Genomic DNA, 53,203 nt, shown 5'->3' with positions numbered 1-53,203 from the left:
GGAGGCTCACGTACCAGTCGCTCTCGAAGCTCGTCTCGAAGCCGAGCTCATCGCGGTAGAAGCGGGCCGCCGCGGCGACGTCGTCGCTCATCAGCACCGGGTAGCAACTCGTGACCGTCATGATCGCACTCCTTTACGTACACTGAGAATGTTTGATCCCCAGTTTTACATACACACTGCATGTAAAGGAAGCCCATGCCTCGCGCCTCCGCCGACGACGCCGCCCGCACCGCACGCTCGATCGTCGACACCGCCACCCGGCTCTTCGCCGAGACCGGCTACGCGGACGTCGCGCTCGAGGACGTCGCCGCGGCCGCGGGGGTCACCCGCGGCGCGGTCTACCACCACTACGGCAGCAAGCGCGGGCTCTTCACGGCGGTCGTCGCCCGGCTCCAGGAGGAGGTGGCCGCGGCGGTCGTCGCGGCGGCCGAGGAGGCCGGACCGGATGCCGCGGCCCAGCTGCGTGCGGGCTGCCTCGCGTTCCTCGACGCGGTGACGGATGCCGCAGCCATCCGCACCCTCCTCGTCGACGCCCCCGCGGTGATCGGCTGGGCGGAGTGGCGGCAGCTCGACGCCGAACACTCCGTCGTGCACCTGCGGGAGGCGCTCGCGGCGACCGGGCTCTCCGGGGCGCTGCTCGATCCGCTCACCGCGATGCTCTCCGGCGCCATGAACGACGCGGCACTGTGGCTGGCGGAGCATCCCGCCGATCCGGCCGCCCGCGAAGCCGCCCGGCTGAGCCTCGCCGTCCTCGTCGACGCGGCCGTCGCCCGGGGCGCCGCGGGGCGGCCGTGAACAGAGGTCAGTCGAGGAGCCCGGCGGCCCGGAACGCGCGTTCGTAGATCGCCAGGATGACCTCGGCCTTCCGGGCGTTGTACTGCATGATGGTCTCCCCCGCCTCGGTCGCCGCGAGCGCGGCGCTCGCCTTCACCTCGGCGTAGCGCGCACGATCCGCGGCATCCGTGCGCAGCCAGTCGCGGAAGATCCGATGCTTGAACAGCTCGGGGCTGCTCGGACCGAACACGTGCAGATTCGCCCGCGGCGACTCCAGGTACAGGCAGCGGTGGCCGTGCCACCACGGCTCGCGCACCGTCAGCTCGAAGCCCGCGGCCTCGAGCTGCGGCAGCCACGCCTCCTCGCGCTCGGGATCGGCGACGGTCAGGTCGAGGTCGATGACCGGTTTCGCCGGCAGCCCCGGCACCGAGGTGGAGCCGACGTGCTCGAGCTGGATGACCCGGGCGCCGAGCGCCCCGCGGACGCGCGCGTCGAGCTCGGCGGCCACGGCGGGCCAGCGCTCGTCGTAGGCGACGACCGCGACCGGCGCGACGCGCTGCGGGCGCACGAACGGCGACCGTCCCTCGGGCGCCGGCGGCTCGGTGAAGTCGACGATCTGCTGCGGCGTGGGCACTCCGGCTCCTTCGGTTCGGTCGTTCGGCGGATCCCCCACCCTACGCTGGAGCGGTGACCTCGTACGCGTTCTCGACCTCCACCGACCGCCTCGACCGTGCCCTGGTGCACCGCTGGCTCAGCACGCTCGCGTACTGGGCGGAGGGCCGGAGCCGCGCCACGCAGGACGCCGCGATCGACGCCTCACGCAACTACGGCGTCTACGACGAGGGGACCGGGGCGCAGCTCGGCTACGCCCGCGTCGTCACCGACGGGGCGACCTTCGCCTGGCTGTGCGACGTGTTCGTCGATCCGGACGCGCGCGGCGCCGGCATCGGCAAGCTCCTGATGGCCGGCGTCGTCGCCGACCTCGACGAGCTGGGCCTGCCCCGCACGATGCTCGCGACCTCGGACGCGCACGGCCTCTACCGCCAGTACGGCTTCACCGACCTCGAGGAGCCCGCGAAGTACCTGGTGCGCCGGCCGCGAGCCTGACGCCGCGACGGCAGCCGCTCGGGCCCCGCACGAGGACCGCCCCTCGTGGACGACGAAACGGCCCCCGCCGAAGCGGGGGCCGTTCTCTCGGTGGACCCAGGGGGATTCGAACCCCCGACCTTCTCATTGCGAACGAGACGCGCTACCAACTGCGCCATGGGCCCGAGCCGTGAAGAAGCCTATCACCTCCGCGAGGGTGATGCCGACCACCGACGGCGTCGCGCGGACCGCGCGTTCAGACGGCCCGACGCCGCCGGAGGACGCTGTCGAGATCGTTGAAGCCGGGCTCGGCGCTCGCGACGATGCCCATCGCCGCGTACGGGTTGGGCGTCGCAGCCTCCGCCGCCGCCGACGCGCGGGAGGCGGATGCCGCCGGGCGCGCCGGCTCCGCCGCCGGGCGACGCAGCACCGGCACGGGCGGCGCCAGCCGCTCGACCTTGGCGGCCATCGCCTCGTCGGCGACCGCTCGCTGCAGCTTGGCCGCGGCCTCGACCGACGCCATGGCGGTGGCCGCGATCGTCCCCCGCGAGAGGTGCAGCGGGCGCGGGAGCGGCTGCGGGGTCCACTCGGCCGAGCGGGCGGGCCGGTCCGCGAGTTCGATCGGCTCGAACGCCGCGGCGACGGGCGCGGCGACGACCGGCGCCGCGGCGTGCGCGACGGGTGCGCTCGTCGGACGCGCGAGCCGGACGAGCCCGCTCAGGGCGAGGAGACCGGCGGCTCCGGCGACGATCGGGGCCAGCACCGGCCAGGATGCGAGGAGCCCCACGACCACGACGATGGTCGACACGAGCAGCGCCAGCGAGCAGAGGGCGCGGCCCCGGCGACGTGCGCCGCGGGCCGCCCCGATCGGACCGGCGGGCGCCGCGTTCCCGGAGGCGGCCTCCACGACCGCGGGCATCGACTGGGTGAGCGCGAGACGGGTCGCCCGCTCGCGCGCGGCGGCGACCGCCTCCTCCGCGGCGCGACGTTCGGCGAGCGCGAGCTGAGCCTCGGCCTCGGCGGAGAGCCGTGCGGCCTCGGCCTGGTGCGCGGCGGCCTGCTCCTGGGCGGCGAGGATCCGCTGCTGGGCGACGACCTCGCGGGCCGTGGCCTCGAGCCGCACCGCCTCCGGCGTCTCCGCCGTCTCGGCGAGGACCCGGAGCGTCTGCTGCAGACGGATCGCGTGCCGCTCGCTCGCCTCGTACTGGCGACGGCGGAACCAATTGGGCAGCAGGTAGGCGATCCACAGCGCGGCGGCCACCGCCACCAGCACGCCCCCGCCCACCACGTCCATGCATCAACGGTAGGGCACGGACGCCCGAGGTCCCGCGCGATTCCCGGGTGTGTCAGCGAGGGGATGCCACGGCGGGCCCGCTCCGGGGCATCCGCCGCTCAGCGCCCGTCGAGCTGGAGCGGATGCAGCGCCGCGACGCGATCGGCCGGATGGATCTCCGCGGCGGCCGGCGGAACGCGCCCGTCGCGCCAGCGCTGCAGGACGCCGCGCGGCACTTCCTCGGCGACGAGGCCGAACGCGAAGTGGTCCCGCCAGTCCCCGTCGATGTGGATGTAGCGCCGGCGCAGCCCCTCGTAGCGGAAGCCGAGCTTCTCGACCACCCGCAGCGACGGGGCGTTCTCCGGCCGGATGCAGATCTCCATCCGGTGCAGGCGCAGCGTCCGGAAGCAGTAGTCGGTCGCGAGCGCCACCGCCGTCGGAGTGAGCCCCCGCCCCGCGGCGCTCTGCGCGACCCAGTACCCGATCGTCGCCGAGGAGAGCGAGCCGTAGGAGATCGAGGAGACGTTCAGCTGCCCGACGAGTTCGCCGTCGACCTCGAGCACGAACGGCAGGCCGTGCCCCGAGCGGGCGTGGGAGAGCAGATTCCGGATCGAGCTCTTCGCGTCGATCGCGAATCCTCCGCCCGGGTAGGTGGCTTCCCATCGCCGGAGCCACCCCCGGTTCTCGCCGAGGACGCGCTCGAGCGCGCGCGCGTCGCGGACCCGGATGCCTCGAAGCACGAGCTCGCCGTCGCGGAGCGTGGGAAGGGCGGCTGCAGCCATGCTCAGAGGGTAGCGGCCTCGGCGGCTCGTCGGCGGTCGCCGCTCGGCGGACTAGCCGTCGAGCTCGGCGACGTAGCCGCGCAGCCAGTCCTTCAGCTCCGGGCCGAGGTCGTCGCGGTCGCCGGCGAGCTGCACCACGGCCTTGATGTAGTCGAGCTTGTCGCCGGTGTCGTAGCGGCGCCCCCGGAAGACGACGCCGTAGACGCCGCCGGTGGCCTCCGCGTCGCCCGCCATCTCCATCAGCGCGTCGGTGAGCTGGATCTCGCCGCCCTTGCCGGGCTCGGTGCGCTCGAGCACCTCGAAGACCTCGGGCTTCAGCACGTAGCGGCCGATCACGGCGTAGTTCGAGGGCGCGACCTCCTTGGCCGGCTTCTCGACCAGGCCCGTGATGCGTACGACCTCGGGGTCGTCGGTGGGCTCCACCTCGGCGGCGCCGTAGAGGTGGATGCTGTCGGGGTCGACCTCGAGGAGGGCGACGATGGAGGCGTCGCGCTTGCCCTGCTCGGCGAGCATGCGGGTGAGCAGCTCGTCGCGCGCGTCGATGATGTCGTCGCCGAGCAGCACCGCGAAGGGCTCGTCGCCGACGTGCATGCTCGCCCGGAGCACCGCGTGGCCGAGCCCGAGCGGGTCGCCCTGGCGCACGTAGTGCATGTCGGCGAGATCGGTCGACTCGTTGACCTTCTCGAGCTTCGCGGTGTCGCCCTTCGCCTCGAGCGTCGCCTCGAGCTCGGCGACCCGGTCGAAGTGGTTCTCGAGCGCGTACTTGTTGCGACCCGTGACCATGAGCACGTCGGTGAGCCCGGCGTTCACGGCCTCCTCGACGACGTACTGGATCGCCGGCTTGTCGACGACGGGGAGCATCTCCTTCGGCATCGCCTTCGTCGCCGGCAGGAAGCGGGTCCCAAGACCGGCCGCCGGAATCACGGCCTTCGTAATGCGCTCGGTCATCCGACCACCCTATCCGACCGGCCACGCTGTCTAGGATGTGAGCATGCCCGACGATCCGGACGTCCAGAAGCGCATCCTCCGCGCCGAGCTGCGCGAGCGTCGGCAGAACCGCTCGAACCACGAGCGCGAGCAGGCGACCGAGGGCTTCACCGCCCGGCTGCAGGAGCTCGTCGCGCAGACGGGAGCCGCCTCGCTCTCCTGCTACCTGTCGATGCCGAGCGAGCCGAACACCCGCCCGTTCGTGAACTGGGCCGAGGCCCAGGGGCTGCGCGTGCTCTTCCCGGTCACCCGCGAGGACGGCCTGCTCGACTGGACGGTCGGCGAGGACGAGACCGAGCAGCTCGGCCTGCACGGCACGCCCGAGGCGGTCGGCGAGCTGCTCGGGCCGATGGCCATCAATGACGTCGACCTCATCGTCGTGCCGGCCGCCGCCGTCGACGCGAGCGGCATGCGGCTCGGCTGGGGGCGCGGCTATTTCGACAAGACCCTGGGCTCGATGGCAAAATGCCCTCCGGTGTACGCCGTCGTCTTCGACAGCGAGTTCGTCGAGCGGGTTCCGCACGAGCTCCACGACCAAGGCGTGAACGGCGTCGTCACCCCCACCCGCATCGTCGCCTTCTGAGCGTCGGCGCACCGTACCGTCCGGAGATCTCCATGCCCACCTATTCCTACCGCTGCACCGAGTGCGGGAACGCCTTCGACATCCACCAGGCGTTCAGCGACGATGCGCTCACCGTCTGCGAGGTCTGCGGCGGCAAGCTCCGCAAGCTCTTCAACACGATCGGCGTGACGTTCAACGGCTCCGGCTTCTACCGCACCGACTCCCGCGCGGGCTCCGGCGACGGCGGCGGCTCGGCGAAGCCCGCGTCGTCCTCGGGCACGAGCGGCTCCTCGTCGCCGAGCAGCACCCCGGCAAAGTCCGGTTCGACCAGCAATGGAACCGGCGGGAGCACCTCCGCGGCATCCGCCTGAGCCTGCGTTATCGTGGCGACGACCAGCCCACCCCGGAGGGAGCGAGCCATGATCAACGGCTTCAAAGAATTCATCATGCGCGGCAACGTCATCGACCTCGCCGTCGCAGTCGTCATCGGTGCAGCCTTCACGGCGGTCGTGAACTCGATCGTCGAGAACCTCATCAACCCGTTGCTGGGTCTGCTCTTCAAGGCCGACAGCCTCAACAACGCCCTCGTCTGGCAGGTCGGCGACGCGAAGTTCTCCTTCGGCGCGATCATCGGGGCGATCATCTCGTTCCTCGCCGTCGCGGCCGTCGTGTACTTCGTCTTCGTGATGCCGATGAACCACTTCAAGGCGCGCGCCGAGGCGAAGCGCAAGGCCGGCGAGCCCGATCCCGAGACGCCCGAGACGGAGCTCGACGTGCTCGCCGAGATCCGCGACCTGCTCGCCGCCCAGAACGGCGACGCGCCCGCGACGGGCGGATCCGGCCGGCACAGCGGCTGAGGCCCCGCCCCTCGAGGCTCCGACGCCCGTCGCACCCCGGTGCGGCGGGCGTCCTCGTCTCCGCCCGCCGCGACGGCTCACCAGTGCGGCGGGCGCTCCCGGGTGATCCGCTCGTCGTCCGGCGAGGCCGGCCGGCTCGCCTCCCGCTCGACGGGCGACTCCGGCGCGGGATCGCTCCCCGGCGCCGGCGTGAGCTTCGCGCGCCGCGCCCCCCGCGCGCGCACGACCCGCTGACGCGCCGGCCGTGCGGCATCGTCCGGCTGCTCGTCCGGCGCGCCCGCGGCGTCGCCGGGCACTCCCCCGGTCATCGCGGCGCGACCATCACCGATCGGCGGCGGCCCGGCGCGGGCTCGGCTTGCCGAGGAGCGTCGCGACGCGCTCGGCGACGGCGTCGGGGTTGCTGAACAGCTCGAAGCTGTGCACCCGGAGGTAGTGCCAGCCGAGTCGGCGCAGCACCTCGGGGCGGAGGCGGAGCGACTCGCGGAGGCTCATGCCGTCGAGCGAGGCATCCGTCTCCACGACGACGGCCTTGCCGGCGTTCGCCGCCGCGAGCGCGAGGCTGCCGCGGTGGCCGACGCTCACCCGGATGCCGCGGCGCTCGAGCCGCGCCCCGAGATCGGCGAGCATCGCGTCGCCCGTCTCGGACTCCGCGGGCGCCGCCTGGCGCGCCTCGGTCTGGGCGAGCACGTTCGCGAGCGCGAGCACGCCGTGCGCCTGACGGTCCTCGTCGATGTGCTCCGGCCGGAACGCCGAGACGATGTCCATCGACCGCCGCGCGCGCGTCATGCCGACCGCGAGCAGCCGGTCGCCGCCGGGCTCGCCGAGCGCACCGAAGTTCGACAGGAGCCGCCCGTGGGGCGTGCGGCCGTAGCCGATCGAGAAGATCACCCGGTCGCGGCTCTGCGCGACGGCCTGCTCGAGCGTCAGCACGGTGAACGGCTCGGCCCGGTCCTTCAGGATGAAGTCGGAGAGGTCGCTGCGCTTCGTGAACGCGGCGAGCACGGCCTGGTAGACCCGCGAGGCGTGCCGCTGGCTCGCGGTGATGACCATGAGCGACTCGCGCGGCCGCTTCACCGCGTGCTCCATGACGAGCTCGACGACCTTCGCGACCTCGGTGTCGATCGACTCGACGGTGCCGGTCACGGGGTCGGGCAGCCCGTTGCCCGGGACGTAGTGCAGCCCGAGGCTGCCGTGCCCGAGGAAGCTGCCGGCCCACGGCATCGACACGATCCGGCCCCCGTAGAACCAGGTGTTCACGAGCTCGGCGAGGTCCTCACCGCCCGCCCGGTAGCTGCGGGTCAGCGTCATCGTCGGCAGCAGTTCGCCGAGTCGGGCGAGCGCCGAGTCGGCGTGCGCGGCATCCACCGCGTGCTCGGCCGGGTTCTGCTGATCGCGGTCGAGGATGCCGGTCTCGAAGAGGGTCGGCGTCTGCGTCACGGGGTCGCCGAACGCGACGATCTGCTTCGCGCGGCGGATCGCCCCGAGGTTCTCCGCGATCGTCGTGGCCCCGGCGTCGACCAGGATGACGGTGTCGAAGCCGATGCCGTCGTCGATCGTCGGCACCTCGTACGGCGAGGCCAGCCAGACCGGCGCGAGGACGCGGAACAGCGTCGGCGCCTCGGCCTGCAGCAGCTGCGGGCGCACCCGATCGCTGCGCAGCAGCTTCTTCAGCCGCGCGGCCTCGTCGGGATGGTCGACGAGGGCGACCTTCCAGTTCTCGGCGAGGCGCCAGGCGGCGAGCGGGCCGGCGGCCGCGGCGTGCGCCTCGTCGACGAGGCGGAAGTCGGCCTCCAGCCGGTCGAGCACGGTCGTATTCGCCCCGAGCAGGGCCTTCTCGCGCGCGAGCATCGTCTCGAGGACCGACTGCCACCACGCGAGCTCGAGCTCGGACGCCACGCGGAGCTCCGGGATGTGCCGCTTCGAGAGGTCGAGGAGCAGCGGATCGAGGCCGAGGTCGCGCAGCCGCGAGAGCAGGGCCGTGCGCTCCTGGAGGTTCAGCAGGACCTCGGACTCCTCGGCGAGCCCGGCGAGGGTCGAGAGGAGGTCCCGGATCGGGCGGGCCGCGAGCTGGCGGGGGGTGCCTGCGACGCCCAGCGGCCCGTCGAGCGAGGCGAGGTCGGCCGCCACGGTGCGGTAGGCGACGTGGACGTCGTCGATGCCCGCGGGGACGCCGGGGATCGCGCCGGCCTCCGAGTAGCGCTGCCAGAGCGTGCGCTGCTGCTGGATGCCGCGGAGCGCCGCGTTCAGGTCGGAGACGTGGACGCCGGGACGGAGGAACTCGCTCGCGTGCCGCCGGAGCCGCCGCCGGTTCGCCGCGCTCATCCCCTCGGAGTCGCGGCGGGAGCCCGTCGCCGCGATGAGCTCGCCGAGCGGCCGATCGTAGACCGAGGGCTGGAACTTGTCGAGCGTCTCGCGCACGTCGAGGAGGAGTCGGAGGAAGACGCCGAGCTCCGCGACCGACTCGAACGGGCGCAGGCGCGTCTGGGCGATGAGGGCGCGCCCCCGCTCGATCAGGCGCGGCACCTCGGTGCGGCTCAGCCGCTTCGCGAGCTGGTGCGACTGGGCGGCGTCCTCGGAGTTCGAGAACGATGCGCCGTACCAGGGCGAGTCGCCGGGGCCGTAGCGGAACTCGCCGAGCGCCGCGGCGCGGGCGAGGTCCTGCGCGGCCCGGCTCCGGTCGCCCGAGAGCGCGACGAGCGCGGCATGGTCGAGGCGCGCGGTCGTGTCCGGCGGGGTGGGCAGCGCGGCGAGGTCGGCGAGCGCGGTGAGCGCCTCGAGCACCGAGACGCCGAACTCGACGTCGCGCCGGGTGAGGGCGCCGCGGTAGTCGAGCAGCACCTTCCGGAGCCGCACGAGGGCGTCGTCGACATCGGTGACGCGCGGCCGCTCGGCCTTCTCGTTGCGGGAGATCGACTGGATGAGCTCGCGGCGGAGTCCGGCCGTCGTGACCGCCATGCCGCCGAGCCCCACCTGCCCGAGGCGGTGCGCGATGCCGTCGAGGCTCGCCTTCCTGGCACCGGCGACGAGGACGCGCTTGTCGGCGGCGACGAGCGCGCCGATCGCGTTCACGATGGTCTGGGTGCCGCCCGTGCCCGGCAGGGTCTTCACGACGATCGAAGCCCCGGCGGCGACCGCGGCGACGACCTGCTCCTGCTCCTGGTCCGCGTCGAGCAGCAGCACGTCGGTCGACGGAGGCCGCTCGTCCTGCGGCACCGGGCGCGGCAGCTCCGGGAGCGCCGCGAGCGTGGCGCGCGCGGCCTTGTTGCCGGCGATCGCGTCGACGACGGGATGCCCCGTGCCGTCCACGTCCGCGGCGAGCGCGGGACCGACCTCGGCGAAGGAGGAGACGACGAGGCGCGGGGCGACGCTGAACCACGGCAGGTGCGAGGTCAGGCCGCGGAGCCGGTCGATGACCGGCTGGGGCTTGAACACCCCGTTCGTGATAGCGAGGGCGACGAAGGCGTCGGCGTCGAGGGTGATCTTGAACTGCTCGTGCAGCTCGCGCGCGAGCGCGGGGTTCAGGAACGGCTGGCCCTTGAGCTTCAGCTCGAAGTCGCGGCCGTAGCGGCGGATCGCAAGGGGGCGCAGCAGCACCGGTGCGGTGTACTCCTGGCCGTTGTGGCGCCAGGAGGCGAGCCCGATCGCGAGGTGCACCGACTCGATGCCGCGCACGGAGCGCAGCTCGATGCCCTTCTGGGTGATCTCGGCGGCGGCGAGGCGCGCGTTCCGGAGGGCGAGCTCGTCGCGGATGAGGCTCGACAGCAGCGTCGACTTGCCCGTGATGAACTGCGGCAGGCCGCCGGGGTGGGTCGTCGAGAGCTCGATGCGGGTGCGCGCCGTGTCCTCGAAGCGCACGAGCGGGGAGCGTCCGCCCGCCGCGCGCAGCTCCTCCTGCCATCGCCGCCAGGTGGGTTCGGCGACGTTGCCCGCCACGAGGGCGGGGTCACCGAGGCTGAGGCTCGTGGGCCGCCCGGCCTCGTGGGGTACGGGGTCGGGGGTGAGCTCGTCGGCCGCGGCATCCGTCTCGCGCGCGAGCAGTCGCTCGTCGCCTTGGTCGCGTTCCAGCCGTTGCACACGGCCACCTTATGTCGCACCCGGCGCGTTTTCCCGCAGCGACGCCCGGAACCTCGCGCTTTGCCGCGCCTCGGGTATCGTGACGAGCGTCGAGAGAGGCCGATCATGCAGTCCAGTTCCCCCGCCGAGGTGCACGCCACCGCCGATGCCTACCTGATCGACGTGCGCGAGCCGGACGAGCTCGCGCAGGCGCGCATCGAGGGCGCGCACCACATCCCGCTCGGCGAGCTCGTCGCCCGGCTCGACGAGGTGCCGCGCGACCGCACGGTCTACGTCCTGTGCCACGTCGGCGGCCGCAGCGCCCGAGCCGTGCAGTACCTCGAGCAGCAGGGCATCGACGCGGTGAACGTCGACGGCGGCATCCTGGCCTGGTACCAGGGCGGACTGCCCGTCGTGCTCGGCGAGGCCTGATCCGGGAGCGCACCGAGTCCTGAACGGACGGATGCCCCGACCGCATCGTGTGCAGTCGGGGCATCCGGTCGTGGCGGGCGCTGGGAGCCGTCCCGCCGCGACGTTCCCGTCACCCCTCGCGACCGCCCGGGGGCGGTCGATCGGCTGCGAGGGGCGAGGTCGGGGCGCGGCTCAGCGCGCCTGGTACTCGAGACCGAGGGCGACGGCGACGGGCTCGTTGGTGAGCTTGCCGGCCGTGGCGTTCAGGCCCTTCGCGAGCGCCGGGTCGGCGTCGAGGGCGGCCTCCCAGCCGAGGTCGGCGATCTTCAGCGCGTAGGGCAGCGTCGCGTTGGTGAGCGCCGGGGCCGAGGTGGCAGGGACCGCGCCGGGCATGTTCGCGACGCAGTAGAAGATCGCGTCGTGCACCTTGTACGTCGGGTCGGCGTGGGTCGTGGCGTGCGAGCCCTCGAAGCAGCCGCCCTGGTCGATCGCGATGTCGACGAGCACGGCGCCCGGCTTCATCGAGGCGACCATCTCGTCGGTGACGACCTTCGGCGCGGCGGCGCCCGGGATCAGCACGGCGCCGACGACGAGGTCGGCGTCCTTCACCTGGCGGGCGATCTCGTACGGCGAGGACGCGAGCGTCTTGATGCGGCCCTGGTAGCGGCCGTCGATCTCGCGGAGCTTCGGCAGCGAGATGTCGAAGACGGTGACGTCGGCGCCGAGGCCGAGCGCGGTCGCCGCGGCCTGCTCGCCCGCGACACCGCCGCCGATGACGACGACCTTCGCGGGGCTGGTGCCGGGCACGCCCGCGAGGAGCACGCCGCGGCCGCCCTTGGAGGCGTGCAGCGAGGCGGCGCCCACCTGCGGGGCGAGCCGGCCGGCGACCTCGCTCATCGGGGTGAGCAGCGGCAGCGAGCGGTCGGCGAGCTGCACGGTCTCGTAGGCGATCGCCGTGACGCCCGAGGCGAGGATCGCGTCGGTCAGCGGGCGGTCGGCCGCGAGGTGGAGGTAGGTGAACAGCGTGAGGTCGCTGCGGAGGAAGCCGTACTCCGGCTCGATCGGCTCCTTGACCTTGAGGACGAGCTCGGCGCTCCAGGCCTCGGCGGCGGTGCCGACGATCGTCGCACCGGCCTCGCGGTAGTCCTCGTCGGTGTAGCCGGCACCGGTGCCGGCCCCCGCCTGGACGTCGACGCGGTGACCGCGCAGCGCGAAGGCGTGGACGCCGGCCGGGGTGATGGCGACGCGGAATTCGTTGTTCTTGATCTCAGCGGGCACGCCGATGTGCATTTCAGACTCCGAATGCTATTGGGTGGGTACCCTCCATGGTCGCCGCTTATTCGCTCAGACGGAAGCTCTACCGAACAGAATTCGTTAGACTCGGATCTCAGAAGTCATTCATGCGTTTTGAGGAGTGCTGATGAGCGATGCGCCGCAGATCCGCGACCACGGCCCGGTCGTGCTCGACGAGATCGACCGCGCCATCATCGCCCGGCTGCACGAGAACGCGCGCATCCCGAACGTCGATCTCGCCCGCGGCGTCGGCATCTCGCCGTCGACCTGCCTCGCCCGCGTCCGCTCGCTGCGCGAGCGCGGCGTCATCACCCGGTACACCGCCGAGATCGATCCCGTCGCGCTCGGCTTCACCCTGCAGGCGCTCGTGAGCGTGCGCATCCGTCCGGGCGCGCGCCACCTGATGGAGCAGATCTCCGACGAGCTGCGGCGCGAGCCCGAGGTGGCGCAGCTGTTCTTCCTCGGCGGCACCGAGGACTTCCTCATCCACGTGCGCGTGCGCGACAGCGAGCACGTCCGGCAGTTCGTGCTGAAGAACCTCTCGGCGAACCCCGCGGTCGCCCTCACCGAGACCAACCTCGTCTTCGAGCACCACACCGCACTCTCGGCGGGCATCGGCGTCGTGCTCTGACCCTCCCGTGCCGGCCGTGCCCGCACGGCGGGAGGCATTCGGCGCCGCGGGAGGATGCCAGGGCCGATGCCCGCCTCCCGCAGCGCGAATCTCCTCCGCAGGCGTCAGCTCGTGAGCGGCAGGATCTCGCCGATCTGCAGTGCGTCGGGCGCCTCGAGCTGCGCGTAGCCGCAGCTCGCCGGGTCCCGATCCGGCCGCCACCTGCGGAACTGCGCGGTGTGCCGGAACCGGTCGCCCTCCATGTGGTCGTAGGCGACCTCGACGACGAGCTCGGGCCGCAGCGGCACTAACGAGAGGTTCTTGCCCGCGCTCCAGCGGCTCACCGCCCCCGGCATGCGCGTCTGCTCGTGCGCGGCCTGATCGGCCCACTCGCCCCAGGGGTGCCGGGACGGCTCGGTCTCCACGAGCGGCTTCAGCTCCTCGACGAGCTCGGCCCGCCGCGCCATCGAGAACGCCGCGACGACCCCGACGTGATGCAGCCGCCCGTCGTCGCCGTACAGCCCGAGCAGGAGCGAGCCGACGATGTCGCCGCTCTTGTGCCAGCGGTATCCGGCGACGACGCAGTCCGCGGTGCGCTCGTGCTTGATCTTGAACATGGCCCGCTTTTCGGGCAGGTAGGCGCCGTCGAGGGGCTTCGCGACGACCCCGTCGAGACCGGCGCCCTCGAAGCGCTCGAACCAGTCGCGCGCCACCTCGGGATCTGCGGTCGCCGGGGTGAGGAAGACGGGGTCGGATGTCCCGGCCAGCACCTCCTCGAGCCTGCGGCGGCGCTCGCGGAACGGTTCGTCCGTGAGGTCCTCGTCACCGAGGGCGAGGAGGTCGAACGCGACGAACGAGGCCGGGGTCTCCCCCGCGAGCAGGGCCACCCGGCTCGCCGCGGGATGGATCCGCTGCTGCAGCGCCTCGAAGTCGAGCCGGCCGTCGCGCAGGAGCACGATCTCCCCGTCGACCACGCAGCGCTCCGGGAGCTCGCGACGGAGCGCCTCGACGAGCTCCGGGAAGTACCGGGTCATCGGCTTCTCATTGCGGCTGCCGAGCTCCACCTCGTCTCCGTCGCGGAAGACGATGGTGCGGAAGCCGTCCCACTTGGGCTCCACGTGGCCGACGTCGGGGATCTCCTTCACCGACTTCGCGAGCATCGGCGCGACGGGCGGCATCACCGGCAGGTCCATGCGACCCATCATGCTCCCGCGCAGCCCGCCGCACCAGCGCCTCGCGTCGAAGGTCGAAGGCGGAAGGTGTCGAAGCGAGGCGCACCCGTTCGTGGTCTTGATAGCCGGGATGCACCGATTCCGGCGCGATCCGGAAGGGCGTCCTCCATGTACATCGATCCGGTGCTGATGATCAACTCCCAGCAGGCCGAGCTGCAGCGGGCCGCAGTCGAGGCGGAACGCCGTCGCGTCGCCGCTGAACGTCGGGAGGCCGCCGAGCCGGAGGGGCCGCCGCGGACGGCCGTCGACCGCGCACCGTTCCGACGCCGTTTCCGAAAGACTGTCGAAAGCTGAACCGCCCGTTCGTAGAGCAAGTGGAGAGCTCGTCGAGCACGTGGAGAGAGGAGCGAAGACCATGCCCACACGTCGGGACGACACCCGGGACGTCGCGGACGTGCTCTCGCGCACGCATCGCGACGAGTGGGCCCGGATCGTCGCGGGACTCGCGCGGCGGTTCGACGACCTCGACCTGGCCGAGGAGATGACCGCGGAGGCGTTCGCGACCGCCGTCGAGCATTGGCCGGCGCACGGCATCCCGCCGAACCCGGCCGGGTGGCTGACCACGACCGCGAACCGCAGGGCGATCGACCGGCTGCGACGTGAGGCGCGTCGAGACGAGAAGCACCGCGAGGCGGTGGCGATGCACGATCCGGATCCCGCAGCCCCGACCGGCGCCATCGAGGACGACCGGCTCCGACTGCTGTTCATCTGCTGCCATCCGGTGCTCTCGCTCGACGCGCGCGTCGCGCTCACCTTGCGGATCGTCGGCGGGCTCACCGTCGCCGAGATCGCCCGCGCGTTCCTCGTGCAGGACACGACGATGGGTCAGCGGATCAGCCGGGCGAAGGCGAAGATCAAGGCCGCCGGCGTCCCCTTCACGATCCCCGGCGCGGAGGACCTCCCCGCGCGCATCGACGCCGTCCTCGCGGTGCTCTACCTCGTCTTCAACGAGGGATACCTTGCGTCCGGCCCCGACTCGCCCGTGATCCGGCGGGAGTTGACCGCGGAGGCGATCCGTCTCACCCGGCTCGCACACGAGCTCCGGCCCGACGACCCCGAGATCGCCGGGCTGCTCGCGCTGATGCTGCTGACCGACGCCCGCGCTCGGGCCCGCGTCTCGGCCGACGGCGAGCTGGTGCGGCTCGACGAACAGGATCGCGGATCCTGGGACCGGGAGCTCATCGCCGAGGGCATCGAGTTGCTCGCGTCGCAGAAGACGGAGGAGCCCCCCGGCAGGTACCGGCTGCTCGCGGAGGTCAACGCCGCGCACGTCACCGCTCCGCATGCGCGTGACACCGACTGGGCGCGCATCGCGAACCTCTACTCCAGGATGGAGCAGATCGACCCGAGCCCGCTCGTCACCCTGAACAAGGCCATCGCGGTCTCGGAGCACGACTCGCCCGAGCTCGCGCTGGCGATCGTCGACCGGCTCACCGAGCAGCTCGACCGCCATCACGCCTTCCACGTCACCCGGGCGGAACTGCTGCGTGCGACCGGCCGTTCCGCTGATGCGCGGGCGGCCTACGACCGTGCGATCGAGCTGGCCGGGACCGCCGCCGAGACCAGACACCTCATCCGTCGACGAAATCAGCTCGCCACACCGAATGGAGAACGCTCATGAGCAGCAAGTACCTCGTCATCCACATGTCCGACCCCACCGGCACCCAGCTGGACCAGTCCGAGGATCGGGCGATGCTCGAGCGCTGGGTCGCCGAGGGCGAGCACGCCGAGCGGCTCAGCGCAGGCGGACCGGTCGCCGGCCCCGAGCGGGCGAAGTCCGTCGCCGTCCGCGACGGCAGGACCCTCATCACCGACGGCCCCTTCCCGGAGTTCAAGGAGTGGTTCGCAGGCTACGACCTGATCACCGCGGATTCGATCGAGGAAGCCGCCGAGTACATGGCGAAGCATCCGGTCGCCGTTCTCGGCCGCATCTACATCCTCCCGATGGTGACGCTCCCGTGGGATCGGGACTGACCGCTCGGAGAGCCCGCCCGCGCTCGATGCCGCTCATGCTCCCGCGGAGCGAGCACCACGACCGCGTGATCGGACGGGGATGATCGTCACCGCGCCGAGCACGGCGATGACGCCGGCGCCGATGAAGAGCGCGAGGTAGTTCTGGGTGCCGCCGCCGATCGCGAGGAGGCCCGCCCCGACGACGCCGGCGAGCGACTGCGGCAGGGCATTGGCGATGTTCAGCACGCCGAGGTCCTTCGAGGCATCCTGCGGGTTCGGGAGCACGTCGACGACGAGCGCCGTGTCGACGGCGACGTAGATGCCGTACCCGATCCCCATGATGACCTCCACGACGTAGAACATGGCGACGTCGTGCGTGATCGCGAGCAGGGCGATGCCGAGGGCGAAGACGAGGGTCGCGGCGATGACGAAGCCCTTGCGGTCCCCCGTCCGGTCGGAGAGCCAGCCGCCGAGCTTCGCGAAGACGACGAGCGCGATCGTGTTGATGAGCACGCCGTTCGCGAGGACGCCCGCCATCTCGGCCGGGTCGGCGAGCCCGACCTGGTCGCTGAGGAAGAACGGCCGGAAGACGATGAAGTGGAAGTACGAGAGCGTCACGAGGAAGCGGGACACCCACACCCAGGCGAAATCCGGATGCTTCGCAGGGTTGACCCAGAAGGTCATCACGAAGAGTCGCCATCCGCCGTCGTCCGGCTTCTCGGTGATCGCCCGGTCGGGCAGGACGAGGCAGTAGACGAACACGGTCAGCGCGGCGAAGACGGCCGGGACGACGAAGAGCAGCAGCATGTCGCCGACGAACCAGAGCGCGACGTAGGCCGCGGCCATGATGCCGAGGTTCTGCGTGATGCCGACGTTGCCGGACACGGTGCCGCGCTGCCGCTCGGGGATCTGATCGGCGATCGTCGTGAGCAGCGGGGCGAGGATCATGTTGCCGAACAGCTGCGCGAGCGCCCAGCCGAGGAGCACGAGGCCGACGCCGGGGGCGAGCGCGACGAGCGCCAGGGAGAGGACGAAGCCGATCGCCCCGGCGACCATCCACGGGCGGCGCCGACCGAAGCGCGAGGTCGTGTAGTCGGAGAGCCGCCCGATGATCGGATTCGCGACGAGCGCGACGAGCGCGGCCGCGGCGAGCACCCCGCCCGTGGTCGCCGCTGCCTCGGCCGCGGGCACGAGCGACCCGACCTTGATCGCGAGGCTCACGGTGACCGGCGCGAGGAGGGCGACGAACAGCCCGAACTGCGCGAGCGCCATGCCCCACACCACGAGGAATCCCGCCTTCGGCATGGGTTCGGCGGCGCCGGTGACGATGCTGACGTACGGCCCGCTCGAGTCGGGTCGCGGCGAGGGGGCGGAGGGCTGGTGCTGCGGCGGAGTCGACGGTGACATGACGGCCTCGATTCGATCTGGACCGACATGGTATCCCGAAGGGTGCGGTGAGTCGACGTCGACGCCACGGCATCGTGAATTGCGGGAGAAACCCGAGCATCCGTGGTCACCCGAAGAGGCGAGCGGAGCGCGAGCGGAGCGCGGGATGCGGTGGAGTGCCCCCGACAGGACTCGAACCTGCGACGCACGGTTTAGGAAACCGACGCTCTATCCTCTGAGCTACGGGGGCGGCCTTGAGAGTCTACCGGCTCGCGATACCCTGACGATCGGCGCACCCGCGCCCCGAGCGCGGCCTCACCGCGGAATGGAGCAGCATGAGCGGCGAACCGACGGTCTTCTGGGTGGGCGCCTCGACCTCGGGGGCGCTCGGCTCCGCCGCGCGGGGCATCCGCCGGCTCGAGATCGACGACCGGGGCGGGTGGCGGCTCGACGAGCCGGTGGAGGTCGGCGAGAACCCGATGTTCCTCGCGCTCCGCGACGAGCGGATCGTCGTCTCGCACGAGCTCGCCCCCGGCGGAGTCTCGGTCTGGACGTCCGATGCGGCCAGCGGACGCCTCTCCCCCATCGCCGCGGAGGGGCTCGCCGACGGCGACCCCTGCCACGTCGCGATCAGTCCCGGCGGCGCCTGGGCGCTCGCGGCCAACTACTCCGGCGGCTCTGTCACCGCGCACCCGATCGACGGGCCGGCCCGGGCCGATGCACGCTCCCGCGCCGCATTCGCGGGCACCGGGCCGGACACCGACCGGCAGGAGTCGGCGCACCTGCACCAGGTGGTCTTCGACGGAGCCACCGTGCTCGGCCCCGACCTGGGCTCGGACCGGATCCGCCTCCTCGAGCTCGACGAGGCCGACGGAGCCCTCACCCCCTCCGGCGAGATCGTGCTGCACACCGGGGCCGGTCCTCGCCACCTGGTGGTGACCGGTCGCGTCGCGCTCGTCGCGAACGAGCTCGACCGCACGGTGTCGGTGCTCGACCTCGACGCCCGCGCGGAGCTCGGCTGGTACCCCATCGACGATCGGGTCGCGTTCCGCGGCATGGGCGTCTCCGCCATCCGGCTCACGCGCGGCGGCGTCGTCCTCGTCGGCGACCGCGACGCCGACGCGCTCGTGGGGCTGCGCTTCGACCGCACCGCGCGCACGCTCGAGCACGTCGCGAGCGTGCCGACCGGCGGCGTGCACCCCCGCGATCTCGAGGTCACGCACGACGAACGCTTCGCGCTCGTCGCCGATCAGGGATCGGACTCGATCGCGATCATCGCGCTCGACGAGGCGGGCGCTCCCCGAGAGCTGCTCGACACGGTGCCCACACCGGCGCCGGCCTGCCTCGCCCGCGTGCCCCGCTGAACCGCCCGGGCCGTCAGCCGCTCAGGCCGGCGGATAGAGGTACAGGGCCTCGCCCGCCGGAATGGTGCGGCGGTGGTACGAGTGGTCGGAGTTCTGGTTGTACTCCTCGATGTTGACGCTGCCGTCGCCGTTGATCGACTGCACGTACGCCACGTGGTTGTACGGGAACCACGCGACGGCGCCGACGACGGGCGTCGACGACGTGGGCCAGCCCTTCGCCGCCCACTCGTCGGCCCAGACGTAGGCACTGCCCGACGCGAGGTTCGACCAGTCCCACTTCCACGGGGCGCTCGTGACGCCGGCGTCGCGGTTCAGCCGCCAGGCGACGAAGTCGACGCACTCGCGGTAGTAGTAGCGGAGCGGCGAGAGGCCGCCGCCGTAGTCGTCGGGCAGCTGATCCCACCACGGGTAGTCGTCGCCCTCGGCCTTCACGGTGTAGACCGCGTAGTCGCCGTTGCCCGCGCGCGAGGCGAGCTCCGCCGCCCAGGCGGCCTGCTGGGCCTCCTCGGCCTCGCGGGCCTTGCGGTCGATCTCCTCCTTCGTCGTGACCTCGTAGCTGTCGGCCGCGGCCGTGGCCTGGTTCACGAGCCCGGGGACGACGAGGTCCTGCGCCTCGCTCTGGGTCAGGCTGTAGCTCGCCGAGCTCTTCGGGTCTTCGACACCCGGCATCATCGCGTAGGCGGGGATCGCGACCGTACCGATGATCGCCGGCACCACGACGACGGCGCCGAGGACGCGGACGGGTCCGCGACGGCGCACCCGGCCGTTGGTGGCGGGAACTGCGGTGGAGACCGGCGCTGCGGGCGCAGTGCGCCGACGGTCGCGCGGCCGCTGGAGCGCGTCGCGCGTGGTGTCACCGTTCACGTGATGTTCCTCCGGATCCCGCGGAGTGGGGGCCTGCGGGGTGGTCTCGGGCGACCGGAGGGCGTGCACCGCACCGGACTCGTTCCACCTTAGGGCACCTCGCGCGGGATGTCACGATCAGATCACGGGACGTCGAACGACGCCTCCGGAAGACGCCGTTCACCCCGCGAGGAGCGCCGGCTGCGGCATCGAGCCGAGGTACTGCGCCCACTCCGGATGCCGCGTCGCCCACAGCCCGGCGCGCGCCTGCGGCGACGGCGCGGGCTCGGTCAGCTCGAACGGGAGGCGCCAGCCGATCTCGGCGAGCATCTTGTCGGCCTTCTTGTGGTTGCAGCGACGGCACGCCACGACGACATTGCCCCAGCTGTGGCCGCCGCCGCGGGAGCGCGGGACCACGTGGTCGAGCGTGTCCCCGTAGCCGCGGCAGTACGCGCAGCGATAGCCGTACCGCTGCAGTGCCGCCCGCCGGGTGAGCGGGACGGGACGGATGGGAACGCGCACGTAGTGCTGCAGCAGCACCACGCTCGGCACGACGTAGCGCGCCGAGCGGGAGTGCAGCCAGCCCTCGGCCGCCTCGACGACCGAGGCTTTGCCGTTCAGCACCAGGAGCATCGCCCGGCGCATCGGGACCACGGCGAGCGGTTCGTAGCTCGCGTTCAGGATGAGGGTGCCGCTCATGACGTCACCTTTCGTACGGGGCCGAGTGGCTTCCGGCCGCGGGATACGGGACGACGAATCGAGGCCGTCGGGGGTCGCCGGAAACAAAAACGGGCACCGTCCAGAGGACGGTGCCCGTGCAGCGCGCTGGCGCTCAGGTCGTTCGGCTGTTGACTCGGCCGATGGTCGAAGTGCGCGCGCGCGTTCCTGGCATGGACGCGCGTGCGCTTCCCCATCGGCCTCCCCGTTCGGTTCGGTTGGTCAGGCCTCAAGCGTACGACAGGAAACGGCGCGCAGGATGCCTCCGGCGCGCCGTTTCCCTCGGGCGGTCACCCGATGTTCACCTCAGATGCCGATGCGGACGATCGAGTAGTCGCTCGTCCAGATGGGCTGGACCCGCACCGACGCGCCCTCGTACGGGGCGTGCAGGATCATGCCGCCGCCGGCGTAGAAGCCGTCGTGACCCGACATGATCACGAGGTCGCCCGGCACCGCGTCCGCCTCGGAGATCGGGGTGCCCATCGCGCCCTGCCCGGACGAGGAGTGCGGCATCGAGACGCCGAACTGCGCGTACACGTACATGACGAAGCCGGAGCAGTCGAAGCCGGCGGGCGTCGCGCCGCCGTAGACGTACGGCACGCCGATGTACTGCGTCGCGACGTTGTAGACGCTCGCGAGGTCGAAGTTCGGATACGGCGGGCTGGCGAGCAGCTCGCCCACCGACGGGCCGTCGTAGGACGCGGCGTAGGACGCCATCTCGGCCTGCGCGGCCTGACGGGCCGCTTCGGCCTCCTCCGCCTCGCGGATCGATGCGCCGGTCGTGACGGCGAGGGTGTCCTGCGAGACCGGCGCCGCCGAGGCATCCGCCTGCACGTCGACGGACTGCGGGTCGGCCTTCGTGAGGGCTGCCGCCGCGCTCGTCGAGAACTCCGGGTCCTCGCTGCCGGGCGTGAACGCGTACGCGGGGATCGCGAGGGTGCCGACGATGCCGGCCGAGATCGTCATGACGACGAGGTTCGCGACGCCGCCGCGGCGGAACCGCCGGGTGGAGATCGTCGAGACCGGCGCGATCGCCGTCTCGGAGTCCTCCGCCCGGGTCTTCGCCTGCACGATGGCCTTCGTCGCAGCTTTGCCGACACGGCCGCCGGGAAGACGACGCTTGGGGGAACGAGCCAAAACACTACCTCCGTCGCCCACGGCCGGGAGACGGCGTTCCACCTGGCTGCGCTCAGCGCTTCACGGGTTTCAGGATCGAGCGGTGGACGTCGGGGGCGTCTCGATCTCGGTTCCATCGACTGGCTTCTCGTCGGTGGACTCGAACGAGGATACGCGAGGCCCTCGGGAATGTCACATTCCGGTCACGACGACGGCCGACTCACAGCGGATCCCAAGCTCCGAGCGCCGGAGGGGCGGCCGGATCAGTCGCCGATGAAGAGGTGCGCGGCGACCTCGACCGGGAGCTCGAGCCCGCCGTCGACGTCGTCGACCTGGACGAGCACGTAGCCGCCGTTCACGCTGAACGTCGCCCGTGCGCCCGGCATGATGCCGGCCTGCTTCAACTGCGCGAGCAGCTCGGGGTCGAACTGCACGGGCTCGCCGAGCCGCCGGACGACGCCGCGGATCGGCTCGCTCGTGTCGCCGAGCGCCTGGACCAGGTTGCGGACGCCCGTCATGAACGGCGCCGCCGCCGGGACGCCCAGTTCTTCGAGGCCCGGGATCGGGTTGCCGTAGGGCGACTCGGTGGGCTGGCCGAGCAGCTCGATCAGCCGGCGCTCGACCTGCTCGCTCATGACGTGCTCCCAGCGGCACGCCTCGTCGTGGACGTACTCCCACTCGAGCCCGATGACGTCGGAGAGGAGGCGCTCGGCGAGCCGGTGCTTGCGCATGACGTGCACGGCCTTGCTGCGCCCCTCCGGCGTGAGCTCGAGGTGCCGGTCGCCGGAGACGACGACGAGTCCGTCGCGCTCCATGCGCGCCACCGTCTGCGACACCGTGGGGCCGGAGTGGCCGAGGCGCTCGGAGATGCGTGCGCGCAGCGGCACGATGTTCTCCTCCTCGAGATCGAGGATCGTGCGGAGATACATCTCCGTGGTGTCGATGAGGTCGGTCACGCTGCTTCCTCCCCGTGTCGTCACAGCCCGCCTTCCAGCCTAGTGGGCCCGCCGCCCTCGATAGACTCATCGGCATGCCGAGCCTCGTGATCCCCGCTGAACTCCTGCCCGCCGACGGTCGATTCGGTTGCGGCCCCTCGAAGGTGCGCCCCGAGCAGCTCGCCCACCTCGCGGAGTTCGGCCCGGCGATCCTCGGCACCTCGCACCGCCAGGCGCCCGTGAAGGACCTGGTCGGCCGCGTCCGCTCCGGCCTCGCCGAGCTCTTCTCGCTGCCCGAGGGCTACGAGGTCGTGCTCGGCAACGGCGGTTCGACCGCGTTCTGGGACACGGCCGCCGCATCGCTCATCGAGCGCCGCGCGCAGCTCGCCTCCTTCGGCGAGTTCGGGGCCAAGTTCGCGAAGGCCGCCGCGGCGCCCTGGCTCGAGGCCCCCGACGTCCGCACGGCCGCGCCGGGCACGAGCGCCCGCCCCGAGGCGCTCGCCGGCATCGACCTCTACGCCTGGCCGCAGAACGAGACCTCGACCGGCGTGCAGGCCGCCGTCGCGCGGGTCGCGGGCGATGAGGGCGCACTCACGGTGATCGACGCGACGAGCGCCGCGGGCGGCATCGCCGTCGACGCCGCCGAGTTCGACGTCTACTACTTCGCGCCGCAGAAGAACTTCGCCGCCGACGGCGGCCTCTGGTTCGCCATCCTGTCCCCCGCGGCGATCGAGCGGGTCGAGCGGATCGCCGCCTCCGGCCGGTACATCCCCGAGTTCCTCTCGCTGAAGAACGCCGTCGACAACTCGCGCCTGAACCAGACGCTGAACACCCCTGCGCTCGCGACCCTCCTGCTCATGGAGAACCAGATCGACTGGATGAACGCCTCCGGCGGACTCGCCTGGGCCGACGCGCGCACGCGCGAGTCCTCCTCGGTCCTCTACGACTGGGCGACGGCGCAGGCGGTCGCGACGCCGTTCGTCGCCGATCCCGCCGATCGTTCGCAGGTCGTCGTCACGATCGACTTCGACGAGTCGACGGATGCCTCGGCCATCTCGAAGGCGCTCCGCGCCAACGGCGTCGTCGACACCGAGCCCTACCGGAAGCTCGGCCGCAACCAGCTCCGCATCGCGACGTTCACCGCGATCGAGCCCGACGACGTGCGCACCCTCACCTCCGCGATCGACTACGTGCTCGGAGAGCTGGGCTGAGCGTGCGGCTCTGGATCCCCGAGCACGAGCGCCGGCCCGATCCGGCGCCGGCTCGGGCCGACGCCCGGAAGGCGCTCCTCGTGGGCACCGTCGGGTGGCTCGTCGCGCTCGCGGTCGTCCTCGCGCTCGGCGGCGTGCTCGACGAGCGCGCGAGCGCGCTGCTCGTGCCGACCACGGTGATCGGCGCGGCGCTCGGCGTCGCCGGGATCGCCTCCGTGCAGCTGCTCAGGCGGCGTCAGTCGCGGTCGTCGTCCTCGTCGTCCGAGTCGTCGTCGTCCGAGTCTTCCTCGTCCTGAGCCCCGGTCGCGTCGGGCTCCTCGCCGAGCGCGTCGATCTCGATGCCGTCGAACACGTCGTCGTGGTCGTCGTGATCGTCGAAGCCGTCGTCGTCGGACTCGTCGTCGTCGGATTCGTCGTCGAAGTCGTCGGACTCGTCGTCGCGCTCGTCGTCGGAGCCGTCCCCGTCGGGGTCGTCACCGGCGAGGGCCGCCGCCTCGGCCGCGGCGTTCTGCGCGGCGCGGTACTCGGCGAGCCGCTCCGACCACGGCACCCACTCGGGCGCGAGCAGCGCCCGCTCCCCCGGCATGAGCTCGGTCTCGAGCACGGTCGGCTCGGCGTCCTCGACCCGGGCGATGGTGACGCTCCAGTGCCAGCCGGGGTACCCCGCGAGATCGGCGGCGAACAGCAGGGTGAGCACGTGCTCGCCCTCCACGATGTGCCCGACGACCGAACCGACCGTCTCGGGCGGCGTGGCCTCGAGCAGAGCGCGCTGCGCGAGCGCCGCGGAGGCGAGCAGCACCTCGTCGGCCACGAGCGGCGCCGACGGTTCCGCGGCGTCGTCGCTCCCGGGAACGGCGGCGCCGTCGTCGGCGGACTCCAGCGGAGTCGGCTCGGCCGCTGCGGACTCCGCGGCGGGCTGCTCGTCGCGCTCGACCGGGGCTTCTTCGGATTCTCGGGGCTCAGGCATCCAGCTCGTCAGCCACCTTCCGGAGCAGCGTCGCGATCTGACGGCCGCGCGCCTTGTCGGGGTAGCGCCCGCGGCGCAGGTCGCTGCCCGCCGCGTCGAGCCACTTCACCAGGTCTTCGACGACGACCGCCATGTCGTCGGCCGAACGGCGGTTGATGCGCGCGAGGCTCGGCGGCGTCTCGAGGACGCGCACGGAGAGGGCCTGCGGCCCGCGCTTGCCGTCCGCGATGCCGTACTCGACCTTCGAGCCGGCACGGACGACGGCCCCGGCGGGAAGCGCGGAGGCGTGGAGGAACACCTCCTGGCCGTCATCACCACTGATGAAGCCGAACCCCTTCTCCTCGTCGTAGAACTTGACCTTGCCGCTGGGCATCGCGTGACCTCGCTCGTGTCCATGCGGGCGCACCTGAACTCGTCGCCCTCCCCTCCCAGTCTAGTTGCGGCCGACGCACGCGGCTCGCGCTGGCTATCCTGGAGGGGTGAGCACCGATCGCCCTACCTCCGAGAACCGCGTCGAGCGCATCCTCGCGTACATGGTCGCCGGCTCGGTCGGCCTGTCGGTGCTCTGCATCTTCGCGGTCCTGATCGCGACCGCCGCCGGGGCGGGAGCCGACGACGGCTTCAGCCGCGGCGTCTGGCCGGTCGTCTTCTTCGTCCCCGTGGTGGGTCTCCCCCTCGGCTTCCTCCTCCTCGTCGTCCTCCTCATCGTCAACGCCGTGCGCCGTTCGCGCGAGGCGCGAACCGGGAGCTGAGCGGGCCTATGCTGCAGCTCGCCGCACAGCTCCGGGGCATGGCCCGCGACGAGCTGCGCGACGCGCTCGCCCTCCGGGAGTTCTCCACCGACGGCATCGCCGACCTCTTCGACCTCGCCGAGGCGCTCCTGCACCAGGACTCGCTCGACCACGTCATCGGCCGCCTCGACCGCCCGCACCTCGCGGTGCTCGCCGCACTCGCCACCGCGCCGCACCAGCTCGACGGAAATGGGCTCGCCGAACGCATCGCCGCCCTCGGCGCACCGGCGGAGCTCCAGGAGGCGCTGCCCGCACTGCTCGACGGGCTGCGCGCCCGGCTCCTCGTCGTCGACGCCGAAGGCGGAGCCGCGGGCGTCATGCACGTCCCGGCCGCGGTCGTGACGCGGCTCGTCCCGAGTCTCGGCGACGGGCTGCCGGAGGTCGAGGCGCTCCTCGCCCCGGCGCCCCCGGTGCTCCAGGTCGTCGACGAGGTCGACCGCTCGCTCCTCGCCCGCCGCGCCTCGGAGCAGGCGTACGCCACGGTCGCCGCGACCGCCGAGCTCCTCGCCGCGCTCGGCGCCCAGCCCGCGCGGGAGCTCGCGAAGGGCGGGCTCGCGCTGCCCGACGCCCGACGGCTGGCCGAGGTCGCCGGCGTGGCGCTCGACGAGGTGCCGCGCCTGTTCGGTCGGGCGGTCGAGGCCGGGCTCGTCGTGCGGGACGGCGCCTACTGGCTCGAGTCCGACGCCGGCGCAGAGTGGTCGCTCTCCGGACCGGCGGAGCGCTGGGCCGTCCTCGCCGAGTGCTGGCGCGAGCGCGTGCCGCCCGCGCTCCGCGAGCTCGTGACCCGGCGGAGCGAGACGCTCTCGGCCGCCGCGTTCCGGGAGGACGTCCGTTGGCTCTACCCCGTCGGCGGCGACTGGCTCGACGCCGGGCTCGCCCGTCTCGCGGGCGAGGCGGAGGCGCTCGGGCTCGCCGTGTCCGGGGAGCCCGTGCAGCCGGGCCGGCTGGTGCTCGGTGGCCAGATCGCGGAGGCCGCGGCGCTCCTCGGCGCGCACTTCCCCGCGCAGGTCGACCGCGTCTACGTGCAGCACGATCTCACGATCGTCTCGCCCGGCCCGCTCGAGCCCGCCCTCGACGCGCGGCTCCGCGGCTTCGCCGACGTCGAGGGGCGCGACCTCGCCTCCAGCTACCGGGTCACCGCCGCATCCGTGAACCGCGGCCTCGCGGCGGGCGAGACGGCCGAGTCGATCCGCGAGTTCCTCGGCGCGCTCTCGCTCACCGGCATCCCGCAACCGCTCGACTACCTCGTCGCCGAGGCGGCCTCGCGCTTCGGCGCGGTCCGCGTCTCCGCCGCGGAGGAGGGCGACGTGCCGGCGAAGAGCTCGATCCGCTCCGACGACGAGCAGCTCATCGGCACCCTCGAGGTCGACCAATCGCTGAGCGCCATCGGGCTGCGACGGACCGGGCCGCACCGGCTGCTCTCGCGCTTCACTCCCGACGTCGTGTTCTGGGCGCTCTCCGACGCGCGGTACCCGGTCGCCGCCGAGGACGCCGACGGCCGCATCCTCCGACTGCAGCGGCATCGCCTCGCGCCGACGCCGACGGCCGCCCCCGCCGGCGACCCCGTGGGCAAGCTGCTCGACGTGCTGCTCGCCGCGCCCGCCGACGGTCCGGCCACCGAGCAGGCCTGGCTCGCCCGGCAGCTCGAGGCGGCGGCTCGGGCGAAGGAGACGCTGACCGTGACGGTGCGGATGCCCGGCGGGCAGACCGCGGACTACCTGCTCGCGCCGGCGAGCGTCGCGAACGGCCGCCTGCGCGCCCGCGACCGCAAGGCGGACATCGAGCGCACCCTGCCGATCTCGGCCATCGCCGCCGTCGCGCCGGCCCCCGAAGAGGACTAGGCGCCCGAAGAGGGACTCCACCGCCGGATCGGGCGTAGACTTGACGGTCATGTCAGACGGCCCCCTCATCGTGCAGAGCGACCGCACCGTGCTGCTCGAGGTCGCGAACCCGCTCGCCGAAGACGCGCGGCACGACCTCGCGGTCTTCGCGGAGCTCGAACGCGCCCCGGAGCACATCCACACGTACCGGATCACGAGGCTCGGCCTCTGGAACGCGCGGGCCGCCGGGCACACCGCCGACGACATGCTCGGCACGCTCGAGCGCTACGCGAAATTCCCCGTGCCGCAGACCGTCTCCGTCGACATGCGCGAGACCGTCGGGCGCTACGGCCGGCTCGTCATCGACCGCACCGAGGACGGCGCGCTGCGCCTGCACAGCGAAGACCTCGCGGTACTCACGGAGGTCGTCGGGGCGAAGCGCATCGCGCCGCTCATCGGCGAGCGCATCGACGACACGAGCTTCCTCGTCGAGCCCTGGGCGCGCGGGCAGTTGAAGCAGGAGCTCGTGAAGCTCGGCTGGCCGGCCGAGGACCTCGCCGGCTACACCCCCGGCACCCCGCACGTCATCGACCTCGCCGAGAACGGCTGGCACCTGCGCGACTACCAGCAGAAGGCGGTCGACAACTTCTTCGACGGCGGCTCCGGGGTCGTCGTCCTCCCCTGCGGGGCGGGCAAGACCCTCGTCGGAGCCGGCGCGATGGCCACCGCGAAGACGACGACGCTGATCCTCGTCACCAACACGGTCTCCGCCAGGCAGTGGCGCGACGAGCTCCTCCGCCGCACCAGCCTCACGCCCGAGGAGATCGGCGAGTACTCGGGCCAGGTGAAGGAGATCAAGCCGGTCACGATCGCGACCTACCAGATCCTCACCGCGAAGCGGAGGGGCGAGTACGCGCACCTGTCCCTGCTCGACGCCCTCGACTGGGGCCTCATCGTCTACGACGAGGTGCACCTGCTGCCGGCCCCGGTGTTCAAGCTCACCGCGGAGCTGCAGGCGCGCCGCCGCCTCGGGCTCACCGCGACGCTCGTCCGCGAGGACGGCCGCGAGGGCGACGTCTTCAGCCTCATCGGCCCGAAGCGCTTCGACGCCCCCTGGAAGGAGATCGAGGCCCAGGGCTTCATCTCGCCCGCCGCGTGCTACGAGGTGCGCATCGACCTCCCCCAGTCCGAGCGGCTCGCGTACGCGGCATCCGCCGACGACGAGCGCTACCGGCTCGCGGCGACCGCGCCCGCGAAGCTCGGCGTCGTGAAGCAGCTCGTGGAGCGGCACGCCGGCGAGCGGATCCTCGTGATCGGCCAGTACCTCGACCAGATCGACGAGCTCGCCGACGCGCTCGGCGCGCCGCAGCTCACCGGCTCGACCCCGGTCGACGAGCGCGAGCGGCTGTTCCAGGAGTTCCGCGACGGCCGCACCCCCGTCCTCGTCGTCTCGAAGGTGGCGAACTTCTCCGTCGATCTGCCCGAGGCGACCGTGGCGATCCAGGTGTCCGGCTCGTACGGTTCGCGTCAGGAGGAGGCGCAGCGGCTCGGCCGGCTGCTCCGGCCGAAGGAGTCGGGCCTCTCGGCGAACTTCTACACGCTCGTCTCCCGCGACACCGTCGACCAGGACTTCGCGCAGAATCGACAGCGCTTCCTCGCCGAGCAGGGCTACTCGTACACGATCCTCGACGCGCACACTCTCGACGCCGCCGCCTGAGCGGGAGGCGCGGTGCGCGGTCGCCGGCGTCCGAGATCTCGGCGGGCTAGCGGGCCCGCGCGTACCGCAGGAGCAGCAGATCGCCGGCGGGCAGCGCGTGCACGAGCCGCATCCGCCGGGCGTGCTGGCTGAGTCCCTGCGCGATGCGCCCGGCGCTCCCCGAGACGAGCAGCGGGCTGAGGCTCAGGCAGAGCTCGTCGGCGAGGTCCGCGTCGATGAGCGTGCCGAACAGGTGCGGGCCGCCCTCGCAGAGGATCTGCGGCAGGCCGCGCTCGGCGAGCGCGTCGCGCACGAGCGCCGCTTCGACGCGGTCGGCACCGCAGTCGACGAGATCGGCGACCTCGGCGAGCGCCGCCCGTCGCACCGGATCGGATGCCGCGTGGGTGAGCACGAGCGGACGCCCCTCGGCCTCGGCGAACACCGGGTCGCGGGGATCGAGGTCGAGCGCGGCGGACACGACGGCGATGCGCGGCACGTCGCCGAGCCCGTGCTCGCGCCGCCAGGCGACGTTCTCGGGACTGAGTCGGAGACCGCCGTAGCCCTCTGCGCGCACCGTCCCGGCGCCGACCAGCACCACGTCGGCGAGCGTCCGGAGCACGCCCATGGCGAGCCGGTCGGCGGGATCGCCGAGCCCGCCGCTGCGCCCGTCGAGCGTGACGGCGCCGTCGAGGCTCATCACGAAGTTCATCCGGATGCGGGGGGTCGCCCGCTCCGGCACCGCGTAGGCCGCGAGCAGCTGCTCGCGGTCGGGCTCGGGCCGCCCGCTCATGCGTCCTCGTTCGGGCCGTCGACCATGTTGTGCTTCAGGTAGGCGGGCTCGCGCCAGCCCATGATGGCCTCGACCATGCGCGCGGCGTCCACCGATTCGGCCACGTTGTGCATGCGGAGGATGCGGGCGCCCTGGGCCGCGCAGAAGACCGCCGCGGCGAGCGAGCCGGCGAGCCGCTCCTCGCGCGGCCGGTCGAGGGACTCCCCGATGAAGTCCTTGTTCGAGACCGCGGCCACGAGCGGGAAGCCGAGCGCGGTGAACTCCCCGAATCGGCGGGTCAGCTCGAGTGTGTGCCTGGTGTTCTTGTTCAGGTCGTGGCCGGGGTCGAGCACGATGCGCTCCTCCGGCACCCCCAGGGAGACGGCGAGCGCGACGCGCTCCGCCAGGAAGGCCCGGATGTCGTCGACCACGTCGTCGTACTGCGGCTTCGGGAACCACTGCCGCGGTTCGGCGCGGCTGTGCGTGATCACGAGGGTCGCGTCGGAGTCGGCCACGGCCTCGGCGAGCGAAGGATCGTGGATGCCGGTCGTGTCGTTGATGACGTGGGCGCCCGACGCGATGGCGGTGCGGGCGACGGCGCCGTGGAACGTGTCCACCGAGAGCGCGGCGCCCGCGTCGCGGAGCGCCTCGACGACGGGGACGACCCGGTCGATCTCCTCGGCGACCGGGATGGCCGGACCGGGTCCGAAGCGCGCGCCGCCGATGTCGATCCAGGCGGCGCCCGCGTCGATCGCCCGCCGGCCGGCGGCCACGGCGGTGTCGAGGCCGAACGTCGCGCCGCGGTCGTAGAAGGAGTCGGGCGTGCGGTTCACCACGGCCATGACCTGGATGGTGCGGCGGTAGTCGACCTCTCGGCCGCCGATACGCCGGACGGGGTGCGTGTACTCGGGCTCCACCCAGCCGGACGGTCGAGTCGAGAGCGCAGCCATACCCGAATCGTAGCCCGGCCGCCGGTCGAACGGCGCGCATCCGACTCCCAGGCTACTTCCAGCGAACGCTAAGAGAATGGCGCCATGAGCGACGGACCCAGAATTCTCATCGTCGACGACGAGCCCAACATCCGCGACCTGCTGACCACGAGCCTCCGCTTCGCCGGCTTCGCCGTCCGGGCGGTCGGCAACGGCGCCCAGACCATCTCGGCCGTGCTCGAGGAAGAGCCCGACCTCATCATCCTCGACGTCATGCTGCCCGACATGAACGGCTTCGGCGTCACGAAGCGCCTCCGCTCCGCGGGCTACACCGCGCCCATCCTGTTCCTCACCGCGAAGGACGACACGGAGGACAAGATCACCGGCCTCACGGTCGGTGGCGACGACTACGTCACCAAGCCGTTCTCGCTCGACGAGATCGTCGCCCGCATCAAGGCCATCCTCCGCCGCACCATGCACGCCGAGGAGGACGCCGTCATCCGCACCGGCGAGCTCACGATGGACCAGGACACGCACGAGGTCCTCGTCGGCGACGTCCCCGTCGAGCTCTCGCCGACCGAGTTCAAGCTCCTGCGCTACCTCATGCTGAACCCGAACCGGGTGCTCTCGAAGGCGCAGATCCTCGACCACGTCTGGGAGTACGACTTCAACGGCGACGCCGGCATCGTCGAGAGCTACATCTCCTACCTGCGCCGCAAGCTCGACCAGCACTCCGCCGAACCGCTCATCCAGACCAAGCGCGGCTTCGGCTACATGCTGAAGAGCTCCAAGCCGTGATCAGCGCTCGGCCAGGCTCCGCGGCGTAGGCTCGTCGTGCCATGAACCAGACGATCTTCGAGCGGTGGAACCGCGTCTCGCTGCGCACGAAGATCACGGGCGTGACGGTGCTGATGCTCACCCTCGGGCTCCTGGTCTCGGGCATCGGCACGGCCGCGATGCTCCGGAGCTACGCCGAGCAGCAGCTCGAGAGCCGACTGCGCACGATCGCGTCCGGCGACGTGGTCTCCCGGTACTTCTACGGCGACGCCGAGGACTCGAGCGCCGACGGGCTCGACGTGCGCCCCTCCGACGACGTCTTCGTCGCGAAGTACGACCCCGAGACGGGCCGCTTCCTGGCGCACAACTGGCAAGGCCGACCGAGCTCCGAGGTGCCGCTGTTCCCCTCGGAGCTCAGCATCGCCAAGGTCAACGAGATGAACGCCAACGGCTACGTGGTCGTGCAGCTGCCCGACCAGCACGGCGATCAGACCTTCCGCGCCGTGACCGCGCTCGTCGACACGCACGGCAGCTTCATGCCGATCATCATCGCCATCTCGACCGCCGAGACCGAACGGCTCCTCGCCGCCTACCTCACGATCTTCCTCGGCTTCGGGCTCGGCGTCGTCATCGTCGGCGCCCTCCTCACGAGGATGCTCGTCACCTCGACGTTCACCCCGCTCCGCGAGGTCGAGCGCACCGCGGCGGCCATCGCCGACGGCGACTTCAGCCAGCGCCTCGACGGCGCCACGCCGAACACCGAGGTCGGGCGACTGAACCGCTCGTTGAACACGATGCTGAACCGCATCGACCGTGCCTTCCGCGACCGGGCGCGCACGATCGACCAGATGCGGCGCTTCGTCGGCGACGCCTCGCACGAGCTGCGCACACCGCTCGTCTCCGTGCGCGGCTACGCCGAGCTGTACCGCATGGGGGCGCTGCAGACCCCCGAGGACGTCGGCCAGGCGATGGATCGGATCGAGAAGGAGGCGATCCGGATGGGTCTCCTCGTCGAGGATCTGCTCGCGCTCGCCCGGCTCGACGAGGCGAAGCCGCTCACGCTCAGCGAGGTCGACCTCGTGCCGCTCGCCCGTGACGCCGCGCTCGACGCGATGGCGGCCGCTCCGGCCCGCACTGTCACGGTGATCGCCCCGGAGGCGGGCGGAGACGACCTGGCGGAGGACCCGGTGGAGCTCGCCGTCGACCTCGACTCGCCGCCCATGCGGGCCACCGGTCCGATCGCGTTCGCCGGTGCGACCCTCGCCCGTCTCCGCGGCCGCCGGCTCTCCCAGCCGCCGCGCCGTCCGGCGGCGCGCCAGCCGGCCCGCGAGCCCCGCGAGTCCCGCGAGGCGCAGCGCCGCCGTCAGCTCGACGCCGCGGAGTCCGCCGCGATGATCGAGCCCGCCCCCACCGTGCCGGTGCCCATCGGCTCGGGTACCCCGGCGCCGGTGCAGCGCGCGGTCGTGCTCGCGGAGGAGAACAAACTGCGTCAGGTGATCACGAACCTGATGGGCAACGCCATGCGGTTCACGGCGGACGACTCCCCCATCGAGATCCGGGTGAGCCTGGATGCCGCGTCCGAGCGCGCGATGCTCGAGGTCGTCGACCACGGCGAGGGCATCCCTCCGCAGATCCGGGAGAAGATCTTCCAGCGGTTCTGGCGGGCCGACACCTCGCGCGCGCGGGAGACCGGCGGCACCGGCCTCGGCCTCGCGATCGTCTCCTCGATCGTCGCCGCCCACAACGGCACCGTCGACGTCGTCGAGACGCCCGGGGGCGGGGCGACCTTCCGGGTCTCGCTCCCCCTCGCCGACTCGGCCTCGGCGCCGCAGCGCGTCACCGGGGCCTGAGCGGGCCCTGCGCGGCATCCGTTCCTCCTCCACCGCGCGACCCCCGCGGACGGACTCCACCGATCACGGAGGTCACCGAGGACGCGGATCGGCCCGCGTCTAGCGTCGGAGGACGCCGACCGGCGCTCAGCCCGGTGGCGCACGACGAGAGAGGAGCACGATGACCAGTTACGCCGTCGACAGCGGCCAGGTGCTCGGCGCCACGCAGGTGGTGCAGGGCACGATCGACCGGCTGCAGGGCGAGGTGGGGGCCCTCATGGGGCAGCTCACCGGGCTGCAATCGGTCTGGAGCGGCGCCGCGTCCGCCGCGTTCCAGGGCGCAGTGGCCGACTGGCGCACCACGCAGCAGCAGGTCGAAGCCAACCTGGGCGCGCTCCGCCAGGCCCTCGCACTCGCCGGCGCCGCCTATGCGGAGGCCGAGCAGGCGAACACCCGGCTGTTCCTGCGCTGACTCCGGGCGCCGGGGGCGCGCGAACGGTGAACCGCACCCGGAGCAATGACGAAGGGCGCCTCCGGCCGGAGGCGCCCTTCGCGCGGATCAGGGTCGATGACCCAGGTGCGGACTAGAAGTCCATGCCACCGGTCGGGTCGGCGACCGGAGCGGCCGACTTCTCCGGCTTGTCGGCGACGACGGCCTCGGTCGTGAGGAAGAGACCGGCGATCGACGCGGCGTTCTGCAGCGCCGAGCGCGTCACCTTGGCGGGGTCGATGATGCCCTGCGCGAGCAGGTCGCCGTACTCGCCGGTCGCGGCGTTCAGGCCGTGGCCCGCGGGGAGCTCCGACACCTTGTTCGCGACGACGCCCGGCTCGAGGCCGGCGTTGAGGGCGATCTGCTTGAGCGGAGCCTCGATCGCGACCTTGACGATGTTCGCGCCGGTCGCCTCGTCGCCCACGAGCTCGAGCTTCTCGAACGCGACCTTGCCGGCCTGGATGAGCGCGACGCCACCACCGGCGACGATGCCCTCCTCGACGGCGGCCTTCGCGTTGCGGACGGCGTCCTCGATGCGGTGCTTGCGCTCCTTGAGCTCGACCTCGGTCGCGGCACCCGCCTTGATGACGGCGACGCCGCCGGCGAGCTTGGCGAGGCGCTCCTGGAGCTTCTCGCGGTCGTAGTCGGAGTCGGTGTTCTCGATCTCCTGGCGGATCTGCGCGACCCGGCCGGCGATCTGCTCGGCGTCGCCGGCACCCTCGACGATGGTCGTCTCGTCCTTGGTGATGACGACCTTGCGCGCCTGGCCGAGCAGGTCGAGCGTGACGTTCTCGAGCTTGAGGCCGAGCTCCTCGCTGATGACCTGGCCACCCGTGAGGATCGCGATGTCCTGCAGCTGCGCCTTGCGGCGGTCGCCGAAGCCGGGGGCCTTGACGGCGACCGACTTGAAGATGCCGCGGACCTTGTTGACGATCAGGGTCGCGAGCGCCTCGCCGTCGACGTCCTCGGCGATGATCAGCAGCTGCTTGCCGGTCTGGATCACCTTGTCGACGATGGGCAGCAGGTCCTTGATGTTCGAGACCTTGCTGTTCGCGATGAGGATGTACGGGTCTTCGAAGACCGCTTCCTGGCGCTCGGGGTCGGTGACGAAGTACGCCGACAGGTAGCCCTTGTCGAAGCGCATGCCCTCGGTGAGCTCGAGCTCGGTGCCGAAGGTGTTCGACTCCTCGACGGTGACGACGCCCTCCTTGCCGACCTTGTCGATCGCCTCGGCGATGATCTCGCCGATCTGGGGGTCGGCGGCGGAGATCGACGCGGTGGCGGCGATCTCGTCCTTCGTCTCGATCTCCTTCGCGGCGGCGAGGAGCTCCTCCGAGACGGCCGAGACGGCCTTCTCGATGCCGCGCTTCAGCGAGATGGGGTCGGCGCCGGCGGCCACGTTGCGGAGGCCCTCGCGCACGAGCGCCTGGGCGAGGACGACCGAGGTGGTCGTGCCGTCACCGGCGACGTCATCGGTCTTCTTCGCGACCTCCTTGACGAGCTCCGCACCGATCTTCTCGTACGGGTCGTCGAGCTCGATCTCCTTGGCGATCGAAACGCCGTCGTTCGTGATGGTGGGGGCGCCCCACTTCTTCTCGAGGACGACGTTGCGGCCGCGCGGGCCGAGGGTCACCTTGACCGCGTCGGCGAGCGTGTTGAGGCCACGCTCGAGCCCGCGGCGGGCTTCCTCGTCGAAAGCGATGATCTTTGCCATGAGTTTCCTCTCGTCCCTTCACGGACGTCAAAAGAATGGTGTTTAGCACTCGAATCGAACGAGTGCTAAGACGATTCTGGCACTCTGCGTCCGAGAGTGCAAGGCGGCCCGGCGCCCCCGGTGCAGCATCCGCCCGGCGCACGCGACGACGGAGCGCGCCCCGCCGATCGGGACGCGCTCCGCTCGTGCTCGCTCAGACGGGGCGGACCGACTCGGCCTGCGGACCCTTCGATCCGGACCCGAGCTCGAAGACGACCTGCTGGCCCTCCTCGAGCACCTTGTAGCCGCTCATGTCGATCGCGGAGTAGTGGACGAACACGTCCTGTCCTCCCCCGTCGACCGTGATGAAGCCGAACCCCTTCTCAGCGTTGAACCACTTGACGGTTCCGTTCGCCATGCCTTGCTCCCAGATTGCACTCGACGACGGCCCTGTTGCGCGTCAGGTCAGCATGCTCACAGAGCCGCCGGGTGCGCACAAGAGCGTCGCGCCCCGGAAAGGTCGCGGAATGGCAACGATTCTCCGCTTCAGCCGCCGACGGCCGCCGCGTAGTCCGAGCCGAGGACGACCGTGATCGTGCCGCCCGTCTCCGCGATGGACGGATCGAGCCCGACATCCCCGACGCCGATCGCGGCGAGCACGCCGCGGGCCGCACCCTCGAGCTCCTCGCTCGCGTAGTAGACCGTCGTCGTCTCGATCGTGTCCTCGCTCGCGTTCGCGGCCGAGGAGACGGGCACCCCGGCCGCCTGCAGCGCGTCGGAGGCCGTGCCGGCGAGGCCGGACACGTCGGTGCCGTTCAGGACGAGGACCGGGACGTCGGGAGCCACGGTGGGCGCCGCGGTCTCGGCGGGCTGCTCCGACTGCGGCGGCGCCGAGGGCTCCGCGAAGTCCAGGCGGCCGTTGAACACCATCAGGGCGACGACGCCGGCCGCCACGAGCACGACGGTGGCGAGCGCCGCGATCCCGAAGGCGATCCAGCCGCGACCGCGGCGTTCGGGCGCACGGTGAGCGCCGACGCGGTCGATGCCGTCGGGGAGGGTATCGAAGCGATCGCGGGGAAAGTTCTGCGCCATGGGTCCAGTTCGATCGTCGGGGCCGCGCTCAGTCGAGCGTCCGGCCGGGCGTGGGGGTCCGGTGCGCCCGTGCCGCGATGCGAGCGTCGCGCAGGCGCAGGAGGCGGTTGACGAGGAGCGGATCGTGCCGCAGCGCCGCCGGTTGCTCGATGATGCCGCCGAGCAGCCGGTAGTACCTGGCGCCGCTGAGCCCGAGCTCGTGGCGGATCGCCTCGTTCTTCGCGTCCGCGTCGGGCCAGCTTCGCGCCTCGAACGAGAGGATCCGGCGGGCGCGCTCGTCGAGCGCAGCGCCCTCGACCGTGTTCCCGCCCGCACTCATCCTGTCGGCCTCCAGCTCGCGGGCGCGCGGCTGCGCGCCTCGATGCACATCCTAGGCTCGGCGTCCCGGGAGGACGCCGCGCGGCGCTCGTGTGTTCGGCATCCGCCGACGGCCTACCGAGGCATCCGCGGTCCGAGGGAACAGCGCGCGTCGTGCGCGCGTTGTATGACTTCGCCGGGTTTGCCCGGCGCGCCGAGCCTGCCACGATGGAGCTGGCGGCGATCGCGCGGGCTGCCCCCGGCCCGCGGATGCGCGAGGCGCGGCATGGATCGAAAGGATTCCGGAACATGGGCTATCGGGTCGACAAGAGCGACGAGCAGTGGCGCCAGGAGCTCGACCCCGAGCAGTACTCCGTGCTGCGCGAGGCGGCGACGGAGCGGCCGTGGACGGGCGAGCTGCTCGACGAGCACCGCGCCGGCGTCTACCAGTGCGCCGCGTGCGGCGCCGAGCTCTTCAAGAGCGGCACGAAGTTCGACTCCGGCTGCGGCTGGCCGAGCTTCTACGAGTCCGTCCGCCCCGAGGCGGTCGAGCTCATCGAGGACACGAGCCTCGGCATGGTGCGCACCGAGGTGCGCTGCGCGAACTGCGGCTCGCATCTCGGGCACGTCTTCCCCGACGGCTTCGGCACCCCGACCGGCGATCGCTACTGCATGAACTCGATCGCGCTCGACTTCACGCCGGAATCCTGAGCGTGCCGACGGCGAGGGAGGCGGCGCTCCGGCGCCGTTCCTCCCCCAAGGTGACCGAGCGCGCGCCCGACGACGCCGAACTGCTCGAGCTGCTCGAGGCGGCGGGCCGGGTCGCCGACCACGGCTCGCTCCGCCCGTGGCGGGTGATCGCCCTCCGCGGCGAGTCGCGGGCCGGGCTCGGCCGGGCGCTGGGCGCGGCCGCCCGGGCGCGCGGAGCGGATGCCGAGAAGGTGGCCTCGAAGCCGCTGCGCGCACCGCTGCTCATCGCGCTCGTCGCCACGACCCGCCCGCACTTCAAGGTGCACGCCTGGGAGCAGGAGGCCGTCGCCTCGGGCGTCGGCCACGTGCTGAGCCTCCTGCTCGACGAGGCCGGCTGGGGTGTCATGTGGCGCTCGGGGCCGTACACGCGCGACCCCGCAGTCGCGGAGTTCCACGGGCTCGCCGAGGGCGAGCTGCTGCTCGGCTGGCTCTACGTCGGCGGACGCCCCGAGGAGGCTCGGCCGGAGCGGCGCGACCCGGGCGTGGCCGAGCTCTTCCAGTCGCGGGGCTGACCCGGGCCGACCGCTGCGGGGATGCCGCGATCAGCCGACGCGCGGCGAGTCCGAGCGCCCCGCGCGGGGCGCGTCGGCGGCGTGCGCGTGCCGCGACCACCGGACGCTCGCGACGACGACGGCGACGAGCGCCAGCACCGTTCCGCCGATCGTCGCGAGGTCGAGCGCCCGGCCGGACGTCGGCAGCAGCAGATCGAGGGCGAGCGCCGCGGCGAGCTGGCCCGCGACCCCGCAGAGGGCGAGCACGAGCACGCCGATCGTCCGCACGACGGCCGCCTGCGCCCCGATGAAGATGCAGCCGAGCGCGCCGCCGACGTAGAGCCACCAGGTGCCGGGCAGGGCCGGGAACCCGGCGACCGCACCGTGCACGACCGCCGCGAGCACGAGCGCGATCGTGCCGCCGAGGAAGTTGCCGAACGTGGCCGTGAGCGCACTGCCCGCGGCCTGCTTGACCCGCCCGTTCACCGCCTGCTGCCAGCCCACGCCGACGCCCGCGGTGAAGGGCAGCAGCATGAGGATGAGCGGCACGTCGTGCGCGAGCTGCGCCGAGACGGCCCAGCCGATCGCGACGAGCGCGAGGAGCGCCCCCAGGACCCGCGTGGGGGTGAGCCGGCGCCGTCCGCCCGGTCCCAGGCCGACGAGGTCGAACAGGATGCCGCCGACGGTCTGCCCGGCGACGATGGCGACCGTGAAGAGGGCGACGCCCAGCGTGGCTGCGGACAGGCCCTGCGTCGTCACGAACCAGGCCCCGGCGAGACCGCCGAGGAGCATCCACCAGGCGAGCGAGCGATCGGCGAGCGCCCGGCGCACCCGGCCGAGGCCCACCCGGCCCGGGCGCCAGACGCAGAGCGCGATCGAGAGGATGACGAGCCCGCTGCCGAAGGAGATCGCGGCAGCGGTGTACGGGTCGCCGAGCACGCGCGCGAACTCGCCGTTGATGCGCGACTGCACGGCAGTGAGCCCGCCCGCGGCGACCGCGATGACGAGCGCGAGCACGACGGGCAGCTGGCCGCGCTCGACGTGCGCGTGCCGCTCCGTTCCCGCAGCCGCGCCCGGCTCCCGCTGCATCGGCTCGTCGCTCATCCCATGGTCCTTCCGTCCGCACCCCCGGCCGGACCACGTCGTCGGCCGCGTCCCAGGCTAGAGCACCGCGCGCCCGGACTCGTCAGGGAAGCGCTCCCGCAGCTCGCGGAGCAGCTCCAGCTGCGCACGGTTGATCGCCATGAGGTCCTCGATCTCGGTCTTCGCCGCGAGGTTCGTCTCGTAGTCGTGCTGCGCGAGGGCGGCCGCGATCGAGTCCTGCCGCTTCGCCGCGATGAGCAGGATCGCTCCCTGGATGCCCGCGAGCATGCTGAGCAGCAGGTTCAGCAGGATGTACGGGTACGGGTCCCAGGCGGCGAGGGTGACGTTCGCGACCGCCCAGAGGGCGATGAACAGCCCGAAGCAGGCGACGAACGGCCAGCTCCCCATGCCGTTCCGCAGCAGGTCCGCCGCCCGTTCCCCGCGTGTGAGGCGAGCGCGGCCGGCCTCGTGCCAGTTCGTGAGCGGGCGGCCGGTCGGTTCGGCCGCGTCGGAGATCTCGTCCATGGCGGCATGCAAGCACGAAGCGACGCGGAAACGGGCCATTCGGCGGAGTGCCGGCTACAGGACTTGAACCTGCAACCCCCGTATTACAAGTACGGTGCGCTACCAATTGCGCCAAGCCGGCGGGCGGGAATGCCAGGCCCATCCTAGCGGCGAGCCGGAACGCGGACCGGCCCGCCCCCGCGCTGGGCGGGAACGGGCCGGTCTCGTCGAAGCCGGACGCCTCGGCGGCGCCGCTACTGGGCGGACGTCACTGGGCGGGCGTCGGCGCGGGCGTCTCGCTCGGGCTCGGCGTCGAGTTCGTGAAGCTCTGGCTCGCCGCCTGGGTCACGAACGCCTGGAACTCGGTGGCCTCGGAGAGCGAGCCGGTGTACTGCTTGCCGTTCACGAGGACCGTCGGCGTGCCCTTCACCGACTCGACCTCGGTCGTGTTCGGCAGCGGACCGCTGAGCGCACGGTTGGTGGCGTCCTGGACCCAGCTCTTGAACTGGACGTCGTCGATGCACTTCTCGACCTTCGACAGCGACCCGACGCCGGCCTGCTCGGCCAGCTTCTTGATGTCGTCGTTGCTGAGGCCCGTCGAGCCCTCCGCGGGCTGGTTGTCGAAGAGCGCGTCGTTGAAGTCGAGGAAGTTCTCGGGCGACAGGTCGGCGACGCACGCCGCGGCGTTCGCCGCGCGCAGCGAGTACTGGGTGCCGGCGGAGCGGTTCGTGAGGATCGCGATGGGGTGCACCTCGAGCGTCGCGGCGCCCTGCTCGACCATGGTCTTGATGGCGTCGCGGTTCGTCTGCTCGAACTGGCCGCAGTAGGGGCACAGGTAGTCGATGTACGTCACGATGTTCGCGACCTCGCCGGAGTCGTCCTGCTCCGTCGGGGTGGGCTTACCGCCCGCCGGGGTCGCCGGGGTCTCGGTGGGCGTGACGGTGCCGTCGGTGCCGGTGAACACGATGCCGTCGCTCGCCATGTTGCGCGGGCCGGGGCCGGCCGGCTTCACGCTGTTGAAGATCAGCCCGCCGACGAGCGCGGCGATGGCCACGACCGCGACGATGATGCCGCCCTGGAGCAGGATCTTGTTGCGCCGCTCGCGCTTCTTCTGCTCCTCGCGGAGGGCTCGAGCCTTCTCGCGCGCCGCCTCTCGACGGTCATTCTTGCTGGGGCGAGGCTGATTCGATCCGCCGTTGCTCATCGATGGTCACTCCGGGTCGCTGTGGGGGCGCACGTCTGCATGCGAACGCACCCACGATAGTAGGAACGATGCCTGGGAATCACCCAAACGGCAGCTGGACGCGCCCGGCGGGGCAGCCGGCACCCCCGCTCGGGGGCCGTGCCGACGGTCCCTCCGCCGTGTGCGATACTGAGCGGGCGTCAACGTCGACGCGTTTCCATCACAACGGATCGTCCGGCACGTACCTGCCGGTGAAGGAGAACCATCATGGCATCTGTCACGTTCGACCAGGCCACCCGCCTGTACCCCGGCGGCACCCGCCCGGCCGTCGACAAGCTCGACCTCGAGATCGCCGACGGCGAGTTCCTCGTCCTCGTCGGCCCGTCCGGCTGCGGAAAGTCCACCTCGCTGCGCATGCTCGCCGGCCTCGAAGAGGTGAACGACGGCAACATCTTCATCGGCGACCGCAACGTCACCGACGTGCCGCCGAAGGACCGCGACATCGCCATGGTCTTCCAGAACTACGCGCTCTACCCGCACATGACCGTCGCGGAGAACATGGGCTTCGCCCTGAAGATCGCGGGCGTCGGCAAGGAGGAGCGCGCCGCGCGCGTCCTCGAGGCCGCGAAGCTGCTCGACCTCGAGCCCTACCTCAGCCGCAAGCCGAAGGCGCTCTCGGGCGGTCAGCGTCAGCGCGTCGCCATGGGCCGCGCGATCGTGCGCCAGCCGCAGGTCTTCCTCATGGACGAGCCGCTGTCGAACCTCGACGCGAAGCTCCGCGTGCAGACCCGCACCCAGATCGCCTCGCTGCAGCGCCGCCTCGGCGTCACCACGGTCTACGTCACCCACGACCAGACCGAGGCGCTCACCATGGGCGACCGCATCGCCGTGCTGAAGGACGGCCTGCTCCAGCAGGTCGGCACCCCGCGCGACCTCTACGAGAAGCCGGCGAACGTCTTCGTCGCGGGCTTCATCGGCTCGCCGGCGATGAACCTCTTCCACGCCGACATCGCCGACGGCGGCGTCCGCTTCGGCACGGCCGTCGTGCCGGTCGAGCGCGAGACGCTGGCGAACGCGACCGGCTCGCAGGTCACGATCGGCGTGCGCCCCGAAGACATCCAGGTCTCGACGACCGCCGGCGAGGGCCTCGAGGTGAAGGTCGACCTCGTCGAGGAGCTCGGCGCCGACGGCTACCTCTACGGCCACTCGGAGATCGAGGGCAAGCGCACCGACATCGTCGCCCGCGTCGACGGCCGCGCCCACCCCTTCGCCGGCGACACCGTGTACCTCACGCCGACGCCGCACCACGTGCACGTCTTCGACGCCGAGTCGGGCGAGCGCCTCGGCTCGCGCGTCGTGGCCGGCTGAGCCGCGAGCGACGAACACCGGATGCCGGTCGGGATCGTTCCCGACCGGCATCCGCCGTTTCCGGCCGGGCCTCGCCCCGGACCGGACGCAGCTGAAAGGATTGCCGGATGAGCGGCTCCCTCTCGATCACCTCCGCGATGGCGGATCCCGCGCTCCTCGACCTCCCGTGGGACCTTCCGCTGGAGTCGTGGCCGAGCGACACGATCGCCGCCCTACCGAAGGGCATCTCCCGCCACCTCGTGCGCTTCGCGCACCTCGGCGGGCACATCGTCGCGATCAAGGAGACCACCGCCGAGATGGCGAAGGGCGAGTACGAGATGCTGCGCACGCTGCAGCGGCTCGAGATCCCCTGCGTCGAGCCGGTCGCCGTCATCACGAACCGCACGGATGCCGAGGGCGAGGAGCTGAAGCCCGTGCTCGTGACCCGGCACCTGCGCTTCTCCCTCCCCTACCGGGCCCTGTTCTCCCAGACGCTCCGCCCCGACACGGCGACCCGCCTCGTCGACGCGCTCGCCGTGCTGCTCGTGCGCCTGCACATCGTCGGCTTCTTCTGGGGCGACGTGTCGCTCTCGAACACGCTGTTCCGGCGCGACGCCGGCGCCTTCGCGGCGTACCTCGTCGATGCGGAGACCGGCAAGCTCTACGAGGGCGGCCTGTCCAACGGGCAGCGCGAGAACGACCTCGAGATCGCCCGGGTGAACATCGCCGGCGAGCTCCTCGACCTCGAGGCCGGCGGCCGCGTCGCCGACGAGCTCGACCCGGTGCGCATCTCGAACGGCATCGTCGACGCCTACCGGGCCCTCTGGACGGAGCTCACGGGCTCCGAGTCGTTCCAGGCCGCGGAGCGCTGGCGCATCAACGAGCGCGTGCAGCGGCTGAACGCGCTGGGGTTCGACATCGAGGAGCTCGCGATCAAGACCGACGAGTCGGGCACGACCGTGCGCATCCAGCCGAAGGTCGTCGACGCCGGGCACCACCAGCGGCGGCTGCTCCGGCTCACCGGGCTCGACGCGGGCGAGAACCAGGCGCGCCGGCTCCTGAACGACCTCGACTCCTACCGGGCCAGCTACGGCAAGACCGAGCTCGACGAGGAGATGGTCGCGCACGAGTGGCTCATGCGCGTCTTCGAGCCCGTCGTGCGCGCCATCCCGAGCGAGCTGCGCGGCAAGCTCGAGCCGGCCGAGGTGTTCCACCAGTTGCTCGAGCACCGCTGGTTCATGGCGCAGCAGGCCGGCCACGACATCCCGCTCGCGGAGGCGGTGACGAGCTACATCAACACGGTGCTCCGCCATCGACGCGACGAGGCGACGGTCATCGGCCCGCCGACCGACGCGTTCACCGCCGCGATCGAGGTCGTGCCCGATACGGCATCCGTCGCCGTCGTCGACCCCGACGACGAGCAGGACTGGCGGCTCAACGTCTGAGGCGCGGCATCCGCCCGCCGAGAGTCACAGCTCGACGACGCGGTTCTCGCCGATGTCGGGCTGCTCCTTCGTGAAGTAGGCCTTCACGGCCTTCGCCGCCGCGACGACGCCGGGCTCGGTGAGCGCCCAGTACTCGGCGCTCTCGGGGAGCACCTCCAGCACCACGATCTCGGGGTCCTCGCGTCCGCCCGGGAACCAGGCCTCCGCGGCCGGTCCCCACAGCTCGTCTACGGCCCCTGCGTCGTCGACGACGCGCGCCGTCCCTGCGACGGACAGGTAGCCCTTCTTCGACGAGTAGGCGACGTTCACCCTGGGGTGCGCGCCGATCTCCTCGACCTTCGGGCTCGGGTCTTCGACGAGGAAGCGGAGCGTCCCGTCGAAGCGGTCCTGGAGCGCGGCGAGCGGCCGCGCGTGCAGGGCGCCGTCCTCGCCCGTCGTGGTGAGCATGGCCACGTCGGCGGCGTCGACGAGGGTGGAGATCCGGTCGTATTCGTCCTGTTCCATGCGCCCGACGCTACGGGCGGCGGAGCACCGCCGCCGCCCCCTTGACAGCGGCGCCGGCCCGCGCGACCCTGGGGCGCGCGGGCCTGATCGATATCGCGCCCCGATCGGCGCCGCGCCCTGGTGAGCGCCGGGCTACGCCGAGCGCTCGGCGCGCAGCCGCGAGATCTCGTACAGCGTGACGGACGCGGCGATGCCGGCGTTCAGCGACTCCGTGGCCGCCCCGATCGGGATCGACACGATGGCGTCGCAGGTCTCGGTGACAAGTCGCGAGAGGCCCTTGCCCTCCGAGCCCACCACGACGACGACCGGGCGGTCGGCGAACTCGAGGCCGGGCAGCGACACGTCGCCGTCGCCGTCGAGGCCGAGCACGAACACCCCGCGCTCCTTCAGCGCCTTGAGCGTCTGCGTGAGGTTCGAGGCCATCGCGACGGGGATGCGCGCGGCGGCCCCGGCCGAGGTCTTCCATGCGGCCGCGGTGACCCCCACTGAGCGGCGCTGCGGCACGATCACGCCCTGCCCGCCGAACGCGGCGGTGGAGCGGATGATCGCGCCGAGGTTGCGCGGATCGGTGATGCCGTCGAGGGCGACGAAGAGCGGGGTCTCGTCGTTCGCGAGCACCTCGTCGAGGAGCTCGATCGGGTGGGCGTACTCGTACGCCGGCACCTTGAGCGCGAGGCCCTGGTGGACGCCGCCGTCGCCTGCGAGGCGGTCGAGCTCGGGCCGCGTCACCTCAAGCACGGGGATGCCGCGGTTCGTCGCCATCTTGAGCGATTCGCGCACGCGGTCGTCCATCTCGACGCGCTGCGCGAGGTAGAGCGTCGTGGCGGGCACCTTCGTGCGCAGCGCCTCGACGACCGCGTTCCGGCCGGTCACGATCTCCGACTCGTCGCCCGAGCGCGAACGCTGCGAGGCGCCGGACGCGCCGCGCGGGGCACCGGGACGCTGCGAACGCCCCTTCTGGCCGGCCTTCCCCTTGCCGCCCGCGGCTTCGTACCGCTCCTGAGCGGCCTTGCGCTTGCCGGCGACGTGCCAGCTGCGGTCTTCGGCCTTCGGCGTGGGGCCCTTGCCTTCGAGCGCCTTGCGCCCGTGGCCGCCCGTGCCGACCTGCTTCGAGTGTGCGGCCTTGCGCACGGCTCCGGCGCGCGGCTTTCCGCTGCTGCCCTTCATGAGAGGCTCCAATGGGTCGAGGTCTGACTGTCTTCGATGGTGATGCCCGCCTCGGCGAGCTCGGTGCGGATGCGGTCGGCGGCCGCCCAGTCCTTCGCGGCGCGGGCGGCGCGGCGGTCGTCGAGCAGCCGTTCGACGAGCACGCCGAGGGCCGACGCGGCCGGCCCGGCGTCGCTGCTCGCCCACTGCGGGTCGCGCGGATCGATGCCGAGCACCTGCACCATGGCCGAGACCTGGCCGTGCGCGACGGCCGCCTCGTGCAGCTCTTCGGCGTCGAGGGCGTTGTTGCCCGCCCGCACCGTGTCGTGCAGGGCGGCGAGCGCCTGCGGCACGCCGAGGTCGTCGTCCATCGCCTCGGCGAACGACTCGGGGACCACAGGTGCGCCGATGCCGGCGAAGCGGGTGCCGGCGAGCCGGCGCTCGACCCGCTCGAGGAAGGTGCGGATGCGGTCGACCGCCGCCTCGGCGACGGTGAGCGACTCCGGGCTGTAGTCGAGGGTGGACCGGTAGTGCGCCTGGCCGAGCAGGTAGCGCACGGCGAGCGGCGAGGCGAGCACGAGCAGCTCGGCCGCGTAGACCGAGTTGCCGAGCGACTTCGACATCTTCTGACCGCCGATGTTCACGAGGCCGTTGTGCACCCAGTAGCGGGCGAAGCCGTCGCCGGCCGCGGTGGACTGCGCGAGCTCGTTCTCGTGGTGCGGGAAGCGGAGGTCGAGCCCGCCGCCGTGGATGTCGAACTCGGGGCCGAGATAACGGGCCGCCATCGCCGAGCACTCGATGTGCCAGCCTGGCCGGCCGTCGCCCCAGGGCGAAGCCCACGCCGCGGACTCCGGCTCGTCGGCCTTGCGCCCCTTCCAGAGCGCGAAGTCGCGGGGGTCCCGCTTGCCGCGCGGGTCGGCGTCGGCGGCGGCCTCCATGTGCTCCCGCGACTGCCGGGTGAGGGAGCCGTACTCGGCCCAGCTCGCCGTGTCGAAGTAGACGTCGCCCGAGCCGTCGTCGGCCGGGTAGGCGTGCCCCCGCTCGATGAGCCGGGCGATGAGCTGCTGCATCTGCTGCACGCTCGCGGTGGCGCGCGGCTCGTAGCTCGGCGGCAGGATGCCGAGCGCGGCGTAGCCCGCGGTGAACTCGAGCTCGATGCGGTAGGCGAGGGCCCACCACTCCTCGCCGAGCCCGCCCTGGCCCTCGCGGTGGGCGGCGTCGAGGATCTTGTCGTCGATGTCGGTGACGTTGCGCACGAAGGTCACCTCGAGCCCGCGGTAGGCGAGCCACCGGCGCAGCTGGTCGTAGACGAGGGCACTCCGGAGGTGCCCGATGTGGGGGCTCGACTGCACGGTCGGGCCGCACACGTACATGCCGACGCGTCCCTCGCGGAGGGGGACGAAGTCGCGCAGCGCCTGCGCCTTCGTGTCGTAGAGTCTGAGCGTCACCGCTCCAGCCTACCGGCGCACGGGGGCGTGGACCTGGGCGTGCGGGCCCGGGCCTCAGACGGGCAGCAGCACGGCGGTGGCGATCGCGGCGATGCCCTCGCCCCGGCCGGTGAAGCCGAGGCCGTCGCTCGTCGTGGCGGAGACGCTGACCGGTGCGCCGACGAAGCGGCCGAGGAGCGCTTCGGCCTCCTCGCGGCGCGGCGCGAGCTTCGGGCGGTTGCCGACGATCTGCACGCTCACGTTGCCCACCTCGAACCCCGCCTCGCGGACCAGGCGCACGGTCTCGCGGAGGAAGACCTCGCCGTGCGCGCCGCCGAGGGCGGGGTCGGCGGTGCCGAAGATGCGGCCGACGTCGCCGAGCCCGGCCGCGGCGAGCAGGGCGTCGCAGATCGCGTGGCTCGCGGCGTCGCCGTCGCTGTGCCCGGCGAGCCCGCGCTCGCCTGGCCACTCGAGCCCCGCGAGCCAGAGCGGCGTCTCGTCGTCGGCGAAGGCGTGCACGTCGACCCCGGTGCCGACGCGGGGCGCCACGAGGCGCGGCTCCGCGATGGGCTCGGGCGGCAGGATGGACGGCTCGGACTCCGGCCCGGCTTCGCTCTGCGCGGCGCCCTCGGAGCCGTGGCGCTCGAGGGATGCCTCGGCCCGCGCATCGGCCTCCGCCACGAGCTGCTCGGCCCGCCGCAGATCGGCCGGCACCGTGATCTTGAACGCCCGCACGTCACCCGGCACCACGTCGACCACGACGCCCGCCGCGGCGGCGAGCGCGGCGTCGTCGGTGAACTCGCCCCCGGCGAGGCGGTAGGCCCGCTCGAGCGCACCGCGCGGGAAGCCCTGCGGGGTCTGCACGGCCGCGAGCTCGGCCCGGTCGACGGTCTCGACGACTCGGCCGTCGGCGACGCGCTTGACGGTGTCGATGACGGGGAGGCCGGGGACCACCCCGTGCCCCCGCGCGTGCACCGCGGCGGCCACCTCGTCGAAGAGGAGGGAGGGCGTGAGCGCCCGCGCCGCGTCGTGCACGAGCACGACGCCGACCTCGGGGGCGACCGCGGCGAGGCCGGCCGCGACGGAGTCCTGGCGGAGTTCGCCGCCTGCGACGACGACGGGCGCGGGCGCGGCATCCGTCTCGGTCGAGGCATCCGTCGAGCGCTGGAGCGCCGACCGCGTCGCCTCGACGCGGTCGGCCGGGACCACGACGACGAGCTGCGCCGGCTCGCGCATGCCGAGGACGGCCGAGACGGCGTGGGAGAGCAGGGTGCCGTCGCCGAGCGGGACGAAGGCCTTCGGCTCCGGCCGACCGAGCCGGAGGCCGCTGCCGGCGGCGACGAGGATGACGGCGACGGAGGGTGTGCTCACCCTCCGAGCGTACCGCCAGGCCGCACGAGGCGAGGCGTGCACCGATCGGCGCACGCCTCGGGGGCACCCGGTCGCGCCGGGTGCGACGGCCTCAGGAGGCGAGGACCTCGTCGAGCACGACCGAGGCCTGCTCCTCGTCGGTCTTCTCCGCGAGCGCGAGCTCGGAGATGAGGATCTGACGGGCCTTCGCGAGCATGCGCTTCTCGCCCGCCGAGAGCCCGCGGTCCTGATCGCGGCGCCACAGGTCGCGCACGACCTCGGAGACCTTGATCACGTCGCCCGAGGCGAGCTTCTCGAGGTTCGCCTTGTAGCGGCGCGACCAGTTGGTCGGCTCCTCGGTGAACGGGGCGCGCAGCACCTCGAACACGCGGTCGAGGCCCTCCTTGCCGATGACGTCGCGAACGCCGACGAGATCGACGTTCTCAGCCGGGACCTCGATGACGAGGTCTCCCTGCGTGACGTTCAGCTTGAGGTAGAGCTTCTCTTCGCCCTTGATGATCCGTTTCTTCACCTCGGTGATCGTTGCAGCGCCGTGGTGCGGGTAAACGACGGTCTCGCCAACCTCAAAAAGCATGAATGATAGTCCTTTCGGCAACTTTCAGGATATCACATCGTGGATCGTGCTAAGGTATGCGGCCCTCCACGGACATGCACCTCCGTAGGCTATGCTCGACACGATTCCCATGCGTGCGCGCCGGCCGATCCGGGCGCACGACATCGCACTTGGAGGTTCTGTGAAGGCGCGTCTCGTGGCATCCGCCGCTCTCGCTCTCGGTATCGTCATCGGCGCCAGCGGCTGCTCGATGATCACGTACCAGGCGACCACCGAGCACTACGACGCGAGCGACGGCGTCTCCGTCAACGTCGGCGACCTCGACCTCCGCAACGTCCTCGTCGTGAGCGACGACGGCGAGCAGGGCAATCTCGTCATGACGGTCGTGAACCGCGGCGACGAGGATGCCTCCCTGAACGTCGAGTTCGCCGACGGCAAGACCACCGCGGAGCCCATCGAGATCGGCGCGGGCAGCACCGTCGCCTTCGGCGTCGACGACGTCGAGGGCATCGACGTGCTCGAGCCCGTCCTCCTCGACGGCATCGACTCGATCCCGGGCTCGCTGATGCCGATCTACTTCCACTACTCCGGCGCCGAGGGCCAGGAGATCAACGTGCCCGTCCTCGACGGCACGCTCGCGGAGTACAAGTCGCTCGTGCCGTAAGGCGCCGCGCACGAAACCCCGGGCACTGCTTCGCACGAAGCGGCGTCCGGGGTTTTTCGCGTTCGCGGCGGTCAGGCCTCGAAGCGGTAGCCGAGGCCGCGCACGGTCACGAGCTGCACGGGCTCCGAGGGCGAGACCTCGATCTTCGAGCGGATGCGCTTGATGTGCACGTCGAGCGTCTTGGTGTCGCCGAAGTAGTCCGAGCCCCACACGCGGTCGATCAGCTGGCCCCGGGTGAGCACCCGCCCGGCGTTGCGCATGAGGAGCTCGAGCAGCTCGAACTCCTTGAGCGGCATCGGCACGGCGGTGCCGTCGACCTCGACCGTGTGCCGGTCGACGTCCATCCGCACCCGGCCGGCCTCCAGCACCGAGTCGTCGAAATCCGCGGCATCCACCCGTCGGCGGAGCACGGCCCGCACCCGCGCGAGCAGCTCCCGGGTCGAGTACGGCTTCGTCACGTAGTCGTCGGCCCCGAGCTCGAGCCCGACGACGATATCGATCTCGGAGTCCTTCGCGGTGAGCATGATGATCGGCACGCTCGAGCGGTTGCGGAGCTCGCGGCACACCTCCGTGCCGGGCAGGCCCGGCAGCATGAGGTCGAGGAGCACCAGGTCGGCGCCGTCCCGGTCGAAGGCCTCGAGCGCGTCGCGGCCGTCGGCGGCGACCTCGACCTCGTAGCCCTCGCGCTCGAGCAGGAAGCTGAGCGGGTCGGACAGGGCGATCTCGTCTTCGACGAGCAGGATGCGGGTCACGTGACGGCTCCTCGGGGTGCGGGGGCGGGTTCGGTCGATGCGGGCCTGGCGCCGGCATCCTCGGGCGGAGCTTCGACGGCCGCCGCGAGCGGCAGCCGGATCGTGAAGGTCGAGCCGTGACCGGGCTTCGACCAGACGCGGACGTCGCCGCCGTGGTTCTGCACGGTGTGCTTCACGATGCTGAGGCCGAGGCCGGTGCCGCCGGTGTTGCGGCTGCGGGCCTGGTCGACGCGGTAGAACCGCTCGAAGACGCGATCCAGCTCGTCGGCGGCCATGCCGACGCCCTGGTCGGTCACCGAGATCTCGACGGCGCCCTTCTTCGTCGAGACGCCGACGCCGACGCGGCCGCCCTCGTTCGAGTAGGCGATCGCGTTCGCGATGAGATTGTGCACGGCCACGGCGAGGAGGGCCCGGTCGCCGTAGACCTCGGCCTGCTTCGCCCCGCGCACCGCGACGTCGATCCCCTTCGACGAGGCGACGACCCGGTTCTGGTCCACCGCGGCGGCGACCACCTCGTCGATCCTGACGATCGTGTCCGGGCGGAGGGCGTCCTTCGCCTGCAGCTTCGAGAGCTCGATGATCTCGCCCGTGATGCGGGCGAGCCGCTGCGCCTCCACCTCGAGCCGGCCGGCGAAGCGCTGCACCTGCACCGGCTCGTCCGCCGCCTCGCCGAGCGCCTCCGCGAGCAGACCGACCGAGGCGATCGGCGTCTTCAGCTCGTGGCTGATGTTCGCGATGAAGTCGCGGCGCACCTCGTCGAGGCGGTGCGCCTCGGTGCGGTCCTCGACGACGATGAGCACGAATCGCGTGCCGAGCCGGGCGACGCGCGCGGTCACGAGCATCGTCTGCTCGCCGAAGGGGCCGCGCGCGAGCTCGAGCTCCTCCGCCACGGGATCCCCGGTGCGCCGCACGCGGGACGCGAAGTCGAGGAGCTCCTGGTGGGCGAGCGTCTGCCCGCGGACGAGCCCCATCGCGAGGGCGCCCGGCGACGCCCGCAGCACGTTGTTGGAGGGGTCGAGCACGACGCCGGCCGAGTCGAGCACCTCGAGCACCTGGTCGACGCCCTCGGGGACGCTCGGCGCCGCGACGTTGGCCGCGCTCTGCCCGCGGCGTTCGGCCATGTGCAGCACGACCATGAAGGCGGCGCCGAGGAAGAGGCCGAGGGCGAGCGCTGCGACCACCACCCAGGTGGAGTCCATGACTCTCACCCTAACGATGCGTGAAGGGCGTCCGTCGCCGATCGGGCCGAATACGACGGTACGTTGGTCAGTGTTCAGGAGAACGGCACCTGCTGTTCACCTTCGATCGGGAGGATTGCCGCGCCGGTCGGAACCGGTGCATCAGCGCGTCCGCGCCGATGCAGGAGAGGTGAGGATTCCAAGTCATGCGTGAGGTGTTCCAGCAGGAGCTGCGCGAGGTCCAGGACCGGCTCGTCGAGATCGCCGGTCTCGTCGCGGAGTCGATCGACAAGGCCACCCGTGCGTTCAACGAGTCCGATGTGGCGCTCGCGGAGGAGGTCATCGCCGACGACCACGGGATCGATCAGGCGGCCCTCGCCCTCGACGAGCTCGCCATCACAATCCTCGCCCGGCAGCAGCCGGTGGCCCGCGATCTGCGGATCGTCGTGAGCGCGCTGCGCATCAGCGCCTCGCTCGAGCGGATGGGCGACATGTCGACGCACATCGCCCAGCTCGCCCGCTACCGCTTCCCCGACAAGGTGGTGCCGAAGACGCTCCGGCCCACCTTCCGGGAGATGGGCCGGCTCGACGTGGAGATCGCGAAGAAGCTCACCGAGCTGCTGACGACCGAGGACGTCGAGCTCGCCGAGCAGATCCGCAACGAGGACGACGAGATCGACGCCCTGCACCTGCAGGTCTTCGACAAGGTGCTCGGCGAGACCTGGAAGGGCGAGGCCGTCGACACCGTCGACGCGACGCTCGCGAGCCGCTACCACGAGCGCTTCGCCGACCACGCGGTCTCGATCGCGAAGAAGGTGCAGTACCTCGCGACGGGCGACTGGGCCCCCGAGGCCCCCTGAGCGAAGGGGATGCCGCGGCGGCGGCATCCGCGTCCGGCGCCCGCGACGGGACCGAACGGAACGAGGGCCGGCGGATCATCCGATCCGCCGGCCCTCGTCGTCCGGGGCGGGGCGCCCCTACTTCTTGCCCTGGGCGGCGACGGCCGCGGCGCCCGCCGCGGCGGCCTCGGGGTCGAGGTAGCGGCCCGGGCCGAGCGGACGGAACTCGTCGTCGAGCTCGTAGACGAGCGGGATGCCCGTCGGGATGTTGAGCTCGGCGATGTCGGCGTCGCTGATGCCGTCGAGGTGCTTCACGAGCGCGCGGAGCGAGTTGCCGTGCGCGGTCACGAGCACCGTCTTGCCGGCCGCGAGGTCGGGGATGATGTCGTGCTCCCAGTAGGGCAGCATGCGCGCGATGACGTCCTTCAGGCACTCGGTGCGCGGCAGCTCGGCATCGCTGAGCTCGGCGTAACGCGGGTCGCCGACCTGCGAGTACTCGGCGTCGTCGGCGAGGACGGGCGGCGGCACATCGAAGGAGCGGCGCCAGAGCTGGAACTGCTCGGGGCCGTACTTCTCGAGGGTCTCGGCCTTGTCGAGCCCCTGCAGCGCGCCGTAGTGGCGCTCGTTCAGCCGCCAGCTGCGGCGGACCGGGATCCACAGGCGGTCGGCCACGTCGAGGGCGATGTTCGCGGTCTGGATGGCGCGGCTCAGCACCGAGGTGTGCAGGACGTCGGGCAGGACGCCCTCGGCGGCGAGCAGCTCGCCGGCGCGGGCGGCCTCGCCGAGGCCGAGCTCGGAGAGCCGCACGTCGACCCATCCGGTGAAGAGGTTCTGCTGGTTCCATTCGCTGTTGCCGTGGCGAAGCAGCACGAGGGTGTGAGGCATGCTCCCAGCCTAGCGGCGGCGGTCTCCGCTGCGACGAACGGGGTCGGCCCCTGCGAGACTGGAGGCATGCCGCCCGTCCCGCCGTCCCGCCGCGCCTCGGCCGGCCCGGAGGGCGCCATCACCCGCGGCACGACGAACACCAACCGCCTGCGGCGCGTCGACCGCTGGATCGCCGAGCAGCCGGCGTTCCGCGTCGCGCCGGACCCCTTCGTCGTCGACCTCGGCTACGGTGCGAGCGGCGTCACCGCGTTCGAGCTCGCCGCCCGCCTGCGCCGCCGCCGGCCCGACGTCGCGGTGCTCGGCCTCGAGATCGACCCGGCGCGCGTGCGCGGCGCGGACGCGCAGCTCGTCGAGGTGCGCGCCGGGCGGACGCCGTTCGCCGCGGATCTGCCGGTCGCGTTCGCCCGCGGCGGCTTCGAGGTGCCGACGGGTTCGCGCCGGCCCGCGATCATCCGCGCGTTCAACGTGCTGCGCCAGTACGAGGAG

General features: G+C 72.1%; 59 protein-coding genes and 3 tRNA genes (2 of these 62 only partly in view). 26 read left to right on the top strand and 36 right to left on the bottom strand.

Annotated features, from left to right (window positions below; all coding sequences use genetic code 11):
* Positions 1-121, bottom strand: partial view of a VOC family protein gene (locus ROT00_RS14615; RefSeq protein ID WP_404775759.1) — the 5' end (the start) only. Its footprint begins 299 nt before the window's first position; only the first 121 of its 420 coding nucleotides appear in the window; its start codon is at positions 119-121; its stop codon lies off the left edge, out of view.
* 74 nt (positions 122-195) lie between these two features.
* Here ROT00_RS14615 and ROT00_RS14610 point away from each other — a divergent pair, with 74 nt between their 5' ends.
* Positions 196-795, top strand: a complete 600-nt coding sequence (locus ROT00_RS14610; protein WP_404775758.1) for a TetR/AcrR family transcriptional regulator — start codon at positions 196-198, stop codon at positions 793-795.
* Between the two features lie 7 nt (positions 796-802).
* Here ROT00_RS14610 and ROT00_RS14605 read toward each other — a convergent pair whose 3' ends face one another.
* Positions 803-1,408 carry a GrpB family protein gene (locus ROT00_RS14605; RefSeq protein ID WP_404775757.1) on the bottom strand — a complete coding sequence of 202 codons (606 nt, stop codon included), beginning with the start codon at positions 1,406-1,408 and terminating at the stop codon, positions 803-805.
* A 53-nt stretch (positions 1,409-1,461) separates the two neighbouring features.
* Here ROT00_RS14605 and ROT00_RS14600 point away from each other — a divergent pair, with 53 nt between their 5' ends.
* Positions 1,462-1,881: a GNAT family N-acetyltransferase gene (locus ROT00_RS14600; RefSeq protein ID WP_404775756.1), complete on the top strand. Its 420-nt coding sequence runs from the start codon at positions 1,462-1,464 to the stop codon at positions 1,879-1,881.
* A gap of 91 nt (positions 1,882-1,972) precedes the next feature.
* Here the strand turns inward: ROT00_RS14600 and ROT00_RS14595 are convergent.
* The 4 genes from ROT00_RS14595 to galU all read right to left on the bottom strand — a co-directional run bounded on the left by ROT00_RS14595 (position 1,973) and on the right by galU (position 4,863).
* Positions 1,973-2,045: transfer RNA gene (locus ROT00_RS14595), tRNA-Ala, on the bottom strand.
* Between the two features lie 71 nt (positions 2,046-2,116).
* On the bottom strand, positions 2,117-3,154 hold the full coding sequence (locus ROT00_RS14590) for a hypothetical protein (protein WP_404775755.1): 1,038 nt from the start codon (positions 3,152-3,154) through the stop codon (positions 2,117-2,119).
* Between the two features lie 98 nt (positions 3,155-3,252).
* On the bottom strand, positions 3,253-3,915 hold the full coding sequence (locus ROT00_RS14585) for a GNAT family N-acetyltransferase (RefSeq protein ID WP_404775754.1): 663 nt from the start codon (positions 3,913-3,915) through the stop codon (positions 3,253-3,255).
* Between the two features lie 51 nt (positions 3,916-3,966).
* A complete protein-coding gene (gene galU, locus ROT00_RS14580; RefSeq protein ID WP_404775753.1) occupies positions 3,967-4,863 on the bottom strand; it encodes a UTP--glucose-1-phosphate uridylyltransferase GalU in 897 nt (298 codons plus the stop codon).
* Between the two features lie 43 nt (positions 4,864-4,906).
* Here galU and ROT00_RS14575 point away from each other — a divergent pair, with 43 nt between their 5' ends.
* The 3 genes from ROT00_RS14575 to mscL are packed head-to-tail and all read left to right on the top strand — an operon-like array spanning position 4,907 to position 6,321.
* Entirely contained in the window at positions 4,907-5,485 is a 579-nt protein-coding gene (locus ROT00_RS14575) for a 5-formyltetrahydrofolate cyclo-ligase (protein ID WP_404775752.1), read from the top strand.
* 32 nt (positions 5,486-5,517) lie between these two features.
* Complete coding sequence (locus ROT00_RS14570; RefSeq protein ID WP_404775751.1) at positions 5,518-5,835, top strand: FmdB family zinc ribbon protein; 318 nt, start codon at positions 5,518-5,520, stop codon at positions 5,833-5,835.
* A 48-nt stretch (positions 5,836-5,883) separates the two neighbouring features.
* Positions 5,884-6,321, top strand: a complete 438-nt coding sequence (mscL, locus tag ROT00_RS14565) for a large conductance mechanosensitive channel protein MscL (RefSeq protein ID WP_404775750.1) — start codon at positions 5,884-5,886, stop codon at positions 6,319-6,321.
* 77 nt (positions 6,322-6,398) lie between these two features.
* On the opposite strand, the gene ROT00_RS14560 is transcribed toward mscL, so the two are convergent.
* A complete protein-coding gene (locus tag ROT00_RS14560; RefSeq protein ID WP_404775749.1) occupies positions 6,399-6,629 on the bottom strand; it encodes a hypothetical protein in 231 nt (76 codons plus the stop codon).
* Positions 6,630-6,642: 13 nt separating this feature from the next.
* Entirely contained in the window at positions 6,643-10,395 is a 3,753-nt protein-coding gene (locus ROT00_RS14555; RefSeq protein WP_404775748.1) for an AAA family ATPase, read from the bottom strand.
* 105 nt (positions 10,396-10,500) lie between these two features.
* Between ROT00_RS14555 and ROT00_RS14550 the strand changes: the two genes are divergently transcribed.
* Positions 10,501-10,806 (top strand): rhodanese-like domain-containing protein, encoded by a 306-nt coding sequence (locus tag ROT00_RS14550; RefSeq protein ID WP_404775747.1) that lies wholly within the window; start codon positions 10,501-10,503, stop codon positions 10,804-10,806.
* A gap of 171 nt (positions 10,807-10,977) precedes the next feature.
* On the opposite strand, the gene ald is transcribed toward ROT00_RS14550, so the two are convergent.
* Entirely contained in the window at positions 10,978-12,075 is a 1,098-nt protein-coding gene (ald, locus tag ROT00_RS14545; RefSeq protein ID WP_404775746.1) for an alanine dehydrogenase, read from the bottom strand.
* Positions 12,076-12,205: 130 nt separating this feature from the next.
* On the opposite strand from ald, the gene ROT00_RS14540 reads away from it, so the two are divergent.
* Complete coding sequence (locus ROT00_RS14540; protein WP_404775745.1) at positions 12,206-12,709, top strand: Lrp/AsnC family transcriptional regulator; 504 nt, start codon at positions 12,206-12,208, stop codon at positions 12,707-12,709.
* 104 nt (positions 12,710-12,813) lie between these two features.
* Here ROT00_RS14540 and ROT00_RS14535 read toward each other — a convergent pair whose 3' ends face one another.
* Positions 12,814-13,881: an ATP-dependent DNA ligase gene (locus ROT00_RS14535; RefSeq protein ID WP_404775744.1), complete on the bottom strand. Its 1,068-nt coding sequence runs from the start codon at positions 13,879-13,881 to the stop codon at positions 12,814-12,816.
* Between the two features lie 147 nt (positions 13,882-14,028).
* On the opposite strand from ROT00_RS14535, the gene ROT00_RS14530 reads away from it, so the two are divergent.
* The 3 genes from ROT00_RS14530 (at position 14,029) to ROT00_RS14520 (ending at position 15,894) form a co-directional block, all read left to right on the top strand.
* Positions 14,029-14,214: a hypothetical protein gene (locus ROT00_RS14530; RefSeq protein WP_404775743.1), complete on the top strand. Its 186-nt coding sequence runs from the start codon at positions 14,029-14,031 to the stop codon at positions 14,212-14,214.
* A 61-nt stretch (positions 14,215-14,275) separates the two neighbouring features.
* Positions 14,276-15,541, top strand: a complete 1,266-nt coding sequence (locus ROT00_RS14525; RefSeq protein ID WP_404775742.1) for an RNA polymerase sigma factor — start codon at positions 14,276-14,278, stop codon at positions 15,539-15,541.
* Positions 15,538-15,894, top strand: a complete 357-nt coding sequence (locus ROT00_RS14520) for a YciI family protein (protein WP_404775741.1) — start codon at positions 15,538-15,540, stop codon at positions 15,892-15,894. Before ROT00_RS14525 ends, ROT00_RS14520 begins: the two co-directional genes overlap by 4 nt.
* Before the next feature lie 33 nt (positions 15,895-15,927).
* Here the strand turns inward: ROT00_RS14520 and ROT00_RS14515 are convergent, their stop codons facing one another.
* Both ROT00_RS14515 and ROT00_RS14510 read right to left on the bottom strand, forming a co-directional pair.
* Positions 15,928-17,280 carry an MFS transporter gene (locus ROT00_RS14515; RefSeq protein ID WP_404775740.1) on the bottom strand — a complete coding sequence of 451 codons (1,353 nt, stop codon included), beginning with the start codon at positions 17,278-17,280 and terminating at the stop codon, positions 15,928-15,930.
* Positions 17,281-17,436: 156 nt separating this feature from the next.
* Positions 17,437-17,509: transfer RNA gene (locus ROT00_RS14510), tRNA-Arg, on the bottom strand.
* A gap of 85 nt (positions 17,510-17,594) precedes the next feature.
* Between ROT00_RS14510 and ROT00_RS14505 the strand changes: the two genes are divergently transcribed.
* Entirely contained in the window at positions 17,595-18,623 is a 1,029-nt protein-coding gene (locus ROT00_RS14505; RefSeq protein WP_404775739.1) for a lactonase family protein, read from the top strand.
* A 21-nt stretch (positions 18,624-18,644) separates the two neighbouring features.
* On the opposite strand, the gene ROT00_RS14500 is transcribed toward ROT00_RS14505, so the two are convergent.
* The 4 genes from ROT00_RS14500 to ROT00_RS14485 all read right to left on the bottom strand — a co-directional run bounded on the left by ROT00_RS14500 (position 18,645) and on the right by ROT00_RS14485 (position 22,255).
* Positions 18,645-19,487, bottom strand: a complete 843-nt coding sequence (locus ROT00_RS14500) for a CHAP domain-containing protein (RefSeq protein ID WP_404775738.1) — start codon at positions 19,485-19,487, stop codon at positions 18,645-18,647.
* A gap of 159 nt (positions 19,488-19,646) precedes the next feature.
* The gene (locus ROT00_RS14495; RefSeq protein WP_404775737.1) at positions 19,647-20,165 is read right to left on the bottom strand and encodes an HNH endonuclease; all 519 of its coding nucleotides are present in this window, start codon (positions 20,163-20,165) and stop codon (positions 19,647-19,649) included.
* 324 nt (positions 20,166-20,489) lie between these two features.
* Positions 20,490-21,254 carry a C40 family peptidase gene (locus ROT00_RS14490; RefSeq protein WP_404775736.1) on the bottom strand — a complete coding sequence of 255 codons (765 nt, stop codon included), beginning with the start codon at positions 21,252-21,254 and terminating at the stop codon, positions 20,490-20,492.
* Positions 21,255-21,562: 308 nt separating this feature from the next.
* Positions 21,563-22,255: an iron-dependent transcriptional repressor DtxR gene (locus ROT00_RS14485; RefSeq protein ID WP_404775735.1), complete on the bottom strand. Its 693-nt coding sequence runs from the start codon at positions 22,253-22,255 to the stop codon at positions 21,563-21,565.
* A gap of 74 nt (positions 22,256-22,329) precedes the next feature.
* On the opposite strand from ROT00_RS14485, the gene serC reads away from it, so the two are divergent.
* Together serC and ROT00_RS14475 are read left to right on the top strand one after the other, a co-directional pair.
* The gene (gene serC, locus ROT00_RS14480) at positions 22,330-23,445 is read left to right on the top strand and encodes a phosphoserine transaminase (RefSeq protein WP_404775734.1); all 1,116 of its coding nucleotides are present in this window, start codon (positions 22,330-22,332) and stop codon (positions 23,443-23,445) included.
* 2 nt (positions 23,446-23,447) lie between these two features.
* On the top strand, positions 23,448-23,741 hold the full coding sequence (locus ROT00_RS14475) for a DUF2530 domain-containing protein (RefSeq protein WP_404775733.1): 294 nt from the start codon (positions 23,448-23,450) through the stop codon (positions 23,739-23,741).
* Here the strand turns inward: ROT00_RS14475 and ROT00_RS14470 are convergent.
* Together ROT00_RS14470 and ROT00_RS14465 are read right to left on the bottom strand one after the other, a co-directional pair.
* Positions 23,681-24,412: a DUF3027 domain-containing protein gene (locus tag ROT00_RS14470; RefSeq protein WP_404775732.1), complete on the bottom strand. Its 732-nt coding sequence runs from the start codon at positions 24,410-24,412 to the stop codon at positions 23,681-23,683. The two genes, ROT00_RS14475 and ROT00_RS14470, sit on opposite strands and share 61 nt — an antisense overlap.
* The gene (locus tag ROT00_RS14465) at positions 24,405-24,785 is read right to left on the bottom strand and encodes a cold-shock protein (protein ID WP_189083866.1); all 381 of its coding nucleotides are present in this window, start codon (positions 24,783-24,785) and stop codon (positions 24,405-24,407) included. The genes ROT00_RS14470 and ROT00_RS14465 overlap by 8 nt, the downstream gene beginning before the upstream one ends.
* A 106-nt stretch (positions 24,786-24,891) precedes the next feature.
* On the opposite strand from ROT00_RS14465, the gene ROT00_RS14460 reads away from it, so the two are divergent.
* From ROT00_RS14460 to ROT00_RS14450, 3 genes are read left to right on the top strand one after another with little or no spacing between them, the layout of a single operon-like run.
* The gene (locus ROT00_RS14460; protein WP_404775731.1) at positions 24,892-25,164 is read left to right on the top strand and encodes a hypothetical protein; all 273 of its coding nucleotides are present in this window, start codon (positions 24,892-24,894) and stop codon (positions 25,162-25,164) included.
* A gap of 8 nt (positions 25,165-25,172) precedes the next feature.
* Positions 25,173-27,044 carry a helicase-associated domain-containing protein gene (locus ROT00_RS14455; protein ID WP_404775730.1) on the top strand — a complete coding sequence of 624 codons (1,872 nt, stop codon included), beginning with the start codon at positions 25,173-25,175 and terminating at the stop codon, positions 27,042-27,044.
* 49 nt (positions 27,045-27,093) lie between these two features.
* Positions 27,094-28,740 carry a DNA repair helicase XPB gene (locus tag ROT00_RS14450; protein ID WP_404775729.1) on the top strand — a complete coding sequence of 549 codons (1,647 nt, stop codon included), beginning with the start codon at positions 27,094-27,096 and terminating at the stop codon, positions 28,738-28,740.
* 46 nt (positions 28,741-28,786) lie between these two features.
* Here ROT00_RS14450 and ROT00_RS14445 read toward each other — a convergent pair whose 3' ends face one another.
* Entirely contained in the window at positions 28,787-29,509 is a 723-nt protein-coding gene (locus ROT00_RS14445; protein WP_404775728.1) for a pyrimidine reductase family protein, read from the bottom strand.
* A complete protein-coding gene (gene folP, locus ROT00_RS14440) occupies positions 29,506-30,438 on the bottom strand; it encodes a dihydropteroate synthase (RefSeq protein WP_404775727.1) in 933 nt (310 codons plus the stop codon). The genes ROT00_RS14445 and folP overlap by 4 nt, the downstream gene beginning before the upstream one ends.
* A gap of 84 nt (positions 30,439-30,522) precedes the next feature.
* Here folP and ROT00_RS14435 point away from each other — a divergent pair, with 84 nt between their 5' ends.
* From ROT00_RS14435 to ROT00_RS14425, 3 genes are all read left to right on the top strand, one after another.
* Positions 30,523-31,215, top strand: a complete 693-nt coding sequence (locus ROT00_RS14435; RefSeq protein ID WP_022894322.1) for a response regulator transcription factor — start codon at positions 30,523-30,525, stop codon at positions 31,213-31,215.
* Between the two features lie 41 nt (positions 31,216-31,256).
* The gene (locus ROT00_RS14430) at positions 31,257-33,044 is read left to right on the top strand and encodes a sensor histidine kinase (protein ID WP_404775726.1); all 1,788 of its coding nucleotides are present in this window, start codon (positions 31,257-31,259) and stop codon (positions 33,042-33,044) included.
* Positions 33,045-33,204: 160 nt separating this feature from the next.
* Positions 33,205-33,495: a WXG100 family type VII secretion target gene (locus ROT00_RS14425; RefSeq protein ID WP_404775725.1), complete on the top strand. Its 291-nt coding sequence runs from the start codon at positions 33,205-33,207 to the stop codon at positions 33,493-33,495.
* Between the two features lie 112 nt (positions 33,496-33,607).
* On the opposite strand, the gene groL is transcribed toward ROT00_RS14425, so the two are convergent.
* The 4 genes from groL to ROT00_RS14405 all read right to left on the bottom strand — a co-directional run bounded on the left by groL (position 33,608) and on the right by ROT00_RS14405 (position 36,617).
* Positions 33,608-35,227: a chaperonin GroEL gene (gene groL, locus ROT00_RS14420; RefSeq protein ID WP_404775724.1), complete on the bottom strand. Its 1,620-nt coding sequence runs from the start codon at positions 35,225-35,227 to the stop codon at positions 33,608-33,610.
* 193 nt (positions 35,228-35,420) lie between these two features.
* Complete coding sequence (locus ROT00_RS14415) at positions 35,421-35,624, bottom strand: cold-shock protein (protein ID WP_404775723.1); 204 nt, start codon at positions 35,622-35,624, stop codon at positions 35,421-35,423.
* Positions 35,625-35,752: 128 nt separating this feature from the next.
* Positions 35,753-36,298: a LytR C-terminal domain-containing protein gene (locus ROT00_RS14410; protein WP_404775722.1), complete on the bottom strand. Its 546-nt coding sequence runs from the start codon at positions 36,296-36,298 to the stop codon at positions 35,753-35,755.
* 28 nt (positions 36,299-36,326) lie between these two features.
* Positions 36,327-36,617 (bottom strand): DUF3263 domain-containing protein, encoded by a 291-nt coding sequence (locus ROT00_RS14405; protein WP_404775721.1) that lies wholly within the window; start codon positions 36,615-36,617, stop codon positions 36,327-36,329.
* A gap of 287 nt (positions 36,618-36,904) precedes the next feature.
* Here ROT00_RS14405 and msrB point away from each other — a divergent pair, with 287 nt between their 5' ends.
* Positions 36,905-37,306, top strand: a complete 402-nt coding sequence (gene msrB / locus ROT00_RS14400) for a peptide-methionine (R)-S-oxide reductase MsrB (protein ID WP_404775720.1) — start codon at positions 36,905-36,907, stop codon at positions 37,304-37,306.
* A 2-nt stretch (positions 37,307-37,308) separates the two neighbouring features.
* Positions 37,309-37,857, top strand: a complete 549-nt coding sequence (locus tag ROT00_RS14395) for a nitroreductase family protein (protein ID WP_404775719.1) — start codon at positions 37,309-37,311, stop codon at positions 37,855-37,857.
* A gap of 30 nt (positions 37,858-37,887) precedes the next feature.
* Here the strand turns inward: ROT00_RS14395 and ROT00_RS14390 are convergent, their stop codons facing one another.
* From ROT00_RS14390 to ROT00_RS14375, 4 genes are all read right to left on the bottom strand, one after another.
* Positions 37,888-38,940: a DMT family transporter gene (locus tag ROT00_RS14390; protein ID WP_404775718.1), complete on the bottom strand. Its 1,053-nt coding sequence runs from the start codon at positions 38,938-38,940 to the stop codon at positions 37,888-37,890.
* A 57-nt stretch (positions 38,941-38,997) separates the two neighbouring features.
* Positions 38,998-39,444, bottom strand: coding sequence for a DUF1003 domain-containing protein (locus tag ROT00_RS14385; RefSeq protein WP_404775717.1), 447 nt, complete (start codon positions 39,442-39,444; stop codon positions 38,998-39,000).
* A 48-nt stretch (positions 39,445-39,492) separates the two neighbouring features.
* Positions 39,493-39,565: transfer RNA gene (locus ROT00_RS14380), tRNA-Thr, on the bottom strand.
* 126 nt (positions 39,566-39,691) lie between these two features.
* The gene (locus ROT00_RS14375) at positions 39,692-40,627 is read right to left on the bottom strand and encodes a DsbA family protein (RefSeq protein ID WP_404775716.1); all 936 of its coding nucleotides are present in this window, start codon (positions 40,625-40,627) and stop codon (positions 39,692-39,694) included.
* Positions 40,628-40,873: 246 nt separating this feature from the next.
* Between ROT00_RS14375 and ROT00_RS14370 the strand changes: the two genes are divergently transcribed.
* Both ROT00_RS14370 and ROT00_RS14365 read left to right on the top strand, forming a co-directional pair.
* On the top strand, positions 40,874-41,974 hold the full coding sequence (locus tag ROT00_RS14370) for an ABC transporter ATP-binding protein (protein WP_404775715.1): 1,101 nt from the start codon (positions 40,874-40,876) through the stop codon (positions 41,972-41,974).
* A 107-nt stretch (positions 41,975-42,081) separates the two neighbouring features.
* Positions 42,082-43,398, top strand: a complete 1,317-nt coding sequence (locus tag ROT00_RS14365; RefSeq protein WP_404775714.1) for a DUF4032 domain-containing protein — start codon at positions 42,082-42,084, stop codon at positions 43,396-43,398.
* A 24-nt stretch (positions 43,399-43,422) separates the two neighbouring features.
* Here the strand turns inward: ROT00_RS14365 and ROT00_RS14360 are convergent, their stop codons facing one another.
* The 5 genes from ROT00_RS14360 to ROT00_RS14340 all read right to left on the bottom strand — a co-directional run bounded on the left by ROT00_RS14360 (position 43,423) and on the right by ROT00_RS14340 (position 48,420).
* Positions 43,423-43,902: a pyridoxamine 5'-phosphate oxidase family protein gene (locus ROT00_RS14360; protein ID WP_404775713.1), complete on the bottom strand. Its 480-nt coding sequence runs from the start codon at positions 43,900-43,902 to the stop codon at positions 43,423-43,425.
* 132 nt (positions 43,903-44,034) lie between these two features.
* Positions 44,035-45,069, bottom strand: a complete 1,035-nt coding sequence (gene rlmB, locus ROT00_RS14355) for a 23S rRNA (guanosine(2251)-2'-O)-methyltransferase RlmB (RefSeq protein WP_404775712.1) — start codon at positions 45,067-45,069, stop codon at positions 44,035-44,037.
* Positions 45,066-46,496: a cysteine--tRNA ligase gene (cysS, locus tag ROT00_RS14350; RefSeq protein ID WP_404775711.1), complete on the bottom strand. Its 1,431-nt coding sequence runs from the start codon at positions 46,494-46,496 to the stop codon at positions 45,066-45,068. Before cysS ends, rlmB begins: the two co-directional genes overlap by 4 nt.
* 54 nt (positions 46,497-46,550) lie before the next feature.
* A complete protein-coding gene (gene ispD, locus ROT00_RS14345; protein WP_404775710.1) occupies positions 46,551-47,846 on the bottom strand; it encodes a 2-C-methyl-D-erythritol 4-phosphate cytidylyltransferase in 1,296 nt (431 codons plus the stop codon).
* A gap of 91 nt (positions 47,847-47,937) precedes the next feature.
* Positions 47,938-48,420, bottom strand: a complete 483-nt coding sequence (locus ROT00_RS14340) for a CarD family transcriptional regulator (protein WP_189083844.1) — start codon at positions 48,418-48,420, stop codon at positions 47,938-47,940.
* Positions 48,421-48,595: 175 nt separating this feature from the next.
* On the opposite strand from ROT00_RS14340, the gene ROT00_RS14335 reads away from it, so the two are divergent.
* The gene (locus tag ROT00_RS14335) at positions 48,596-49,063 is read left to right on the top strand and encodes a hypothetical protein (RefSeq protein ID WP_404775709.1); all 468 of its coding nucleotides are present in this window, start codon (positions 48,596-48,598) and stop codon (positions 49,061-49,063) included.
* Positions 49,064-49,134: 71 nt separating this feature from the next.
* Here the strand turns inward: ROT00_RS14335 and ROT00_RS14330 are convergent, their stop codons facing one another.
* Both ROT00_RS14330 and ROT00_RS14325 read right to left on the bottom strand, forming a co-directional pair.
* The gene (locus ROT00_RS14330) at positions 49,135-49,815 is read right to left on the bottom strand and encodes a response regulator (RefSeq protein WP_404775708.1); all 681 of its coding nucleotides are present in this window, start codon (positions 49,813-49,815) and stop codon (positions 49,135-49,137) included.
* Complete coding sequence (locus ROT00_RS14325) at positions 49,812-51,014, bottom strand: sensor histidine kinase (RefSeq protein ID WP_404775707.1); 1,203 nt, start codon at positions 51,012-51,014, stop codon at positions 49,812-49,814. Before ROT00_RS14325 ends, ROT00_RS14330 begins: the two co-directional genes overlap by 4 nt.
* A gap of 185 nt (positions 51,015-51,199) precedes the next feature.
* Between ROT00_RS14325 and phoU the strand changes: the two genes are divergently transcribed.
* Entirely contained in the window at positions 51,200-51,853 is a 654-nt protein-coding gene (gene phoU, locus ROT00_RS14320; RefSeq protein WP_404775706.1) for a phosphate signaling complex protein PhoU, read from the top strand.
* Between the two features lie 117 nt (positions 51,854-51,970).
* Here phoU and ROT00_RS14315 read toward each other — a convergent pair whose 3' ends face one another.
* The gene (locus ROT00_RS14315) at positions 51,971-52,717 is read right to left on the bottom strand and encodes a phosphoglyceromutase (protein ID WP_404775705.1); all 747 of its coding nucleotides are present in this window, start codon (positions 52,715-52,717) and stop codon (positions 51,971-51,973) included.
* Positions 52,718-52,783: 66 nt separating this feature from the next.
* Between ROT00_RS14315 and ROT00_RS14310 the strand changes: the two genes are divergently transcribed.
* A protein-coding gene (locus ROT00_RS14310) for a class I SAM-dependent methyltransferase (protein ID WP_404775704.1) crosses the window boundary here: on the top strand, positions 52,784-53,203 show its 5' portion. The gene runs 426 nt beyond the window's last position; the window shows 420 of its 846 coding nt (coding positions 1-420); its start codon is at positions 52,784-52,786; the stop codon falls past the right edge of the window.

Source organism: Agromyces mediolanus, assembly GCF_044917495.1.
Taxonomy (GTDB): domain Bacteria; phylum Actinomycetota; class Actinomycetes; order Actinomycetales; family Microbacteriaceae; genus Agromyces; species Agromyces mediolanus_B.
Note: the sequence above shows the minus strand (reverse complement) of the source record. Positions and strands in the feature narration are given on the sequence as shown.

What these genes read in the sequence shown, in the direction of transcription:
- ROT00_RS14610 (WP_404775758.1), top strand. Translation starts at nt 196, where the DNA reads ATGCCTCGCGCCTCCGCCGACGACGCCGCCCGCACCGCACGCTCGATC.
- ROT00_RS14590 (WP_404775755.1), bottom strand. Translation starts at nt 3,154, where the DNA reads ATGGACGTGGTGGGCGGGGGCGTGCTGGTGGCGGTGGCCGCCGCGCTG.
- ROT00_RS14585 (WP_404775754.1), bottom strand. Translation starts at nt 3,915, where the DNA reads ATGGCTGCAGCCGCCCTTCCCACGCTCCGCGACGGCGAGCTCGTGCTT.
- galU (WP_404775753.1), bottom strand. Translation starts at nt 4,863, where the DNA reads ATGACCGAGCGCATTACGAAGGCCGTGATTCCGGCGGCCGGTCTTGGG.
- ROT00_RS14575 (WP_404775752.1), top strand. Translation starts at nt 4,907, where the DNA reads ATGCCCGACGATCCGGACGTCCAGAAGCGCATCCTCCGCGCCGAGCTG.
- ROT00_RS14570 (WP_404775751.1), top strand. Translation starts at nt 5,518, where the DNA reads ATGCCCACCTATTCCTACCGCTGCACCGAGTGCGGGAACGCCTTCGAC.
- mscL (WP_404775750.1), top strand. Translation starts at nt 5,884, where the DNA reads ATGATCAACGGCTTCAAAGAATTCATCATGCGCGGCAACGTCATCGAC.
- ROT00_RS14560 (WP_404775749.1), bottom strand. Translation starts at nt 6,629, where the DNA reads ATGACCGGGGGAGTGCCCGGCGACGCCGCGGGCGCGCCGGACGAGCAG.
- ROT00_RS14550 (WP_404775747.1), top strand. Translation starts at nt 10,501, where the DNA reads ATGCAGTCCAGTTCCCCCGCCGAGGTGCACGCCACCGCCGATGCCTAC.
- ald (WP_404775746.1), bottom strand. Translation starts at nt 12,075, where the DNA reads ATGCACATCGGCGTGCCCGCTGAGATCAAGAACAACGAATTCCGCGTC.
- ROT00_RS14540 (WP_404775745.1), top strand. Translation starts at nt 12,206, where the DNA reads ATGAGCGATGCGCCGCAGATCCGCGACCACGGCCCGGTCGTGCTCGAC.
- ROT00_RS14535 (WP_404775744.1), bottom strand. Translation starts at nt 13,881, where the DNA reads ATGGACCTGCCGGTGATGCCGCCCGTCGCGCCGATGCTCGCGAAGTCG.
- ROT00_RS14530 (WP_404775743.1), top strand. Translation starts at nt 14,029, where the DNA reads ATGTACATCGATCCGGTGCTGATGATCAACTCCCAGCAGGCCGAGCTG.
- ROT00_RS14525 (WP_404775742.1), top strand. Translation starts at nt 14,276, where the DNA reads ATGCCCACACGTCGGGACGACACCCGGGACGTCGCGGACGTGCTCTCG.
- ROT00_RS14520 (WP_404775741.1), top strand. Translation starts at nt 15,538, where the DNA reads ATGAGCAGCAAGTACCTCGTCATCCACATGTCCGACCCCACCGGCACC.
- ROT00_RS14515 (WP_404775740.1), bottom strand. Translation starts at nt 17,280, where the DNA reads ATGTCACCGTCGACTCCGCCGCAGCACCAGCCCTCCGCCCCCTCGCCG.
- ROT00_RS14505 (WP_404775739.1), top strand. Translation starts at nt 17,595, where the DNA reads ATGAGCGGCGAACCGACGGTCTTCTGGGTGGGCGCCTCGACCTCGGGG.
- ROT00_RS14495 (WP_404775737.1), bottom strand. Translation starts at nt 20,165, where the DNA reads ATGAGCGGCACCCTCATCCTGAACGCGAGCTACGAACCGCTCGCCGTG.
- serC (WP_404775734.1), top strand. Translation starts at nt 22,330, where the DNA reads ATGCCGAGCCTCGTGATCCCCGCTGAACTCCTGCCCGCCGACGGTCGA.
- ROT00_RS14470 (WP_404775732.1), bottom strand. Translation starts at nt 24,412, where the DNA reads ATGCCTGAGCCCCGAGAATCCGAAGAAGCCCCGGTCGAGCGCGACGAG.
- ROT00_RS14465 (WP_189083866.1), bottom strand. Translation starts at nt 24,785, where the DNA reads ATGCCCAGCGGCAAGGTCAAGTTCTACGACGAGGAGAAGGGGTTCGGC.
- ROT00_RS14455 (WP_404775730.1), top strand. Translation starts at nt 25,173, where the DNA reads ATGCTGCAGCTCGCCGCACAGCTCCGGGGCATGGCCCGCGACGAGCTG.
- ROT00_RS14450 (WP_404775729.1), top strand. Translation starts at nt 27,094, where the DNA reads ATGTCAGACGGCCCCCTCATCGTGCAGAGCGACCGCACCGTGCTGCTC.
- ROT00_RS14445 (WP_404775728.1), bottom strand. Translation starts at nt 29,509, where the DNA reads ATGAGCGGGCGGCCCGAGCCCGACCGCGAGCAGCTGCTCGCGGCCTAC.
- folP (WP_404775727.1), bottom strand. Translation starts at nt 30,438, where the DNA reads ATGGCTGCGCTCTCGACTCGACCGTCCGGCTGGGTGGAGCCCGAGTAC.
- ROT00_RS14435 (WP_022894322.1), top strand. Translation starts at nt 30,523, where the DNA reads ATGAGCGACGGACCCAGAATTCTCATCGTCGACGACGAGCCCAACATC.
- ROT00_RS14430 (WP_404775726.1), top strand. Translation starts at nt 31,257, where the DNA reads ATGAACCAGACGATCTTCGAGCGGTGGAACCGCGTCTCGCTGCGCACG.
- ROT00_RS14425 (WP_404775725.1), top strand. Translation starts at nt 33,205, where the DNA reads ATGACCAGTTACGCCGTCGACAGCGGCCAGGTGCTCGGCGCCACGCAG.
- groL (WP_404775724.1), bottom strand. Translation starts at nt 35,227, where the DNA reads ATGGCAAAGATCATCGCTTTCGACGAGGAAGCCCGCCGCGGGCTCGAG.
- ROT00_RS14415 (WP_404775723.1), bottom strand. Translation starts at nt 35,624, where the DNA reads ATGGCGAACGGAACCGTCAAGTGGTTCAACGCTGAGAAGGGGTTCGGC.
- ROT00_RS14410 (WP_404775722.1), bottom strand. Translation starts at nt 36,298, where the DNA reads ATGGCGCAGAACTTTCCCCGCGATCGCTTCGATACCCTCCCCGACGGC.
- ROT00_RS14405 (WP_404775721.1), bottom strand. Translation starts at nt 36,617, where the DNA reads ATGAGTGCGGGCGGGAACACGGTCGAGGGCGCTGCGCTCGACGAGCGC.
- msrB (WP_404775720.1), top strand. Translation starts at nt 36,905, where the DNA reads ATGGGCTATCGGGTCGACAAGAGCGACGAGCAGTGGCGCCAGGAGCTC.
- ROT00_RS14390 (WP_404775718.1), bottom strand. Translation starts at nt 38,940, where the DNA reads ATGAGCGACGAGCCGATGCAGCGGGAGCCGGGCGCGGCTGCGGGAACG.
- ROT00_RS14385 (WP_404775717.1), bottom strand. Translation starts at nt 39,444, where the DNA reads ATGGACGAGATCTCCGACGCGGCCGAACCGACCGGCCGCCCGCTCACG.
- ROT00_RS14375 (WP_404775716.1), bottom strand. Translation starts at nt 40,627, where the DNA reads ATGAGCAACGGCGGATCGAATCAGCCTCGCCCCAGCAAGAATGACCGT.
- ROT00_RS14370 (WP_404775715.1), top strand. Translation starts at nt 40,874, where the DNA reads ATGGCATCTGTCACGTTCGACCAGGCCACCCGCCTGTACCCCGGCGGC.
- ROT00_RS14365 (WP_404775714.1), top strand. Translation starts at nt 42,082, where the DNA reads ATGAGCGGCTCCCTCTCGATCACCTCCGCGATGGCGGATCCCGCGCTC.
- ROT00_RS14360 (WP_404775713.1), bottom strand. Translation starts at nt 43,902, where the DNA reads ATGGAACAGGACGAATACGACCGGATCTCCACCCTCGTCGACGCCGCC.
- rlmB (WP_404775712.1), bottom strand. Translation starts at nt 45,069, where the DNA reads ATGAAGGGCAGCAGCGGAAAGCCGCGCGCCGGAGCCGTGCGCAAGGCC.
- ROT00_RS14340 (WP_189083844.1), bottom strand. Translation starts at nt 48,420, where the DNA reads ATGCTTTTTGAGGTTGGCGAGACCGTCGTTTACCCGCACCACGGCGCT.
- ROT00_RS14325 (WP_404775707.1), bottom strand. Translation starts at nt 51,014, where the DNA reads ATGGACTCCACCTGGGTGGTGGTCGCAGCGCTCGCCCTCGGCCTCTTC.
- phoU (WP_404775706.1), top strand. Translation starts at nt 51,200, where the DNA reads ATGCGTGAGGTGTTCCAGCAGGAGCTGCGCGAGGTCCAGGACCGGCTC.
- ROT00_RS14315 (WP_404775705.1), bottom strand. Translation starts at nt 52,717, where the DNA reads ATGCCTCACACCCTCGTGCTGCTTCGCCACGGCAACAGCGAATGGAAC.